General features: G+C 70.9%; 53 protein-coding genes and 1 pseudogene (2 of these 54 cut by a window edge). 24 read left to right on the top strand and 30 right to left on the bottom strand.

Annotated elements, in window-relative coordinates; translation table 11 throughout:
* The 4 genes from A2790_RS10875 to hemC all read right to left on the bottom strand — a co-directional run.
* Positions 1–850: the 5' portion of a heme biosynthesis HemY N-terminal domain-containing protein gene (locus A2790_RS10875; RefSeq protein WP_293391144.1), read on the bottom strand. 629 nt of this gene lie to the left of the window's left edge; 850 of the gene's 1,479 nt are visible here — the first part of the coding sequence; the start codon lies at positions 848–850; its stop codon lies off the left edge, out of view.
* Complete coding sequence (locus A2790_RS10870; protein WP_293391142.1) at positions 847–1,686, bottom strand: hypothetical protein; 840 nt, start codon at positions 1,684–1,686, stop codon at positions 847–849. The genes A2790_RS10875 and A2790_RS10870 overlap by 4 nt, the downstream gene beginning before the upstream one ends.
* Positions 1,687–1,689: 3 nt before the next feature.
* A complete protein-coding gene (locus tag A2790_RS10865; protein ID WP_293391140.1) occupies positions 1,690–2,394 on the bottom strand; it encodes a uroporphyrinogen-III synthase in 705 nt (234 codons plus the stop codon).
* Between the two features lie 100 nt (positions 2,395–2,494).
* Complete coding sequence (gene hemC, locus A2790_RS10860; RefSeq protein ID WP_293391138.1) at positions 2,495–3,472, bottom strand: hydroxymethylbilane synthase; 978 nt, start codon at positions 3,470–3,472, stop codon at positions 2,495–2,497.
* 72 nt (positions 3,473–3,544) lie between these two features.
* Between hemC and tsaD the strand changes: the two genes are divergently transcribed.
* From tsaD to A2790_RS10840, 4 genes are read left to right on the top strand one after another with little or no spacing between them, the layout of a single operon-like run.
* A complete protein-coding gene (gene tsaD / locus A2790_RS10855) occupies positions 3,545–4,636 on the top strand; it encodes a tRNA (adenosine(37)-N6)-threonylcarbamoyltransferase complex transferase subunit TsaD (protein WP_293391136.1) in 1,092 nt (363 codons plus the stop codon).
* A complete protein-coding gene (locus A2790_RS10850; protein ID WP_293391134.1) occupies positions 4,633–5,622 on the top strand; it encodes an NAD(P)H-dependent glycerol-3-phosphate dehydrogenase in 990 nt (329 codons plus the stop codon). Before tsaD ends, A2790_RS10850 begins: the two co-directional genes overlap by 4 nt.
* The gene (locus tag A2790_RS10845; protein WP_293391132.1) at positions 5,623–5,907 is read left to right on the top strand and encodes a YciI family protein; all 285 of its coding nucleotides are present in this window, start codon (positions 5,623–5,625) and stop codon (positions 5,905–5,907) included.
* A complete protein-coding gene (locus A2790_RS10840; RefSeq protein WP_293391130.1) occupies positions 5,894–6,259 on the top strand; it encodes a Rieske (2Fe-2S) protein in 366 nt (121 codons plus the stop codon). Before A2790_RS10845 ends, A2790_RS10840 begins: the two co-directional genes overlap by 14 nt.
* Before the next feature lie 143 nt (positions 6,260–6,402).
* On the opposite strand, the gene A2790_RS10835 is transcribed toward A2790_RS10840, so the two are convergent.
* Together A2790_RS10835 and A2790_RS10830 are read right to left on the bottom strand one after the other, a co-directional pair.
* Positions 6,403–7,152 (bottom strand): creatininase family protein, encoded by a 750-nt coding sequence (locus A2790_RS10835; protein ID WP_293391128.1) that lies wholly within the window; start codon positions 7,150–7,152, stop codon positions 6,403–6,405.
* Positions 7,153–7,229: 77 nt separating this feature from the next.
* The gene (locus tag A2790_RS10830) at positions 7,230–7,721 is read right to left on the bottom strand and encodes a hypothetical protein (RefSeq protein ID WP_293391125.1); all 492 of its coding nucleotides are present in this window, start codon (positions 7,719–7,721) and stop codon (positions 7,230–7,232) included.
* A gap of 145 nt (positions 7,722–7,866) precedes the next feature.
* Between A2790_RS10830 and acs the strand changes: the two are divergent.
* The 5 genes and pseudogenes from acs to mdoH all read left to right on the top strand — a co-directional run.
* Positions 7,867–9,834 (top strand): annotated as a pseudogene (acs, locus tag A2790_RS10825) (acetate--CoA ligase); the annotation flags it as partial.
* The gene (locus A2790_RS10820; RefSeq protein ID WP_293391445.1) at positions 9,820–10,242 is read left to right on the top strand and encodes a hypothetical protein; all 423 of its coding nucleotides are present in this window, start codon (positions 9,820–9,822) and stop codon (positions 10,240–10,242) included. The pseudogene acs and the gene A2790_RS10820, both read left to right, overlap by 15 nt.
* The gene (locus tag A2790_RS10815; RefSeq protein ID WP_293391121.1) at positions 10,242–11,213 is read left to right on the top strand and encodes a small ribosomal subunit Rsm22 family protein; all 972 of its coding nucleotides are present in this window, start codon (positions 10,242–10,244) and stop codon (positions 11,211–11,213) included. The genes A2790_RS10820 and A2790_RS10815 overlap by 1 nt, the downstream gene beginning before the upstream one ends.
* A 114-nt stretch (positions 11,214–11,327) precedes the next feature.
* Complete coding sequence (locus A2790_RS10810) at positions 11,328–12,788, top strand: glucan biosynthesis protein (RefSeq protein WP_293391118.1); 1,461 nt, start codon at positions 11,328–11,330, stop codon at positions 12,786–12,788.
* A gap of 26 nt (positions 12,789–12,814) precedes the next feature.
* Complete coding sequence (gene mdoH / locus A2790_RS10805; RefSeq protein ID WP_293391115.1) at positions 12,815–14,731, top strand: glucans biosynthesis glucosyltransferase MdoH; 1,917 nt, start codon at positions 12,815–12,817, stop codon at positions 14,729–14,731.
* A gap of 15 nt (positions 14,732–14,746) precedes the next feature.
* On the opposite strand, the gene A2790_RS10800 is transcribed toward mdoH, so the two are convergent.
* Positions 14,747–15,706, bottom strand: a complete 960-nt coding sequence (locus A2790_RS10800) for a LysR family transcriptional regulator (protein WP_293391112.1) — start codon at positions 15,704–15,706, stop codon at positions 14,747–14,749.
* Between the two features lie 181 nt (positions 15,707–15,887).
* On the opposite strand from A2790_RS10800, the gene A2790_RS10795 reads away from it, so the two are divergent.
* Entirely contained in the window at positions 15,888–18,716 is a 2,829-nt protein-coding gene (locus tag A2790_RS10795; protein ID WP_293391109.1) for a pitrilysin family protein, read from the top strand.
* 7 nt (positions 18,717–18,723) lie between these two features.
* Here the strand turns inward: A2790_RS10795 and A2790_RS10790 are convergent, their stop codons facing one another.
* The 3 genes from A2790_RS10790 to A2790_RS10780 form a co-directional block, all read right to left on the bottom strand.
* Entirely contained in the window at positions 18,724–19,665 is a 942-nt protein-coding gene (locus A2790_RS10790; RefSeq protein WP_293391106.1) for a PEPxxWA-CTERM sorting domain-containing protein, read from the bottom strand.
* 124 nt (positions 19,666–19,789) lie between these two features.
* Entirely contained in the window at positions 19,790–21,103 is a 1,314-nt protein-coding gene (locus A2790_RS10785; RefSeq protein ID WP_293391104.1) for an Hsp70 family protein, read from the bottom strand.
* Positions 21,104–21,192: 89 nt separating this feature from the next.
* A complete protein-coding gene (locus tag A2790_RS10780) occupies positions 21,193–23,484 on the bottom strand; it encodes an NADP-dependent malic enzyme (protein ID WP_293391101.1) in 2,292 nt (763 codons plus the stop codon).
* Positions 23,485–23,673: 189 nt separating this feature from the next.
* On the opposite strand from A2790_RS10780, the gene A2790_RS10775 reads away from it, so the two are divergent.
* Positions 23,674–24,177, top strand: a complete 504-nt coding sequence (locus tag A2790_RS10775) for a hypothetical protein (RefSeq protein WP_293391098.1) — start codon at positions 23,674–23,676, stop codon at positions 24,175–24,177.
* A 48-nt stretch (positions 24,178–24,225) separates the two neighbouring features.
* Here A2790_RS10775 and A2790_RS10770 read toward each other — a convergent pair whose 3' ends face one another.
* Complete coding sequence (locus A2790_RS10770) at positions 24,226–24,846, bottom strand: TetR/AcrR family transcriptional regulator (protein WP_293391095.1); 621 nt, start codon at positions 24,844–24,846, stop codon at positions 24,226–24,228.
* 75 nt (positions 24,847–24,921) lie between these two features.
* On the opposite strand from A2790_RS10770, the gene A2790_RS10765 reads away from it, so the two are divergent.
* Positions 24,922–25,533: a glutathione binding-like protein gene (locus A2790_RS10765; protein ID WP_293391093.1), complete on the top strand. Its 612-nt coding sequence runs from the start codon at positions 24,922–24,924 to the stop codon at positions 25,531–25,533.
* Between the two features lie 117 nt (positions 25,534–25,650).
* Here A2790_RS10765 and A2790_RS10760 read toward each other — a convergent pair whose 3' ends face one another.
* Entirely contained in the window at positions 25,651–26,637 is a 987-nt protein-coding gene (locus A2790_RS10760; protein WP_293391091.1) for a malate dehydrogenase, read from the bottom strand.
* A 58-nt stretch (positions 26,638–26,695) separates the two neighbouring features.
* Between A2790_RS10760 and A2790_RS10755 the strand changes: the two genes are divergently transcribed.
* Entirely contained in the window at positions 26,696–27,136 is a 441-nt protein-coding gene (locus A2790_RS10755; protein WP_293391089.1) for an HIT family protein, read from the top strand.
* A 10-nt stretch (positions 27,137–27,146) separates the two neighbouring features.
* Here the strand turns inward: A2790_RS10755 and A2790_RS10750 are convergent, their stop codons facing one another.
* Together A2790_RS10750 and A2790_RS10745 are read right to left on the bottom strand one after the other, a co-directional pair.
* Positions 27,147–27,782, bottom strand: coding sequence for a hypothetical protein (locus tag A2790_RS10750; protein ID WP_293391087.1), 636 nt, complete (start codon positions 27,780–27,782; stop codon positions 27,147–27,149).
* A complete protein-coding gene (locus A2790_RS10745) occupies positions 27,779–28,648 on the bottom strand; it encodes a CoA ester lyase (protein ID WP_293391085.1) in 870 nt (289 codons plus the stop codon). Before A2790_RS10745 ends, A2790_RS10750 begins: the two co-directional genes overlap by 4 nt.
* A 60-nt stretch (positions 28,649–28,708) precedes the next feature.
* Between A2790_RS10745 and A2790_RS10740 the strand changes: the two genes are divergently transcribed.
* The 3 genes from A2790_RS10740 to A2790_RS10730 are packed head-to-tail and all read left to right on the top strand — an operon-like array spanning position 28,709 to position 31,395.
* On the top strand, positions 28,709–29,101 hold the full coding sequence (locus A2790_RS10740; protein ID WP_293391083.1) for a DUF2237 domain-containing protein: 393 nt from the start codon (positions 28,709–28,711) through the stop codon (positions 29,099–29,101).
* Positions 29,102–29,149: 48 nt separating this feature from the next.
* The gene (gene dapB, locus A2790_RS10735) at positions 29,150–29,956 is read left to right on the top strand and encodes a 4-hydroxy-tetrahydrodipicolinate reductase (RefSeq protein ID WP_293391081.1); all 807 of its coding nucleotides are present in this window, start codon (positions 29,150–29,152) and stop codon (positions 29,954–29,956) included.
* 5 nt (positions 29,957–29,961) lie between these two features.
* Entirely contained in the window at positions 29,962–31,395 is a 1,434-nt protein-coding gene (locus A2790_RS10730; protein ID WP_293391079.1) for an amidase family protein, read from the top strand.
* 3 nt (positions 31,396–31,398) lie between these two features.
* Here the strand turns inward: A2790_RS10730 and A2790_RS10725 are convergent, their stop codons facing one another.
* From A2790_RS10725 to coaBC, 3 genes are read right to left on the bottom strand one after another with little or no spacing between them, the layout of a single operon-like run.
* Positions 31,399–32,175, bottom strand: coding sequence for an exodeoxyribonuclease III (locus A2790_RS10725; RefSeq protein ID WP_293391077.1), 777 nt, complete (start codon positions 32,173–32,175; stop codon positions 31,399–31,401).
* Between the two features lie 42 nt (positions 32,176–32,217).
* Positions 32,218–32,673 carry a dUTP diphosphatase gene (gene dut, locus A2790_RS10720; protein WP_293391075.1) on the bottom strand — a complete coding sequence of 152 codons (456 nt, stop codon included), beginning with the start codon at positions 32,671–32,673 and terminating at the stop codon, positions 32,218–32,220.
* Positions 32,674–33,864, bottom strand: coding sequence for a bifunctional phosphopantothenoylcysteine decarboxylase/phosphopantothenate--cysteine ligase CoaBC (gene coaBC / locus A2790_RS10715; RefSeq protein ID WP_293391073.1), 1,191 nt, complete (start codon positions 33,862–33,864; stop codon positions 32,674–32,676).
* A 113-nt stretch (positions 33,865–33,977) separates the two neighbouring features.
* On the opposite strand from coaBC, the gene A2790_RS10710 reads away from it, so the two are divergent.
* Complete coding sequence (locus tag A2790_RS10710) at positions 33,978–34,541, top strand: hypothetical protein (RefSeq protein WP_293391071.1); 564 nt, start codon at positions 33,978–33,980, stop codon at positions 34,539–34,541.
* 233 nt (positions 34,542–34,774) lie between these two features.
* Here A2790_RS10710 and ubiB read toward each other — a convergent pair whose 3' ends face one another.
* Both ubiB and A2790_RS10700 read right to left on the bottom strand, forming a co-directional pair.
* Complete coding sequence (gene ubiB, locus A2790_RS10705; RefSeq protein ID WP_293391069.1) at positions 34,775–36,265, bottom strand: 2-polyprenylphenol 6-hydroxylase; 1,491 nt, start codon at positions 36,263–36,265, stop codon at positions 34,775–34,777.
* Positions 36,266–36,270: 5 nt separating this feature from the next.
* Positions 36,271–37,029 carry a class I SAM-dependent methyltransferase gene (locus tag A2790_RS10700; RefSeq protein ID WP_293391066.1) on the bottom strand — a complete coding sequence of 253 codons (759 nt, stop codon included), beginning with the start codon at positions 37,027–37,029 and terminating at the stop codon, positions 36,271–36,273.
* 60 nt (positions 37,030–37,089) lie between these two features.
* Here A2790_RS10700 and mutM point away from each other — a divergent pair, with 60 nt between their 5' ends.
* The 6 genes from mutM (at position 37,090) to A2790_RS10670 (ending at position 42,985) form a co-directional block, all read left to right on the top strand.
* On the top strand, positions 37,090–37,953 hold the full coding sequence (gene mutM, locus A2790_RS10695) for a bifunctional DNA-formamidopyrimidine glycosylase/DNA-(apurinic or apyrimidinic site) lyase (protein WP_293391063.1): 864 nt from the start codon (positions 37,090–37,092) through the stop codon (positions 37,951–37,953).
* Positions 37,954–37,964: 11 nt separating this feature from the next.
* The gene (locus tag A2790_RS10690) at positions 37,965–38,837 is read left to right on the top strand and encodes a TraB/GumN family protein (RefSeq protein ID WP_293391060.1); all 873 of its coding nucleotides are present in this window, start codon (positions 37,965–37,967) and stop codon (positions 38,835–38,837) included.
* Positions 38,838–38,864: 27 nt separating this feature from the next.
* Complete coding sequence (locus A2790_RS10685; protein ID WP_293391057.1) at positions 38,865–39,644, top strand: enoyl-CoA hydratase; 780 nt, start codon at positions 38,865–38,867, stop codon at positions 39,642–39,644.
* Positions 39,645–39,764: 120 nt separating this feature from the next.
* Positions 39,765–40,034 (top strand): 30S ribosomal protein S20, encoded by a 270-nt coding sequence (gene rpsT, locus A2790_RS10680; protein ID WP_068877314.1) that lies wholly within the window; start codon positions 39,765–39,767, stop codon positions 40,032–40,034.
* A 430-nt stretch (positions 40,035–40,464) separates the two neighbouring features.
* A complete protein-coding gene (gene dnaA / locus A2790_RS10675; protein ID WP_293391052.1) occupies positions 40,465–41,958 on the top strand; it encodes a chromosomal replication initiator protein DnaA in 1,494 nt (497 codons plus the stop codon).
* 208 nt (positions 41,959–42,166) lie between these two features.
* Positions 42,167–42,985, top strand: a complete 819-nt coding sequence (locus tag A2790_RS10670) for an SDR family oxidoreductase (protein WP_293391049.1) — start codon at positions 42,167–42,169, stop codon at positions 42,983–42,985.
* A 66-nt stretch (positions 42,986–43,051) separates the two neighbouring features.
* On the opposite strand, the gene pnp is transcribed toward A2790_RS10670, so the two are convergent.
* From pnp to rimP, 10 genes are all read right to left on the bottom strand, one after another.
* The gene (gene pnp / locus A2790_RS10665; RefSeq protein ID WP_293391046.1) at positions 43,052–45,190 is read right to left on the bottom strand and encodes a polyribonucleotide nucleotidyltransferase; all 2,139 of its coding nucleotides are present in this window, start codon (positions 45,188–45,190) and stop codon (positions 43,052–43,054) included.
* Positions 45,191–45,423: 233 nt separating this feature from the next.
* The gene (gene rpsO / locus A2790_RS10660; protein ID WP_293391043.1) at positions 45,424–45,693 is read right to left on the bottom strand and encodes a 30S ribosomal protein S15; all 270 of its coding nucleotides are present in this window, start codon (positions 45,691–45,693) and stop codon (positions 45,424–45,426) included.
* A gap of 15 nt (positions 45,694–45,708) precedes the next feature.
* Positions 45,709–46,638, bottom strand: coding sequence for a tRNA pseudouridine(55) synthase TruB (gene truB, locus A2790_RS10655; RefSeq protein WP_293391040.1), 930 nt, complete (start codon positions 46,636–46,638; stop codon positions 45,709–45,711).
* Complete coding sequence (gene rbfA / locus A2790_RS10650; RefSeq protein ID WP_293391037.1) at positions 46,638–47,075, bottom strand: 30S ribosome-binding factor RbfA; 438 nt, start codon at positions 47,073–47,075, stop codon at positions 46,638–46,640. Before rbfA ends, truB begins: the two co-directional genes overlap by 1 nt.
* A gap of 196 nt (positions 47,076–47,271) precedes the next feature.
* Positions 47,272–48,054, bottom strand: a complete 783-nt coding sequence (locus tag A2790_RS10645) for a dienelactone hydrolase family protein (protein ID WP_293391034.1) — start codon at positions 48,052–48,054, stop codon at positions 47,272–47,274.
* A 35-nt stretch (positions 48,055–48,089) separates the two neighbouring features.
* On the bottom strand, positions 48,090–48,593 hold the full coding sequence (locus A2790_RS10640; protein WP_293391031.1) for a DUF2939 domain-containing protein: 504 nt from the start codon (positions 48,591–48,593) through the stop codon (positions 48,090–48,092).
* 185 nt (positions 48,594–48,778) lie between these two features.
* Complete coding sequence (gene infB, locus A2790_RS10635) at positions 48,779–51,742, bottom strand: translation initiation factor IF-2 (protein ID WP_293391028.1); 2,964 nt, start codon at positions 51,740–51,742, stop codon at positions 48,779–48,781.
* An 84-nt stretch (positions 51,743–51,826) separates the two neighbouring features.
* The gene (locus tag A2790_RS10630; protein WP_293391025.1) at positions 51,827–52,492 is read right to left on the bottom strand and encodes an RNA-binding protein; all 666 of its coding nucleotides are present in this window, start codon (positions 52,490–52,492) and stop codon (positions 51,827–51,829) included.
* Between the two features lie 20 nt (positions 52,493–52,512).
* The gene (nusA, locus tag A2790_RS10625) at positions 52,513–54,231 is read right to left on the bottom strand and encodes a transcription termination factor NusA (RefSeq protein ID WP_293391022.1); all 1,719 of its coding nucleotides are present in this window, start codon (positions 54,229–54,231) and stop codon (positions 52,513–52,515) included.
* Between the two features lie 13 nt (positions 54,232–54,244).
* Positions 54,245–54,787, bottom strand: coding sequence for a ribosome maturation factor RimP (gene rimP / locus A2790_RS10620; protein WP_293391019.1), 543 nt, complete (start codon positions 54,785–54,787; stop codon positions 54,245–54,247).
* A 212-nt stretch (positions 54,788–54,999) separates the two neighbouring features.
* Between rimP and ppa the strand changes: the two genes are divergently transcribed.
* Positions 55,000–55,539, top strand: coding sequence for an inorganic diphosphatase (gene ppa / locus A2790_RS10615; RefSeq protein ID WP_068878810.1), 540 nt, complete (start codon positions 55,000–55,002; stop codon positions 55,537–55,539).
* Here ppa and trmB read toward each other — a convergent pair.
* Positions 55,536–56,092, bottom strand: the 3' portion of a protein-coding gene (gene trmB, locus A2790_RS10610; RefSeq protein WP_293391016.1) for a tRNA (guanosine(46)-N7)-methyltransferase TrmB. The gene runs 118 nt beyond the window's last position; only the last 557 of its 675 coding nucleotides appear in the window; its start codon lies beyond the right edge, outside the window; its stop codon occupies positions 55,536–55,538. The genes ppa and trmB overlap by 4 nt on opposite strands.

The following is a 56,092-nucleotide window of genomic DNA, read 5'->3' as shown; positions in this document are numbered from 1 at the left end:
GCCCCATCTTGCCGTCCTCGGCGAGCAGGCGCGCGGCCATCACCACGCCCGGCGCGAAGCCCGGCTGCAGACGGGCGGCCTCGGTCGCCTGGTCCAGGGCGATGCCCCGCGCCTTCGGCTCGGGCGCATGTTCGAGCTGCGCCGCCGAGGCGGCCAGCAAGGCGGCGCGGGCGCGCTCGGCCACCACCGGCGGGACGATCTTGCGGTCGAGGGCGCCCTTCACCAGCGCCAGGGCGCCATCCCAGTCGGCGGTCTCCAGCCGCGACTCCAGGATCGCGCGCCAGGCCCAGCGGGCGGTGCGGGCCTCGCCATAGGCCTCCTGGGCATGACGCAGCGCCGTCTCCCGCGCGCCCTGCGCCAGGGCGATCTGCATCAGGCCCCTGTGCCCCGCCAGCCGCATCTCCGGGAAGCCCAGCATGGCGGTATAGGCCGCCTGCGCCTGGGCCATGTCGCCGGCCGCCTCCGCCGCCTGGGCGGCCAGCACGCGCACCAGGCCAGGGGCCTCCGCGGCGATCTCGGCCGCCTTCTTCGACAGCCGAAGCGCCTCGGACCCGTCGCCCGCGGCCACCGCCAGGAAGCCGCGCGCCAGTACGTCGTAGGATTGGCGCCGCCGCGCCTCGGCCCGCGCCCGCTCGGCCCGGCGGGGCGCCTCCAGGGCCCAGAGGATCGTCCGCCAGACCACGGCCGCGAACAGGCCGAAGCCCAGGGCGAGCAGGATCGCCGCGGCGGCCGTGGCGTCGGCGCGCCAGCCCAGCCAGACGACCGTCGCCCGGCCGGGATCGCCGCTCAGCGCCAGGGCCCCCACCGCGACGGCGGCGATCAGGATCAGGACCACGCCGGCGCGGATCATGCGGGCGGCCTCGGCGCCTGCAGCGCGCGGACGGCGCGGGCGCGCAGGGACGCCACCTCGCGGTCGACCTGGGCGCGGCGTTCCGCCTGCTCCCGCCACGGCGCCAGGGCGTCGCGCGCCCGCGGAGGCAGGGCCTCCAGGGTCTTCAGGGCGGCCACGACCTGGCCTTCCTCCAGCGCCAGCTCCGCCCGGCGAAGGATCGCGTCCGGCGTGGCGCCGTCTGTCTCGTCGACCCGTCGCACCGTAACGATCTTGGCCGCGGCATAGGCGATGCGCTGCCCAAGGTCGGCCTGTTCGGGCGGCTTGCGGGCGCGCCGCGCCGCCTTGGCGGCATAGGGCGCAAAGCTCGCGGCGAGCGCCGTCCGGCTGGGCGCGCCCGTCTGGGCCAAGCGGGTCAGGGCCGCGAGTTCCGGCAGGCCGGGCGTAGTGGCCTTGAGGGCGGCGAGCTCCCGGTCGAACGGCCGCGACCCCTGGCTGGCCTCAACCAGTTGCGCGGCGGCCAGGGCGGCGGCGGCGGCCTCGGTCGTACGCGCGCCCTGGCTCTCGAGCATGGCGATCCGCGCGTTCAGGCGGGCCACCTCCTCGGCCGCCGGCGAGGCCATCACCACGGGCAGGGCGGCGGGCGGCGGCGGTGCAGCCACGGTGGCGACGTCGTTGCTGGCGCTGGGCGCCCGCGGTCGCTCGGGCAACAGCTTCGGCGCCAGGAGGGCGACGGCCGCCCCGGCCAGTACGCACAGGACCCCGAAAGCGACCATCGCCCAAACGCCGGACCCCGCCAGCGACCGAGGCCGATATTCGGCCGGGTCCCTGGGCAGGTCGGGCTCGGTGGCGCTCATCGCTCAGGGCCGCCGGTCGATCAGGTTGAGCAGCGCCGCTTCGAGCGGGAAGGGGGGGAAGGCCTTGCCCGCCAGCCGCGTGCGCGCGAGCGGCCTCACCACCGCTTTCGAGAGACCGAGCGCGCGCAGGCCGGGCGCGGGGTGCGTCTTCAGCAGCCGGGCCAGCACCTGGGCCGCGCGCGGAGAGTGGAGCAGGACGGCGTCGCTTCGTGTCAGGGCCTCGGCATCGGCGGGCGCAAGCTCCACAGGGGCTGTTTCGTAGAGGATGAGCCGCCGGGCCTCGACGCCCTGTCGCTCGAGGGCGCCGGCCAGGTCGCCGGCCGGCTCGGCTGCGCCCGGATGCAGGACGGCGCCGCGCAGCTCGCCGCGCCGCGCCGCGATGCCCTCGGCGAGCGCCTCGACGTCGCCGTCCGCGGACAGCACCGATTTGAACCCCGCGGCCCGGGCGGCCTGGGCCGTGGCCGCGCCCACCGCGAACACCTTCAGTCCCCGCTCGCCGCTGGCGTCGGCGAAGGCGCGCACGCCGTTGGCGCTGGTGAAGGCCAGCGCGGCCACGCCGTCCAGGTCGATGCGCACGTCGGGCAGAACGCTCACCGCCAGGAGTGGGGCGACCACCGCGTCGTGCCCCATCGCACGCACCCGCTCGGCGGTGACGTCGGCGCCCGGCTGGGCGCGGGTGATCCAGATTCGCTGCCTGCGGCCCGCCATCAGGCGATCCTGTTATCCGACCCGTCCTGCTTCACCAACGACGATGCGGCCCGCCGCGGCCTTGTTCAACGCCGCAGTTTCCAAGCGTGGCTATAAGGCCTCAGAGGACGATGGTGTCGCCCGCCTCGTCCTTGATCGCCTGGCCCAGTGAGAAGCCCAGGTCCCTGGCCGACCTTAGCGGATCCGACAGCTGCGAGATTTCGGTGTCGCCCGCGTGGCGGAAACGCGCGCTGCCGCCGGGCGACAGGGCCTCGACGATGAGCTGGATCGAGCCCCCTTCCAGCCAGGCGTGGGCGCCGATGGGCGTCTTGCAGGACCCCTCCAGGGCGACCAGGGCGCCGCGCTCGGCGGTGACGCAGAGCGTGGTGGTCTCGCAGCGCAGGCCGGCCACCCAGGGCAGGTCGCGGTCCGCCTCGCGGGTCTCGATGGCCAGGGCCCCCTGACCGGGCGCCGGCGGGGCCTCCTTGGGGTCGATGAGGCTCTTGGGCAGGTCGCCCAGGCCCAGCCGGCGGAGGCCCGCGTAGGCGAGCAGGATCGCATCGGCCTCGCCCGCCGCCAGCTTGGCGAGGCGGGTGTCCACATTGCCGCGCAGCATCTGCACGTCGAGGTCGGGGCGGCGGTACAGCGACTGGGCCTGGCGCCGCAGGCTCGCGGTGCCAAGCTTCGCGCCCTGCGAAAGGTCCTCGAGCGTGAGGGGGCCGCGGCTCAGGAAGGCGTCGCGCGGGTCCTCCCGCTCGGGGATCGCGGCGATGCAGAGGCCGGGGGGCAGCTCGGCCGGCACGTCTTTCATCGAATGGATCGCGCAGTCGATGCGACCCTCGATCAGCGCCTCCTCGATCTCCTTGGTGAAGAGGCCCTTGCCGCCGATTTCCAGCAGCCGGCGGTCCTGCACCCGGTCGCCGGTGGTGGTGATCACCGTCAGCGGCGCCACCGCCTCGACCGCGGCCGGATCGGCGGGGTCGGCGCCGAGGGCGGCGGCGATGCGGCGCTGCATATGGCCGGCCTGGGCGAGGCTGAGCTTGGACCCGCGGGCGCCGATGCGGACCTGGCCGGGGTTGGCGGGCGGTTGCGAAGGCACGGTGGGCGGTCTACCTCGGGATAAGGAAACGTAGCAGGCCTGCTACAGTAGCAACCTGCCACCGGCAACCGGATGACCCTCAGCCTCACCGTCCTTGGACTGGAAACCAGCTGCGACGAAACCGCCGCGGCGGTCGTGCGCCGGCACGCGGACGGCCGCGCCGAGGTGCTGAGCTCGATCGTCGGCAGCCAGATCGCCGAGCACGCCCCCTTTGGCGGCGTGGTGCCCGAGATCGCCGCGCGCGCCCATGTGGAGACCGTCGATTCTATCGCCGAGACCGCGCTGGCCGAGGCGGGCCTGGGCTACGAGGACCTGGACGGCGTGGCGGCGACGGCCGGACCCGGCCTGGTTGGCGGGGTGATGGTGGGCCTGTCGTTCGGCAAGGCCGTCGCCCTGGCGCGCGGCCTGCCCCTGGTGGCGGTCAATCACCTTGAGGGCCATGCGGTTTCGGCGCGGCTGGGCGCGGACCTGCCCTACCCCTTCCTTCTGCTGCTGGTGTCGGGCGGGCATTGCCAGCTCCTGAGCGTGGACGGCATCGGGGCCTGCCGCCGCCTCGGCTCCACCATCGACGACGCGGCCGGCGAGGCCTTCGACAAGATCGCCAAGGCGATGGGGCTTCCCTATCCCGGCGGGCCGGCGCTCGAGCGGCTGGCGGCCGGCGGCGACCCCGAGGCCTTCCAGCTTCCGCGCATGCTGCTGGGCCGTAAGGATTGCGACTTCTCGTTCTCCGGCCTCAAGACGGCCGCCGCCCGGCTGGCCGAGGGCGTGGCGACCGACGACCAGCGCCGCGACCTGGCCGCCGCCGTCCAGGCCGCCATCGCCGGCCAGCTGGCCGAGAAGTCGGACCGCGCCATGAAGGCCTATGCCGAGGAGCACGGCGGCCGCGACCTGCGCTTCGTCGTCGCCGGCGGCGTCGCGGCCAACCGGACCGTCCGCGCGCGGTTGGAGGAGGCCGCCGCCAGGCGCGGCTTCAGCTTCGCCGCCCCGCCCCTGGCCTACTGCACCGACAACGCCGCGATGATCGCCCTCGCCGGCGCCGAGCGCCTGGCGGCCGGGATCTCCGACCCGCTCGACGCCGTAGCCCGGCCGCGCTGGCCACTGGACGAAGCGGCCGCGAACGCCAATCCCACCCACAAGGCCGGCCGCAAGGGAGCGAAGGCATGACCACCGCAGGGGTGATCGGCGGCGGCGCCTGGGGCACCGCCCTGGCCCAGGTCTGCGCGCGGGCCGGGCGCGACGTCATCCTCTGGGCGCGCGAGCCCGAGGTCGTGGCGGCGATCAACGCCGCCCACGAGAACGCGACCTTCCTGAAGGGGGTGCCGCTGGAGCCCTCCATCCGCGCCACGGGAGACCTGGCCGACCTGGCTGCCTGCGACCTGGTGCTGGCCGTGCCGCCGGCCCAGCACATGCGGGCGACGCTGACGGCGTTCGCCCCCTACGCCCGGGACGGCCTGCCCATCCTGCTCTGCTCGAAGGGGATCGAGCAGGGCTCGCTGAAGCTGATGACCGAGGTTCTCGCCGAGACGATCCCGCACGCCGCGCCCGCCGTGCTCTCGGGCCCCAGCTTCGCGGGCGAGGTGGCCCGCGGACTGCCCACCGCCGTGACCTTGGCCTGCCCGGAAGACGGCTGCGCCGAGGATCTGGCCGAGGCCATCGCCACACCGACGTTCCGGCCCTACTTCGCCACCGACATGATCGGCGCCGAAGCGGGCGGGGCGGTGAAGAACGTCCTGGCCATCGCCTGCGGTATCGTCGAGGGCCGCGGTCTCGGCCGCTCGGCCCACGCGGCCCTGATCACCCGCGGCTTCTCGGAGCTCACCCGCATCGCCGTGGCTTTGGGGGGCGAGGCCGAGACCGTCGCCGGCCTCTGCGGCCTGGGGGACCTGGTGCTCACCTGCTCCAGCCCGCAGTCGCGCAACATGAGCGTCGGCCTGGCGCTGGGCGCGGGTCAGACGCTGGAGGAGGCGCTGGCCGGCAAGCTGTCGGTGGCCGAAGGCGTCGCCTCCGCGCCCGCCGTGCGTCAGCTGGCGCGCAAGCTCGGCGTCGAGACCCCGATCTGCGAGGCGGTGGCCGCCATCCTGGCGGGCGAGACCGGCGTCGACGACGCCATCCGCGGCCTGCTCTCAAGACCGCTCCGAGAGGAAAACTGAATGCCGACGTTCGTCCTGCACTGCCTCGACAAGCCCGACTCCCTGGGCCTGCGCATGGCGACCCGCGAGCGGCACCTGGCCTATGTGCAGAGCCGCGCCGGCGACGTGAAGATCGCAGGTCCCATGTTCGACGATGCGGGCGGCATGGCCGGCTCGATGTTCATCCTGGACGTGGCCGACAAGGCGGCCGCCGAGGCGTTCAATGCCGCCGACCCCTACACCCAGGCCGGCCTTTGGCGTCAGGTCGAGCTGAACGCGGTGAAGATCACGTTTGGCCAGATCTGAGAGCGACAATCCCGCCCGCCCGCCGGCGGGCGTCCGCCTCTGTGCGCTGGACGAGATCAAGGACCCCGGCGGCAAGTCGTTCCGCTTCCGGGACGGCTCGCGCATGTTCGCCGGCTTCGTTCTCCGTGAGGGCGGTCAGGCGCGCGGCTTCGTCGACAGCTGCCCCCACGCCGGCTGGCCCCTGGCGCCCATGGACGACCGCTACCTCACCCGCGACGCCCGCCACATCCTGTGCGCCGGCCACGGAGCGCTGTTCACCCTGGACGGCCTCTGCGTGGCGGGACCGTGCACGGACGAGCGGCTGACGGACTGGCCGGTCGAGGTGCGCGGGGGCGAGGTCTGGACAGCGTAATTCCTTCCCTTGATGGGGAGGGACAGGCGACGAAGTCGCCAGGGTGGGGGCTGCACGACCGGGCTCGGAGCCTGGTCGGTGATTTCCCACCCGTCTGCTTGCTTCGCGCGCAGCCACCCTCCCCATGCAGGGGAGGGAAGGGATCAGCCCGGCCCCGTCTCCGCATCGAACGCCGCCACGTCCTGCAGCAGCGACGCCGCCGCCTGCTTGACCAGCTCGCCGCCCTTCTCGGGCGTGGCGAGGCCGGGGTCGGACCCCATGCGGCCGTCGGCGTAGCGGGCGCGGAAGTCGTGGGCCTCGCGGATCGGGCCGGTGGGCGCGATCTGCGGGGCGTAGTTCGCCGACTTGATCGAGTCCGGATAGGCCCACTGGGTCACGGCGATCTCGGAGGGCGTCGCATGGCTGCCGTGGCCCACCGGGAACTGGCGGTTGGCGAGGGCGGTGACCCCCGCCAGGTCCCACCAGTTCTTGAGCTTGCAGGCGAAGCCGCGGTTGCGGCCCGCATAGCTGGCCTCGGCGTACAGTTCGGAGAACGCCGCCTCGATGGTGGCGACGTTCCCGCCATGGCCGTTCAGGAAATAGAGCTTCTCGAAGCCGGCATGGCTGAGGCTGCGGCACCAGTCGCCGATCGCCAGCATGAAAGTCGATGGGCGCAGCGCGATGGTGCCCGGGAAGTCCAGGTGGTGCTGGGCCATCCCGATGTTGAACGTCGGCGCCACGATGATGTCGCCGGTTTTCTCGGCCTCATGGGCGATGATCTCGGGGCAGAGCCAGTCGGTGCCTAAAAGCCCTGTCGGCCCATGCTGTTCGTTCGAACCGATCGGAATGACGACAGTCTTGGATCGACCGAGGAAGCCCTCGACCTCGGCCCAGGTGGAAAGGTGCAGCAGCATGGGGAAGCCTTCGACTGGGAGGACTGATCGCCCCCTCCATAGGGTCTGCCGGCGCCTACAGTAAATTCCGAACTGGTTCAGCCGCCGGCGCTGGCGACCTCGATGCGCAGGTCCATGGCCTTCATCCCGACCAGCCGCCAGCGGCCGCCGGCCTTGGGGTCGTCGCCCTTGGCGAAGGTCAGCAGGCAATCTTCGGGAGCCTCGGCGTCGCGCAGGCAGACGTGCTTCTTGTCGACGACCTTCATCAGGGGCGCCACCTCGCTCGCCGTGGGGGCTTGGGCCGGGCGCTGGCCCGAGGCGTCCACGACGCGGAGGGCGTCCGGGCTGATCATCCGGTCCAGGGCGAATTCCGACGGGCCGCCGTCCACCTCCAGCGCGGTGCTACGCGCCAGTTCGGCCACCTGGCGACGGACGTCGTCGCGCACCGCGGGCCGGTCGATCTCGGCCTCGAACGCCACCCGATCATCGGCCAGCGCCGCCGCCAGCAGCCGGCTGGCGCTCTCGCTCGCCGCCTTCGGCGCCTTGTCGCCGCAGGACGACAGGCCCACGGCCGCGAGCGCGAGGATCATGGAAGCACGGAGCATCCGCGCAGAATCGCGCCGCGTCCGAGTCGCCGCAAGCGGAGCCGTCCCGGCGCAGCCGATTCTTCGCTGCGCCGCAACGTCGCGCACGGCGATCGGCGAGGCTTGAGGTTGCGCGACCGCGGCCGCACGGATACTCGACCGGGAGCGATCCTTCGGAGGTTCAGTCGTGTCCGACGGCGAGGTTTTCCCGGTTCCCCAGGAATGGGCCGAAAAGGCCCTGATGAACGCCGACGCGTACGACGCTGCGGTGCGGCGCGAGGACGCCGACTCGGAAGGCTACTGGCGCGACATCGGCAATCGCCTGGACTGGATCCAGCCCTTCACCGAGGTGAAGGACGTCTCGTTCGACAAGCACACCTTCCGCATCCGCTGGTTCGCCGACGGGGTGCTGAACGTCTCGGCCAACTGCCTGGACCGCCACCTCAAGTCCAACGGCGACACCGTCGCGCTCATCTGGGAGAGCGACGACGGCCAGACCTACGACGCCCTGACCTACAAGCAGCTCCACGCCGAGGTCTGCCGCTGGGCCAATGTGCTGAAGGCCAAGGGCGTCAAGAAGGGCGACCGGGTCACCATCTACCTGCCGATGATCCCGGCGGCGGCGGCGTCGATGCTGGCCTGCTCGCGGATCGGCGCGATCCATTCGGTCGTCTTCGGCGGCTTCTCGCCCGATAGCCTCGCCGGCCGCATCCAGGACTGCGACTCCAAGGTGGTCATCACCGCTGACGAAGGCCTGCGCGGCGGCAAGATCGTGCCGCTGAAGCTGAACGTCGACGAGGCGCTGCAGTCCTGCCCCGGCGTGACCGACGTCATCGTAGTCAAGCGCACCGGCGGGAACGTGCCGATGACCGCCGGCCGCGACGCCTATTTCTCGGACCTGAAGCAGACGGTCTCGACCGACTGCGAACCCGAGCCGATGAACGCGGAGGACCCGCTGTTCATCCTCTACACCTCGGGCTCGACCGGCAAGCCCAAGGGCGCGCTGCATACCACTGGGGGGTATCTGGCCTGGGCCTCGTGGACTCATGAAGTTGTGTTCGACTACAGGCCGGGCGAGGTGTTTTGGTGCACCGCCGACGTGGGCTGGGTGACCGGCCACAGCTACGTGGTCTACGGTCCCCTGGCCAACGGCGCGACCAGCCTGATGTTCGAGGGCGTCCCCAACTTCCCGACCTCGTCGCGGTTCTGGGACGTCTGCGACAAGCACAAGGTCGAGATCTTCTATACCGCGCCGACGGCCCTTCGGGCGCTGATGCGCGAAGGCGACCTGCCCGTGCTGCGGACCAGCCGCAAGTCGATCCGCCTCTTGGGCACGGTGGGCGAGCCGATCAATCCCGAGGCCTGGCTCTGGTATCACCGCGTGGTGGGCGAGGGCCGCTGCCCGATCGTCGACACCTGGTGGCAGACCGAGACCGGCGCCTGCCTGATGAGCCCGCTGCCGGGCGCCCATGCCCTGAAGCCGGGATCGTGCGCCAAGCCGCTGCCGGGCGTGAAGCCGCAGCTGGTGGACGCCGAGGGCCAGGAGCTGTTCGGCGCCGTCAGCGGCAACCTCTGCATCACCGACAGCTGGCCGGGCCAGATGCGCACGGTCTATGGCGACCACCAGCGCTTCATCGACACCTATTTCACCACCTACCCCGGCAAGTACTTCACCGGCGACGGCGCCCGCCGGGACGCCGACGGCTACTACTGGATCACCGGCCGGGTGGACGACGTCATCAACGTCTCCGGTCACCGCCTGGGCACCGCCGAGATCGAGAGCGCGCTGGTGAGCCACCCCGCCGTCGCCGAGGCCGCGGTCGTGGGCTATCCGCACGACATCAAAGGCCAGGGCATCTACTGCTACGTGACGCTCAAGGTCGGGATCGAGGCCACCGACGCCCTGATGGCTGACCTGCGCACCCACGTCCGGCACGAGATCGGGCCCTTCGCGGCGCCGGACGTGATCCAGTTCGCGCCGGGCCTACCCAAGACGCGCTCGGGCAAGATCATGCGCCGGATCCTGCGCAAGATCGCCGAGGACGACCTCTCCAACCTGGGCGACACGTCCACCCTGGCCGAACCCGCCGTGGTCGACGACCTGGTGAAGAACCGCGCGTCCCGGAAGGGCGACGACGAGGTGGTGGTGGCCGGCAAGCGCTTCTCGTGCGCCGAGCTGGAGACCACGCTCAAGAGCCACGGCGCGGTGGCCGACGCCTCCATCGTCGGCGTGCCCGACGCGCACAAGGGCGAGGTCCTCTGGGCGTTCGTGGAGCCGGACCCCGAGATCATGGCCTCTGACGTCCTGGGCGCCGAGCTGAAAGGCTTCCTGCGCCGGGAGATCGGCGAGGCGGCGGCCCCCGCCCACGTGATCTTCGGCCCCCTGCCCAAGACGCTGGCGGGCGCCGTCGTGCGGCCGGTCCTGCGGCGCATCGCCGAGAAGGGCGATCCGGGCGACGTCTCGGGTCTGGCCGATCGGGCCGTGGCCGCGCACCTGGCGAAGCTGCGGGCCGACGCCCTGAGCTGATGTCCGTAGAGCTCCCGCACGGCCTGCGGGCCGCCATCGATCGGGAGCTCTCGGGCGCATCCCGCCGCGACCTGGCCGAACGCACGGCGGCGACCACGGAGGCCTATCGCGCGGGCCGCGGATCGTCGGCCGTGATCAAGGGCCGCGACGACGCCCTGGCCTACGCCCTGGCCCGGCTGCCCGCGACCTATGCCGCGAACGCGGCGGTTTTCGCCGAAGCTGAAGCGCGGGCGCCGGACTTTTCGCCGCGGTCCCTGCTGGACGCGGGCTGCGGCCCCGGTGGCGGAAGCTGGGCCGCGGCCGAGGCCTGGCCGGCCCTCGAGCGCATCACCTGGTTCGACGCCAGCGCCCCCTTCCTCGAGATGGCAAGGCGCCTGGCGGCCGAGGCGCCCAGCCCGGTCCGTACGGCGGAGACGCAGAGCGGGGACCTGACGGCCGGGCCGTTCCCGAAGGCCGATCTCGTCCTGGCCAGCTACGCCCTGGCCGAGATTTCGCCCGCGGCGCAGGCGGGCGTGGTGCGCCGCCTGTGGGAGGCCTGCGACGGCCTGCTGGCGCTGGTCGAACCGGGGACGCCGGCCGGCTACGCGCGGATTCTCGCCGCCCGCGACGAGATCATCGCCGCCGGGGCCCGCATCCTGGCCCCCTGCCCTCACCACGGCCCGTGCCCCCTAACGGCCCCCGACTGGTGCCACTTCAACGTTCGCCTGCCCCGCTCGCGCGACCACCGGCTGGCCAAGGGCGCCGAGGTTCCGTTCGAGGACGAGAAGTTCGCCTACCTGCTGGCGGCCCGCCCGGCCGTCATCGGGAGCGCAGCGGCCGCCCGCATCCTGGCGCGCCCCCGCGCCGGAAAGCCCGGGATCGCGTTCAAGCTCTGCGGCGAGGGGGGTCTGGAGCAGCGGCTCGTGCTCCGCCGGGACAAGCCCGCACACGCCGTCGCGCGGCGGCTGGACTGGGGATCAGCTTGGCCATAGGCCATGTTTTCGCCCTTCGGTTACGCGAGGGACAAGCGTTCGGGGCCGACGCGTAAACGGGATGCCATGCCGCGGAGTTTTGCGGTCGCGCAGGGTCTGCGCCGACGAGAATTGATGGCCATGGCGCCGGCGGCGCTCATGGCGGCCGGCTGGGCGCCCAGCAGCGCCATCGGCGAGATGGTGCGAAAGCGGGCGCGCGATCTCGCCCGCGCGCGCTACCGCCCGGCCGACCGGCCCCTCCAGCCCGCCCTCGCGAACCTCAGCTACGACGCCTATCGCGACGTGCGCTTCCGCCCGGAGCGGGCCATCTGGCGCCACCAAGGCCTGCCCTTCCAGCTGCAGATGTTCCACCGCGGCGGCCTGTTCAAGGATCCCGTCGACCTGTTCGAAGCCGACCGCGGCTCGGCCCGGCCAATCCGGTTCTCGGAAGACCTCTTCACCTACGGCGCCCAGAAGCCCGGCCCCCTGCCCGTCGACCTGGGGTTCGCGGGCTTCCGCGTCCACACATCGATGGAGGTCCCGGGCCGCTTCGACGAACTGGTGGCCTTCCTGGGCGCCAGCTACTTCCGCGCGGTGGCCCGAGGCGTGAGCTATGGCCTCTCGGCCCGGGGCCTGGCCTTGGGGTCGGGCGAGCCGGGCGAGGAGTTTCCCGCCTTCCGCGCCTTCTGGGTCGAGCGGCCCGCCCCGGCCGCCCGCAGCATCGTGATCCACGCCCTGCTGGACAGCGCCTCGACCACGGGAGCCTTCCGTTTCGACGTGACGCCCGGGGCGCTGACCACCACGGAGGTGGAGGCGCGCCTGTTCCCCCGCCGCCCGCTGGCCGCGGCCGGGATCGCCCCGCTCACCAGCATGTACCTGTTCGGTCCGGAGCAGCCCCGCCGCTACGACGACTTCCGGCCCGAGGTGCACGACAGCGACGGCCTGCTGACCGACGACGGGCGCGGCCAGCGCATCTGGCGACCGCTGGTCCACACCCCGGCCACCCGGCTTTCGGACCTCGACGCCGGCCCCGCCCGGGGCTTCGGCCTGCTGCAGCGCCAGCGGGCGTTCGACGCCTACCACGACCTCGAGGCCAACTATCACCTGCGGCCCGGCGCCTGGGTGCAGCCGCTGGAGGGCTTCGGCCGCGGAAGCGTCCGGCTGGTGGAGCTGGGCGCGCGCAGCGAGGCCGAGGACAATATCGTGGCCATGTGGCGGCCGGCCGAGCCCCTGGCCGCCGGTCGCGAGCACCGCTTCCGCTACCGGCTCACCTGGGGCGCCTCGCCCGAGCCCGCGACCCGGCTCGCCCGGGCCGTGGCCTGGCGCACCGGTCATGGCCACGACCCCTCCCGCCGCCGGTTCCTGGTGGACTTCGCGCCTGTCCCCGCCATCGGGCTGGACGGCGTCCAGGCCCAGGCCAGCGCCACGGCGGGAGGCATCCGGGTGGAAACGGTGCAGCCGAACGCCTCAATCGCAGGCGCCCGGGTGAGTTTCGAGCTGGATCCCGCGGGCGCCAAGAACAGCGACCTGCGGGTGACGTTGATGCGGGCTGGAACGCCCATTTCGGAAACGTGGATGTATCGATGGCTAGCGTAGCGCGGCGCGTACCGGGAGCCGCGCCTGTGAAGGCCGCGGAGCCCTTTTTCCAGTCCCTGCCGCCCATGGCGCGCCTGGGCATGCCGGAGCAGGACCTGCAGTCCGCGCCGGGCCGGCTGGCGCCCCTGATGGACGTGCGAGGCCGGCGCATCGCGGTGTTCGGGGCCACGGGCGCAGCCACGGCCGCGGCCGGCGCGGTCATGGCGATCCTTCTGGCGGCGGGCGGCTTCACGGCCCTCGACGCCTGCGCCTTCGTGCTGTTCCTCGTGCTGTTCGGCTGGACGGCGTTCGGCTTCGTCAGCGCCACGGCGGGCTTCTGCGTACAGTGGCGGGCGACGCGGCCGCGGCGCGCCGACCCACAGCCGGTGATCCTCACGCGGACGGCCTTGCTGATGCCGACTTACAACGAGGACCCGGGGCGGGTCCTGGCCGCCGTGCAGGCGATCCGCGAGGATCTGGTGCGGCTGGAGGTGTCCGAGCTCTACGACATCTTCCTGCTCTCCGACACGCGGGACGAGGCCACCGCGCGCAACGAGGTCGTCGGCCTGCTGCGGGCCCGCGCCCGCCTCGGGCCCGACGCGCGCCTGTTCTACCGACGCCGCCCGCAGAACACCGATCGCAAGGCCGGCAACGTCGCCGACTGGGTCCGTCGGTTCGGCGCCGCCTACGAGGCCATGATCATCCTCGACGCCGACAGCCTGATGAGCGCCGACACCATCGTCCGGCTGACCGCCGAGATGGAGGCCGACCCCAAGCTCGGACTGTTGCAGACCGCCCCGACCCTGGTGGGCGCCGAGACGCTGTTCGCCCGGCTCCAGCAGTTCGCCGCCCGGACCTATGGCGGGATGCTGGCCGCCGGCCAGGACTGGTGGTCCGGCGCCGAGGGCAACTACTGGGGACACAACGCCATCATCCGCGTGAAGGCCTTCGCCGCCTGCGCGGGCCTTCCCCACCTGCCCGGCCGCCGTCCCTTCGGCGGCCACATCATGAGCCACGACTTCGTCGAGGCCGCCCTGCTGCGCCGCGGGGGCTGGGCCGTGCGGCTCAACACCCGCCTGGGCGGCAGCTATGAGGAGGCGCCGCCCACCATCGTCGACATGGCCCGCCGCGACCGCCGCTGGTGCCAGGGCAACCTCCAGCATCTGGGCGTCATCGGGGCCGCAGGCCTGCATTGGATCAGCCGCCTGCACCTGCTGCGCGGGATCCTCTCCTACGTCACCTCCCCGCTCTGGCTGCTGCTGGTGGGCTTCGGCGCCACCGCCTGGCTGGGCCAGATCGGCGAGGCGGTGCGGGTCGACGGCAACGCCGCCGTCTGGCTGTTCGCCGTCACCCTGGGCCTCCTGATCGCACCCAAGCTGATGGCCGGCGTCCTGGCGATGCGCGAACGGACCGTGTCCGGCGTGCGCCGAACCCTTCGGCTATGGGCCGGCATGGCGGTGGAGGTCAGCCTCAGCGCCCTCGTGGCGCCGGTGCTCATGCTGATGCAGAGCGCCGCGGTGTTCGACGTCCTGATCGGTCGCGACTCCGGGTGGAACGCCCAGCAGCGCGATGCGGGCCGCCTGTCCCGTGGCGAGGCCTGGCGCTCGCACCGGGGGCACGTCCTGATCGGCCTGGCCGGCGCGGTGATCGCCTGGCTGCTGGATCCGGCGATCTTCTGGTGGACCAGTCCGGTGTCGCTGGGCCTGTTCCTGTCGGCGCCGCTGTCGCTGCTGCTGGCCCGCACGGATCTCGGCCACCTGTCCCGCACCCTGGGCCTGCTGGTCACGCCGGAGGAACGCCACGTGCCGCCGGTGGTCGCCCGGGCCGTCGAGCTGCGCGCCCTATACGACCGCGAACAGGCCTCGCGCCTGGAGATCGAGCGGGTGATGCGCGCCCCGGTGCCCGTGCACCAGCCGGAAGTCCGCGGCTACGACGCCTTCGCGCCCCGCGCGCAGGCCGCTTAGTCGAGGCTCGGCCGCCTAGCCGACGCTCTTCGTTGGGAAGGGCACCACCGTGGCGGCGTCCTCGGCCAGGCGCAGGCGGCCGCGCTCTTCGGACCTGCGCAGCTCCTGCTGCAGGTGGGGCGCCATGAAGTCGATGAAGGCGCGCACCCTGGGCGTATCCTTGAGCTCGCGGCGGGTCACGATCCACGAGCTGGAACGCCCCTCCTCGATGATGTCCGAGCAGCGGACGAGGTCGCGGTCTGCGTCGGCGATGGTGCAGGGCAGGGCGCCGATGCCCAGCCCGGCCTTCACCGCGTACATCAGGCTGCCCATGCTGTTTGAGCGGGTGATCGGCGGCTTGCCGCCGGCGTGCTGCATCATCCAGGTGGCGCCCGGCAGCTCGCCCATCTCGGTGGTCACGTCGATCAGGTCGTGGTCCTTCAGGCCTTCCGGCGAGGCGGGGACGCCGCGCCGGCTGGCATAGTCGCGGCTGCAGTACAGCGCCATCTCATGGTCGCCGATCTTGCGCGCCACCAGATCCGAAACCTCCAGCGCCTTGGTCGTGCGGATCGCCAGGTCGGCCTCGCCGGCCTGGAGGTCCAGCTGCCGATCGGTGATCACCAGGTCGACCTGGACATCCGGATGCACCTTGCGGAACTCGACCAGGGCCGGGATGACCATGGTGTTCGCCACGAGTTCGTTGGTGGTGAACCGCAACGCGCCCGAAACGCCGCGCATCTGGCTGGCCGCGTGGTTGGCGAAGCGGATCGCCGCCCGCTCGACCCCCTCGGCCTCGACGATCAGCGATTGGCCGGCCTCGGTCAGGCGGCTGCCGGTCTGGCCACGCTCGAACAGCTTGAAGCCCAGGTCATGTTCCAGGCTCTCGATCCGCCGCGCGACGGTGGTCTGGTTGACGCCCAGCGCCTTCGACGCGGCCAGCGTCGAGCCGCCGCGCGCCACGGCCAGGAACGCCTTGAGGTCATTCCAGTCGAACATGGCGCCATTCTGCGGTTGTGCAGACCCTTCCTGCAAGAGCGCTGATTGCCGGGGCGCAGGCGAGGGCCGATCCTTTCTCCCCCTCGGCGGCGGCGATCCCGCCCAGATGACATCCTCGTAAGCTTCCGGCGCGGCGGTTGGGTGCTAGACAGGCCTGACCTTGCCCCAAACGGGATGCTCCATGCTCCGCACGTTCCGCGCCGCCGGCCTCGCCGTCCTCCTCGCCACCACGGCCCTCGCGCCCGCTGCGCTTCCCGGCCTCGCCCAGGCGGCGGAAGTCCCGCCCATCAAGTTCACCTCGCGGACCCTGCCCAACGGCCTGAAGGTCTATGCCTCTCTCGACCGCTCGACCCCGAACGTCTCGGTGCAGGTCTGGTACGGCGTCGGTTCCAAGGACGACCCGCAGGGCCGCTCGGGCTTCGCACACCTCTTCGAACACCTGATGTTCAAGGCCACGCGCAACATGCCGTCGGAGACGTTCGACCGCATGACCGAGGACGTAGGCGGGTTCAACAACGCCTCCACCGCCGACGACTTCACCGACTACTTCGAAGTGGTGCCCGCCAACCACCTGGAGCGGCTGATCTGGGCCGAGGCCGATCGGATGAGCACGCTGGTGGTCGACGAGGCGGTGTTCAAGTCCGAGCGCGACGTGGTGAAGGAGGAGCTGCGCCAGCGGGTGCTGGCCTCGCCCTACGGCCGGCTGATGGCGCTGTACCTGCCCCAGGCCAGCTACACGACCCACCCCTACAAGCGGCCGGGGATCGGCTCCATCGAGGAGCTGGACGCGGCCACCGTCGACGACGTCCGGGCGTTCCACCGCACCTATTACCGCCCGGACAACGCGGCCCTGGTCGTCGTCGGCAACTTCGATCCCGCGAGGCTTGACGCCTGGGTCGACCGCTACTTCGGCCCCCTGAAGAATCCGGACCAGCCCCTGCCCCGGGTCAAGGTGAAGGAGCCGCCGCGCACCAAGGCGGGCGTGTTCGACGGCTATGGCCCCAATGTGCCGCTGCCGGCGGTGGTGCTCTCGTGGCAGGGCGCTGCCGCGTCGGATCCCGACGCCCCGGCGCTGAAGGTGCTGGACGCCATCCTGTCGGCCGGCAAGTCGTCGCGGCTCTACAACAGCCTGGTCTATGACAAGCAGATCGCGGTGGAGGCGTTCTCCAACGCCGATCTGCCCCAGGACCCCGGCCTGTTCATGGTCGGCGCCATCATGTCGAACGGCAAGACCATCGCCGATGGGGAGGCCGCCCTGCTGGCCGAGGTAAAGCGCCTGCGCGACGCCCCGCCCACCGCCGCCGAACTGACCGAGGCCAAGAACGAGCTGTTGGCCGGCGCCCTGCGGTCTCGCGAGACGATCGAGGGGCGTGGAAGCGCGATCGGCTATGCGCTGACCGTGGACGGCGACGCCAACGCGGTGAACACGGAACTGGCGGAACTGCAGGCGGTGACCGCGGCCGATGTCCAGCGGGTGGCGGCCAAGTACCTGGCCGAAGACCGCCGCATGACGATCCGCTATCGCCCTGAGAGCGAGCGCCCCAAGGGCGAGGCCACGCCGCCGGCCCCGCCGCCGCCGAAGCAGGTGGCCACGTACGACGGCCCCGTTTTCACCCTCGCGCCTGAGGCCGAGCGCGTGAAGCCCCCGGGCATCGGCGAACCGATCCAGCCGGTCCTGCCCAAGCCGGCGGAGCGCGTGCTGGACAATGGGTTGCGCGTGATCGTGGCCCGATCCTCCGACCTGCCGCTGGTCACCGCCGACCTCACCGTCAAGACCGGCGCCTGGGCCGACCCGCAAGGTCTCGCCGGCGCCGCCAACATGATGGCCGGCATGCTGACCGAGGGGACGAAGACCCGTTCGGCGCAACAGATCGCCAGCGAGGTCGAGAGCCTGGGGGCCAGCCTCTCGTCCGGCGGCGGCCTCGAGTCCTCGTCGGTCACGCTTTCGGCCATGCCCGACAAGCTGCCAGCAGCCCTGGCGATCATGGCGGACGTGACCCAGAACCCGGCCTTCGCCGCCGAGGAGCTGGATCGCCAGCGCGAACAGGCCCTGGATGGCCTGCGCGTCGCCTATCAGCAGCCGGGCTCCGTGGCGGGCTTCGCCGCAGCGCCGGTGATCTACGGCGGCACCCCGTTCGGCCATGCGCCCCAGGGCACGCCCGAGTCCCTGGCCCGCATGAAGACGACCGACCTGGCGACGCTCCACGCGGCCTGGTTCCGGCCGGACAACGCCGTCCTCGTCCTGACCGGCGACATCTCCGCGGAGCAGGGCTTCGCGCTGGCGCAGACCGCCTTTGGCGGGTGGCGCAAGCCCGCCTCCCCCCTGGCCCCGACGCCCGCGATCAGGCCCGCCGGCAAGCCGCGCGCCATCGCCATCGACATCCCGGGCACCGGACAGGCGTCGGTGAACGTCATGAAGCCGGCCATCGCGCGGGACGATCCGGACTATTACCCGGCGATGGTGGCGACGACGGTGCTGGGGGGCGGCTATTCGGCCCGCCTGAACCAGGAAATCCGCATCAAGCGCGGCCTGTCCTACGGCGCCCGCGCCAGCCTCTCGACCGCGCGCACCACGGGGTCGTTCCGCGCCAGCGCCCAGACCAAGAACGAGTCGGCCCCCGAGGTGCTGGACCTGATCAACGCCGAACTCACCAAGCTCGCCGCCACGCCGGCCGGAGCCGACGAGCTGAAGGCGCGCAAGTCGGTGCTGGTTGGCGACTACGGGCGCGATCTGGCGACGTCCGGCGGCCTGGCGGACATTCTCGGCAACCTCGCCCTCTACGGCGTCTCGCTGGACGAGATCGGCCGCTACACCGCCAAGGTCGAGGCCGTCGACGCGGCCCAGGTGCAGGCGTTCGCCCGGCGCGCCTTCGACCCCGCCCAGGCCAGCGTGGTCGTCGCCGGCGACGCCAAGGCGTTCACGGCCGCCCTGAAAGCCAAGCTGCCGACTCTGGAGGTGATCCCGGTCGGGGAGCTCGACCTGGAGAGCCCCACGCTGCGGAAGAAGTAGGCGAGGGTCAGGCCCGCACGTCCCGCCGCCGCCTCAGCCGCGCGCCCAGCAGGCCGAAGCCGAGGATCATGAGCGCCCACGTCCCGGGCTCCGGCACCGGCGTCGTCGGCGGCGGGCCCACCGGGGGGCCGATTGGCGGCTCCACGCCGGGCGGAAACACCGGCGGCTGGTCGATGGGCGGCACGACCGGCGGAGGCGTCACAGTCGGGGGCTCTTCGCCCGGGGGCGTCACCGGGGGCTCGCCCGTGGGCGGCTCCGTGACCGGCGGAAAGACAGGGGGCGGCTCTTCCCCGGGCGGTGCGATGGGCGGGCTCACCGGGTTGCCGGGCGTGCCAGGGCTGATGAGGACCGGCCCCTCGTCGCCGGGTCCCGGCGAGACTATGAAAGGCGGCGCGAAGGTCCCGGCGTCGGGCCCGGGCGCCGGGGCCTCGGGCTCCAGGGGCGCGCGGGCCATGGCCAGCCTCAGCGGCGCGATCGGCGCGGCGGCGGGGCCGGTCTCGCAGATCGTGGCCGACACCAGAGCGTAGGAAAGCGGCGTCGCCAATCGGGCCGCCGCGACGGGCATCGGGGTGGGCGTTGGATAGACCCGGGCCGGCTTCGCCACGGCGACGCGACGCGCGACCGGCGCCTTCTTGCGTGCGGGGCGATGCACGGCGGCCTTGCGAACGGGGCGGGCTTTGCGAACCGCAGGGCCGCTGGCCTTGACGACCCGCGGCTTGGCCGCCGCCGCCGGGCGCGGCTTGGGCGCGCTGCGCAGCATCGCCGCGCGGTACTTGGGCGCCGAGGGCGCGGCGGGCGAGGCCATCGGCACGCGGCTCATCCGCTCCACGCAGTCCTGCGCCCGCGCGCCGTCAGGGAAGACCAGAACGCCACAGAGCACCGCCAACGCCAGCGCCCGGAACCGCCGCGACGCCCAAGATGCGCCGCCTGAACAGATGAGACCCGCCATTCTGGCGAGCCAAAGCCGCCGTAGGCGTGGCTGTTCCCACGGCACGGCTTGCGCGGCGATCAATAAAACTGTGACGAAACTTTCGGGGAGTCAGCGGGTTATGAGCGACTTCCCACGCAGGAATTCACCCCACGCGCGAAGTCCAGCGGCTCGAATCGGATTCTCTCGCCATTAGCGCGAGTCCGGCGGCGATGGACTCCAGCTCCGCGCCCGTCTCGATCCGCCCGGCTTCGAACCGGCGATGGAAGATCGCCCGCACGGCCGGCACCAGGGAGGACCCGCCCGTCAGGAACACCCGGTCCACTCCCTGCGGCGTGAGGCCAGCGTCGGCAAGCGCCGCATCCACGGCGGTCTCGATCTGGCCCAGCTCCGGCGCGATCCACCCCTCGAAGGTCGAGCGCGGCACCTCGCGCACGATGCTGATGGAGCCCGCCTCGAACCGGAACTCCGCGACCTCCTGCGACGACAGCGCTTCCTTGAGCCGGGAGACGGCGCGGTAGAGCCGGTAGCCGTAGTTCTCGTCCAGGGTCTCGATCAGCCGGGCGATTTTCTCCGGCTCCACCGCGTCGCGCTCGAGCCGGCGGATCTCGCGCATGTCGCGGCTGGCCCGCATGAGCGCCAGCTGGTCCCAGCGGGCGAAGGCGGCATAGTAGCGGTTGGGCGTCGGCAGCACCTTGCCCATGGAGGTGTAGCTCGACCCCTTGCCCAGCTCGGGCGAAACCAGGTTGTCGATGATCCGATAGTCGAACGCATCGCCCGCCACACCCACGCCCGCCCGGCCCAGCGGAATGGCCCGCATGGCTCCGGCCTGACGCTCGAAGCGGATGATCGAGAAGTCCGAGGTGCCGCCGCCGAAGTCGCCGACCAGCACCGTGGCGTCGTGGTCCAGCTCGCGGGCGAAGAAGAAGGCGGCGCCCACGGGCTCGTACGCATAGAGCACCTCCTTCACGCCCATCCGATGAAAGGCCGTCTCGTACCGCGAGAGCGCGAGGCCCTCATTGGGAGACCCGCCCACGAACTTCACCGGCCGGCCCACGATCACCCGCTCCGGCAGCCCCCCGAGCTCCGCCCCAGCATAGTCGCGGACCTTCAGCAGGAAGGTGGAGAGCAGGTCTTCGAACCGATAGCGCCGGCCCAGGATCTGGGTCTCGGTGAAGCTCTCCTGGGCCGCGAAGCTCTTGAAGGACTGGATGAACCGGGTCTCGGCCGGATCCTCCACATAGGCCTCGATCGCCCAGGGCCCGGCCGCGATCGACCGCTCGCTGGGCGCGTCCGGCGGCGCGTAGAACGACAGGCACGAGCGGAAGGCGAACAGCTCGCCCTCGGGCGCCGGAAACCGCACCAGGCGCGCGGGGCCGCTCTCGTCGGCCAGCGACAGGACGGTGTTGGTGGTCCCGAAATCGATGCCGAGACTGTAGGGCGTACTTCGACCGTTCATCGGCCGTGCTCCTTGTGCCGGGGAGGGACGACGGATCGCCCGCCCCCCGCTCGGCGCACGACCTCAGAACAGCGGCGCGAGGCCCCGCATCATTCGGACAGCTCCGCCAGCGGACGGTCGTAGGCGCACATGGTGGCCATGTTCAGGATCTTGGACACCGACGCACCCAGCGGGCAGATCTGCACCGGCTTGGACAGGCCCAGCAGGATCGGCCCCAGCACCTCGGCCCCGCCCAGCGACTTCACCAGCTGGGTCGAGATCGCGGCCGAGTGGATCGCCGGCATGATCAGCACATTGGCCGGGCCGGTCAGCCGCATGAACGGATAGGCGCCGCGGCTTTCCGGATCCAGCGCCAGCTCCGGCGGCATCTCGCCCTCATATTCGAAGTCGATGCCCTCCATCTCGTCCAGCATGGCGACGGCGTCGCGCACCCGCTCCGAGCGCTCGCCCATCGGATTGCCGAAGGTGGAATAGCTCATGAAGGCGACGCGCGGCTCGTAGCCCAGGGTCCGGACCGCGCGGGCGGCCTCGATCCCGATCTCCACCAGCTCCTCCGCCACCGGCATCTCGGTGACGTTGGTGTCGGCGATGAACAGGGTGTGGCCCTTGGCCATGACCACGCTCATCCCGATCACCCGGCCGTCGGGCGCGGGGTCGATGACGTTGAGCACCTCTTCCAGCACCTGGTCGAAGTTGCGGGTCACGCCGGTGACCATGCCGTCGGCGTGGCCCAGGGCGACCAGGGCCGCGCCGAAGCTGTTGCGGTCCTGGTTGATCAGGCGCTGGACGTCGCGGCGCAGGTAGCCCTCGCGCTGCAGACGCCCGTAGAGGTAGTCCACCGAGGCCTGGTTGTGGTGCGAGACCCGCGCGTTCAGCACCTCGATATTGGCCTCGGCCGGGTCGAGGCCCGCCGCGCGCATGTTCTCGTGCACCAGCTCTTCGCGGCCCACCAGGATCGCCTTGCCCAGGCCCTGGGTCTGGAAGGCGTAGGCGGCGCGGATGACGCTCTGCTCCTCGCCCTCGGCGAAGACGATGGTCTTCTGCGGCCCGCTCAGCACCACCCCCTGCAGCTTCTGCAGGAAGGCGGCGGTGGGATCCATCCGCTGCGCCAGCGAGGCGCGGTAGGCGTCCATGTCCGCGATGGGCTTGCGGGCCACCCCGGTGTCCATGGCCGCCTGGGCGACGAACGGCGGGATGTAGGCGAGCAGCCGCGGGTCGAAGGGCGTGGGGATGATGTACTCGGGCCCGAACTTCAGCTGGGCGCCGTGGTAGGCCGCGGCCACCTCGTCCGGCACGTCTTCCCGCGCCAGCATCGCCAGGGCGTTCGCCGTGGCGATCTTCATCTCCATGTTGATCTGCCGAGCGCGCACGTCCAGCGCCCCGCGGAACAGGTAGGGGAAGGCCAGCACGTTGTTGACCTGGTTGGGATAGTCGCTGCGCCCGGTGGCCACGATGGCGTCGGGACGAACCTCGTAGACCTCCTCCGGGGTGATCTCGGGGTCCGGATTGGCCATGGCGAAGATGATCGGCCGCGGGGCCATGGTTGCGACCAGGTCCTTGGTCAGGGCCCCCTTGGCCGAGACGCCGATGAACACGTCCGCGCCGACCAGCGCTTCGGCCAGGGTCCGCTTGTCGGTCTCGACCGCGTGGGCGGACTTCCATTGGTTCATGTCGTCCTGGCGGCCGCGGTACAGCACGCCCTTGCGGTCGACGGCGATGACGTTCTCCGGCTTCACGCCCATCGCCTTGATCAGGCCCAGGGTGGCGATGCCCGCCGCGCCGGGGCCGTTCAGCACGACCTTCACTTCCGACAGCTTGCGGCCGGTGATCTCGCAGGCGTTGATCAGGCCCGCCGAGCAGATGATGGCGGTGCCGTGCTGGTCGTCGTGGAAGACCGGGATGTCGAGCAGTTCCTGCAGCTCGGTCTCGATCCGGAAGCAGTCGGGGGACCGGATGTCTTCCAGGTTGATGCCGCCGTAGGTGACGCCGATGTTCTTGACCACGGTGATGATCTCGTCGGGGTCGGTGCAGCTCATCTCCACGTCGATGGCGTCCACGTCGGCGAAGCGCTTGAAGAGCACGCCCTTGCCTTCCATCACCGGCTTCGAGGCCAGCGCGCCCAGGTTGCCCAGGCCGAGGATCGCCGTGCCGTTCGAGATCACGGCTACCAGGTTGCCCTTGGACGTGTACTCGTAGGCCAGCTCGGGATCCTTCGCGATCGCCAGCACCGGCACGGCCACGCCCGGGGAGTAGGCCAGGCTGAGGTCCCGCTGGGTGCTCATCGGCTTGGTCGCCGTGACACCGATCTTCCCGGGCGTCGGGTAGCGGTGGAAGCTCAGCGCCTCCTCGTCCGTGAAGGTGCGTTTCTCGACCTGATCCATGCGCGCTTTGCCCCGTCCCCCGGGCTCTGTCTGAAAAGAAGCGCCAACCTATAGACCCGGACCCAGGCGGACAACGCTTCCCGCGGCCATGAGTCACGCAAGGGGAGCTTCAGCGTGAGGAACCATCACCGGCGCTATGGGTTGTGTGATGCCGGGTGCGGGGGCGCGCATATGGGAGCATGCATGCCTATGAATAAACGCCTTGCCTTCGCCGCCGCTGCGGCGCTCGCCCTGACCTCCGCGCCGGCCCTGGCGCAGAGCACGCAGGCCGATCCCGCGACGCCGCCCTCCACGGCCGCGACGCCTGCCACGCCGGCCACCCCGGCGACGCCCGCGGAACCCGGTGTCTCGTCGGCCACGCCGGCGACCCCCGCGACGGCCGCAACGCCGCCCGCTGACGACACGGCCACCACCTCGACGGGCACGAGCGCCACGGGCGCTGCCGCGGCCAGCGCCTCGGCGTCCGGCGCGGACGTCAGCGTCACCACCGGCATGGACGTGAAGGACAACACCGGCGCGACCATCGGCAAGGTCTCGGACGTCAAGACCGGCGCCGACGGCAAGAAGACCGCCACCATCAAGATGGGCGCCGACACCTTCGCGGTCGACACCTCCAGCCTCGCCGTCGATGGCGGCGCGGCCACGGTCAACGCCACCCAGGCCGAGATCAAGGGCATGCTGAAGAAGAAGTAGTCTCTTCGGCGAAGCCTGAACGAGGGCGGCCGGCCTGGCCGCCCTTTTTCATGCGTGCGGCGCGGGCCCGCAGATCAGCGCCACCGCCCCGCGCCCGATCGCCTTCAGCTCCGGGCCGCCGACACCCGTTCGGGCCCGCACGGCCAGGGTGTGGAACGTGGCGCTGGCCATGGGCCCCGCCACGGCCGGCGTAATCCCGGGCGCCAGCTCGGCCGCGCTGCGCTGGAACCGGGCGGTGAAGGCCGCATCCGTCTCGGCGATGAACCGGGAAAGCAGGTCCCGCGCCGCCGGATCGTCCACGGCCTGGGTGACCGCGGTGCCGATCAGGAAGCAGCCGCGCTGACCGACCTCGCCCGCGCGATAGATGTCGACAGTCCGGTCGAAGATCACCTGAAGGATCTGGCGCAGCGGAATCTCCGTCGCCAGCGCGGCCGAGAGCGCGGCGCCAGCCTCCCGCCGCGAGCGGTCCAGCGCGGCCATGTAGAGGGCGTGCTTGTCCCCGAACGCCGCATAGAGGCTCGGCCGGTTCAGGCCGGTCGCGGCGGCCAGGTCGTCCAGTGAGGTGGCGGCGTAGCCCAGGTTCCAGAACACGGCGCGGGCGCGGTCCAGCACCTCGTCCGGATCGAACGAGCGCGGCCGGCCCCGGGGCTTCGCCTCTTTTTGTACCATTCCGCAAAGAATCCTTGACCGCCGCTATTTTGTGCGAAACGGTACGAATATCAACCAGCGCCTCGGGAGGATCCCATGGACATCTATTTCTCGCCGCTCGCCTGCTCGTTGGCCAGCCGCATCACACTGTACGAAAGCGGCCAGGACGCCACCTTCCAGAAGGTCGACACCAAGGCCGGCCGCACGGCCTCGGGCGAGGACTATCGCCGGATCAACCCCAAGGGCCTTGTGCCCGCGCTCCGCACGGACGACGGCCTCGTGCTCACCGAGAACGCGGCGATCCTGCAGTACCTCGCCGACCGGAAACCCGAGGCGGGCCTCGCCCCCTCGGGCTTCGCCCGCTACCAGCTCCAGCAATGGCTGAGCTTCATCGGCTCGGAGCTGCACAAGACGGTGTTCACGCCGCTGCTCAGCCCCACCTGGCCGGCGGACGGCAAGGCGAAGGCGAAAGAGGACGCGGCCTCGCGCCTGGCCTATTTGAACCAGCACCTGACCGGACGCGAATGGCTGCTGGACGACTTCAGCGTCGCCGACGCCTATCTGGCCGCGGTGCTCAACTGGAACATGGCCGTGAAGCTGGACTTCTCGCCCTACCCGGCCCTCCAGGCCTACCAGCAGCGGCTCGCGGGCCGACCGGCCGTGGGCAAGGCGATGCAGGAAGAATTCGCCCTCTTCCAGCCAGCATGAAAAAGGCGGCGCATCGCGCCGCCCTTAAGCGAACCGCAGAAGGCGCAGAATGCGCAGAAGGGTGGTCGCCCGACCTTCTGCGTTCTTCCGCATTTTCTGCGGTTTAAGGCCTGCGGCTTAGCCGATCATGTCCTTGACGGTGTCGCGCTCGCCGATCAGCTCGTCGTTGGTGATCTTGATCTTCGACTTGGCGAAGTCGTCCATCTCGTAGGACATGATCACCTCATAGGCGCCCGGCGCGGTGGTCTTCACCGGCATGCCGGCCCAGACGCCCTCGGCGAAGCCGTAGCGGCCCTCGCTGGACACCGCCACCGAGTGGATCGCGCCCGGGGTCGACAGGTCGCGGACGTGGTCGATCAGGGCGTTGGCCGCCGACGCCGCCGAGGACTGGCCGCGGGCGTCGATGATCGCCGCCCCGCGCTTGCCCACCGTCGGCAGGTATTCGGTCTCGAGCCAGGCACGGTCGGTGATCACGTCGGTGACCGCCTTGCCGCCGATCTTGGCGTGGGTGAAGTCGGCGAACATCGTCGGGCTGTGGTTGCCGTAGATGAACAGGTCGCTGACCTCGTTGATCGACACGCCGGCCTTCTTGGCCAGCTGGGCGCGGCCGCGGTTCTCGTCCAGGCGCACCATGGCGGTGAAGCGGTCGGCGGTCAGGCGCTTGGCCTGGCTGGCGGCGATCATCACGTTGGTGTTGCAGGGGTTGCCCACCACCGCGATGCGGGCGTCGTCGGCGGCGACCTTGTCGATCGACTGGCCCTGCGCGATGAAGATCTTGCCGTTGTCCTTCAGGAGGTCGGCGCGCTCCATGCCGGGGCCTCGGGGCTTGGAGCCCACCAGCAGGCACCAGTTGGCGTCCTTGAACGCCACGTCGGCGTCGCCGGTCAGCACCATGTCCTGCAGCAGCGGGAAGGCGCAGTCTTCCAGTTCCATGGCGACGCCCTTCAGCGCCTTCTGGGGGCCTTCCACCGGGATCTCCAGCAGTTGCAGGATCACCGGCTGGTCCTTGCCCAGCATCTCGCCCGAGGCGATGCGGAACAGCAGGGCGTAACCGATGTTGCCGGCCGCGCCGGTGACCGCCACGCGAATGGGCTTCTTCGCCATGATACTGCTCCGTGTTGAAATGTCGGCGGGTCCGTAGCCCGTTGACGCCCATGCTGCAATGCCGCACGCGCTATCGGCGATGTTCGAGCTGCACCCCGCCTTCCCGCCGACCTCCGAAGCGCTGGGCGACCTCGCGCTCAGCCATGTCCGCCTGCAGGCGGACGCGCGCTATGCCTGGGTCGTCCTGATCCCGCGCATCGCGGGGGCGCGCGAACTAGAGGACCTGTCCGCGAACGACCGCGCCGCCCTGATGGAAGAGATCGTGCGCGCCGGGGCCGCGGTCCGGGCCGTGGGCGCCGCCCTCGTGCGCCCCATCGAGAAGCTCAACGTCGGCCAGCTGGGCAACGTCACACCCCAGCTTCACGTCCATATCGTCGGCCGCCGCGCTGACGATCCCGCCTGGCCGGGCCCCGTCTGGGGCGTGGGGACGGCGGAGGCCTATGCGCCGGACGCCCTGGTCCAGGCGATCGCCGCGGCGAAAGAGGCCCTGGGCCTGTAACCACCTTTGGCTAGCGCCGGATCAGGCTCACCGTCTCGCGCCGTCCGCCTTCGACGAGCTCGCCGGACCAGCGGTCGCCCTGCGGATGCAGCTCCGCCACGATCCCGTCGGCGAACCGGAACGTCAGCCGGCCGCCCGTCCGCTCCACGATGTCGAAGAAGCCGTAGGCGTCCAGCGCCCCGCTTCGCCGCAGATCGCGCCAGGCGCCCTCCACGGCCCCGTTGCGGTCGGTGAGCTGCAGGGCATACAGCGCCTGTCCGCCCGCCGAGAGCGTCCAGCCGCCGTCCATCGGCCCTTGAAAGCCCTGCACGGACGCCGCCGACGAACGCAGCCGGCTGTCGTAGGCCGCTTCGGTGGGCGTCGCCGGCGCGTCGGGATTCTTGCCGGTCTCATGGACGAAGACGGGCGCGGTCAGGGTCGGGTGCGGAGGCGGAACATAGGGGCGGTAGGGTTGCGGGCCGGCCGGCAGTCCCGGGTCCTGTTCCGCGTTCGGCGAGACGGACGTGTCCTCCGCCTCCTCGACGTCGGCGTCCTTGGGCAGCGGGCGCAGCAGCGCGTCGATCGGATCCTGGGCGGGCTGCGATCGCGCCGCGGGCGCCGCCAGCACCACCAGGCCGAGGGCCAATCCCGCCGCGGCCCGCCTCATGCGGCTTCCCGCGCGGCGATCGCCTCGGCGACCGACAGCAGCCGCTTCGCCTCGGCGAAGTGCAGCCGCTCCACCATGCGCCCCTCGACCTTCAGTACGCCCCGGCCGGCATTTTCCGGCTGTTCGAACGCGCTCACGACGGTCCGGGCCCAGGCCAAGGCGTCGGGATCGGGCGTGAAGGCGGCATTGGCGGGCTCGACCTGGGTCGGATGGATCAGGGTCTTGCCGTCGAAACCGAAGGCGGCCGACTGGGCGCACTGGCGCGCGAGACCCTCGGCGTCGGCGATCTCGTTGAACACCCCGTCCAGGATCGCCAGCCGGTGCGCGCGGGCGGCCATCAGGGCCAACGACAACGCCGTCACCAGCGGCTCGCGATCCACAGTGAGGACGCACCGCATCTCCTTGGCCAGGTCGTTCGACCCGATCACCCAGGCGTCAACGCCCACGTTCACGGATTCCACGCCGAGGGCGTCCAGCCGGAACAACGCCGCGCAGGTTTCGATCATCGCCCAGATCGGCAGGCCCTCGCCCAGTCGCGCCCGCGCCGCGGACAGGTCCTCGGGCGTCGAGACCTTGGGGATCAGCACGGCGTCCGGCCGCGCCGCGACCGCCGCCGCCAGGTCTTCCTCGCCCCAGGGGGTGTCCAGGCCGTTCACGCGGATGACCACCTCGCGACCCCCGAAGCCGCCGGCCTTCACCGCCTCGACCGCGCCGGCCCGGGCCTCCGCCTTGGCGTCGGGCGCGACCGCGTCCTCCAGGTCCAGGATCACCACGTCGCACGGCAGGGCGCGCGCCTTGTCCACCGCCCGCGCGTTGGACGCCGGCAGGTAGAGCGCGCTGCGGCGGGGGCGGGCGATGCGGTTCATGTGGACAGCGGCTCCTTCGCGCATTGGCGATACGCAGGTTCTAGCGTTTAGGATGTGCCCATGGCTACGCGCCCGATCCGCTACGACGCCGGCGCCCGGAACGTCCTCGGCGGCGAACTGGTCCCCTGTTCGCTGGACCCGGTGACCGGGTTCTTCCGCAATGGCTGCTGCGAGACCGGCCCGCACGACGTGGGCATGCACACGGTCTGCGCCGTGATGACGGCCGAATTCCTCAGCTATTCCAGGAGCGTGGGCAACGACCTGTCCACGCCCCGGCCCGACCTCGGCTTCACCGGACTGAAGCCCGGCGACCGCTGGTGCCTGTGCGCCCCGCGCTGGAAGGAAGCCCTGGATTCCGGCGCCGCCCCGCAGGTGGTCCTGGAGAGCACCCACGAGGAGACCCTGGCCATCGTGCCGCTGGGCGTCCTCAAGGACCACGCGGTCAAGGCTTGACGATCTCCACGGCCCATTGACCCGGCGCGCGGCGCGCGGGAACTAGCGTTGGCCCGCCGGAAACCTGGAGAGACCGTCCTGTCCGCAGCCCCCATCAAGATCGCCGTCGCCGGCGCGCTGGGCCGCATGGGCCAGGCGGTGACCGCCGCCGTGCAGGCCGATCCGACGCTCGATCTCGTGGCCCGTTTCGACCGTCCCGAGGCCGAGGGCCAGGGTCTGGTCACAGCGGATGAGGCGCTGGCCGCCGCGGCCGTCGTCATCGACTTCACCACCCCCGCCGCCTCCGCCGCCCTGGCGCAGCGGGCAGGCCAACGCGGCGTCGCCCTGGTGATCGGCGCCACGGGCGCCACCGACGACCAGCGGGCGGCCATCGCCAGCGCCGCGACACAGATCCCCATCGTCTTCGCCGGCAACTACTCGCTGGGCCTCAACATGCTCATGGGCCTCGTCGCCCAGGCGGCCCGGGCGCTGCCGGCCGAGACCTACGACATCGAGATCTTCGAGGCCCACCACCGGCACAAGGTCGACGCCCCGTCGGGTACGGCCCTGATGCTGGGCGAGGCCGCGGCCAAGGGGCGCGGCGTCAGCCTCTCGCAGGTCGCCCGCCGCGCGCGCGACGGCATCACCGGCGAGCGGCCGGTGAACGAGATCGGCTTCTCGGTGCTGCGCGGCGGCGGCATCGTCGGCGAGCACAGCGTCACCTTCGCCGCCGACGACGAGATCCTGACCCTCAGCCATTCGGCCCGCGACCGGGGACTGTTCGCCCGCGGCGCGGTGGCCGCGGCCCGCTGGGTCGCCGGCCGGCCGCCGGGACTCTACGACATGCAGGACGTGCTGGGTTTCGCGAAGGCCTGACCGCGATGGGTGAGTTCCTCGACCAGGACGCCACCAGCCAGCTCATCGCCCTGGCCTCCAAGCGCGTCTCGGCGGTGGAGCTGCTGAAGGCGGCTCTCGCCCGCCACGCCCAGACGCACGGCGACCTGAACGCCGTGGTGGCCGCCGATCCGGAGCGGGCGCTGGAGCGCGCCCGGGCGCTCGACGACGCTCGCGCGCGCGGCGAACCCCTGGGGCCGCTGGCCGGCCTGCCGATGACGGTGAAGGACACGTTCGACGTCTCGGGCATGGCCGCGTCCTCCGGCCTGCCCGAACTGCGCCGCCGGATGACCGAGGACGCCGCCGCCGTGGGCCATGCCCGGCGGGCCGGCGCGATCGTCTGGGGCAAGACCAACGTGCCCGTCATGGCCGCCGACTGGCAGAGCGCCAACGCCCTCTATGGCGCCACGAACAATCCCTGGGACCTCAAGCGGACGCCCGGCGGCTCGTCGGGCGGCGCGGCGGCGGCGCTGGCGGCGCGGGTGACGCCGCTGGAGATCGGGTCCGACATCGGCGGGTCCCTGCGCGTCCCCGCCAGCTTCTGCGGCGTGTTCAGCCACAAGCCGACCTGGGGACTGGTCAGCCAGCGCGGCCACGTCCCGCCCAGCCCCGGCTCCCACGCCGAACGCGACCTGAACGTCATCGGCCCGATGGCGCGGTCCGCCCGGGATCTGCGCCTGCTGCTGTCCGTCATCGAGAACGGCCCCCGCGCGCCCAAGGCCGATCCCGCCTACCTGAAGGAGACCCGGATCGGTCTCTGGCTCGACGACCCGCTCTGTCCGCTCGATTCCGAGGTGCGCGGCGTGATCCAGGCCTTCGCCGATCAGCTGCGCGAGGCCGGCGTCGAGGTCGAGACGATACCCAGCCCGGTCGACATGCGCGCCCTGCTGCACGCCTACATGACCCTGCTGGGCGGGGTGCTGGGCGAGGACCTGCCGCCAAAAACGCTGCGCGGCATGGAGCGGATGCGCTTTCTGACGCGCGGCCAGGTCGAACGAGCCGGTCCGCTGTCCAACGCCGCCATGGTCATGGCCTACACCGCCCGGCACACGGAGTGGATGGCCGCCGATGCGGTGCGGGCCCGCCTGCGCACCGAGATCGCGGGCGCGTTCGAAGGCTGGCACGCGATCCTGGCGCCCATCGCCCCGGTGGCCGCCTTCCCGCACGACCGGCGCGCCTTCCAGCGGCGCACCCTCGCCACCTCCGACGGCCGGACGCTGCCCTACAACGCAATGCTCACCTGGATCTCGGTGGCGACGGCCCTGCGCCTGCCCGCCACCGCCGTACCCGTCGGGTTCACCGCCGGCGGCCTGCCCGTGGGCGCCCAGCTCATCGGCCCCCACGCGGGCGACGCCCGCACCCTCGCCATCGCCCAGGCCATCGACGAGAACATCCGCGGCTACGTCGCCCCGCCCCTGTAAGCCTTAGCCCTCCGCCAGCTCCACCCACACCGCCGCATGGTCGCTGGCGCCGGCCCGGGCCCGAAACGCCCGGTCGACGCCGGCGCCGCTTAGCCGCGACGCGACGCCAGGGCTCAGCAGCAGGTGGTCGATCCTAAGGCCGGCGTCGCGCTCCAGGGCGCCGCGCCAGTACTTCCAGAAGGTGTAGATCGTCTCGTCCGGGAACTGCGCCCGCAGTGCGTCGGTCCAGCCCTGCGCCAGCAGTCGCGCGTAGGACGCCCGCACCTCGGTGTGGAACAGGGCGTCGTCCAGCCAGCGCTCGGGCGCATAGACGTCCCGCGGCTCGGGGATGATGTTGAAGTCGCCGGCCAGCACCACCGGCTGGCCGGTGGCGAGCAGGCCTTCGGCATGCTGTTCCAGCCGGGCCAGCCAGGCCTTCTTGAACTCGAACTTCGGCCCCGGCTGCGGATTGCCGTTCGGGGCGTAGAGCGAGGCGACCAGCACCCCGTTCACGGCGGCCTCGACATAGCGGCTCTGGATGTCGCCCCGATCGCCGGGCAGGCCCCGCCGCGTCTCGATGGGCAAGCGTCCCCTGGCCAGGATGGCCACGCCGTTCCAGCGGCTCTGGCCATGCCACACGGCCTCATAGCCGGCCCGGCGCAGCGCGGCCGCGGGGAACTTCTCCTCCGGCGCCTTCAGCTCCTGCAGGCAGACGACGTCGGGCCGAGTCTCCTCCAGCCACGCCAGGAGGGTGTCCAGCCGGCCGTTGACGCCGTTCACATTGTAGGTGGCTATCCGCACGCAGGGGTGAGAACCGCTGCAGGCGGAGCTTGTTCCTTGCGGTCAGCTGGAGCCGGTGGAGCCGAAGCCGCCGGCGCCACGCGCGGTCTCGTCCAGGCTGGCGACCTCGGCCCAGGTCGCCTGGACCACCGGGGCGACCACCAGCTGGGCGATGCGGTCGCCCCGGCGGATCGTGAAGGCCTCGGGGCCGTGGTTGATCAGGATGACCTTCACCTCGCCTCGATAGTCGGCGTCCACCGTGCCGGGGCTGTTCAGGCAGGTGATCCCCGACTTCAACGCCAGGCCCGAGCGCGGCCGCACCTGGGCCTCGAAGCCCGCGGGCAGGGCAAAGGCCAGCCCCGTCGGCACTGCGTGGCGGTCGCCGGGGCGCAGGATCACCGGCTCGTCCTCGGGCACCGCCGCGCGCAGGTCCATGCCCGCCGCCTGCGAGGTCTCATAGGCCGGCAGCGGGATGCCCTCGCCGTGCGGCAGGCGGGTGATCGGGACGGTGGGCGACACTCAGAATTCCTCGGCGATGCGGGCGGCGAGCCGGCGGGCGACCTCGCCCTTGGCCATGCGGTCCCATCGCTCGATTCCACCCTTGGAGACTATGGCCACGGCGTTCTGGTCGCCGCCCATCGTCCCCTCGACGCTGACGTCGTTGGCCACGATCCAGTCGCAGCCCTTTCGCTCAAGCTTGGCCTGGGCGTAGGCCTCCACGTCGTTCGTCTCCGCGGCGAAGCCCACCACCAGCTTCGGCCGGGCGGCGGCCTTGGACAGGGTGGCCAGGATGTCGGGGTTCTCGACGAGGGCGATGGCCGGCGGGCCGCCCGCGCCCTTCTTGATCTTGCCGCTCCCGACCGCCTCGGGCCGCCAGTCGGCCACTGCCGCGACGCAGACAGCGATGTCGGCGGGCAGCGCCGCCTCGCACGCAGCCAGCATCTCGCGCGCCGTCTCGATGTTCACCCGCTTTACGCCGGGCGGAGCCGTCAGGGCGGTGGGCCCGCTGACGAGCGTCACCTCCGCGCCCAGCGCCGCCAGGGCCGAGGCGATGGCGTAGCCCTGCTTGCCGGACGAGCGGTTGCTGAGGAACCGCACCGGATCGATGGGCTCGGCCGTCGGGCCCGCGGTGACGATCGCGCGCCGGCCCGCCAACGGCCGCGCCGCCGCGCCGCCGAGCGCGGTGAGGATCGCCGCGAGGATCGCCGGCGGCTCGGCCATCCGCCCCGGCCCGAACTCGCCGCAGGCCATGGCGCCCTCGTCGGGCCCCACGAACAGCACGCCGTCCGCCTTCAGCCGCTCGAAGTTCCGGCGGGTCGCCGCGTGTTCCCACATCCGCACGTTCATCGCCGGCGCCATCAGCACGGGCTTGTCGGTGGCCAGGATCGTGGTCGAGGCCAGGTCGCCCGCGAGGCCGTTGGCGGCCTTGGCCATCAGGTCGGCGGTGGCCGGCGCGACCACCACCAGGTCCGCCGAGCGGCTGAGCTCGATATGGCCCATCTCCGCCTCGTCGGTGAGGCTGAAGAGCTCGGAATAGACCTTGTCCTCGCTCAGGGCCGAAAGGCTCAGCGGCGTGACGAACTCATGGCCCGCCTTGGTCAGGATCGGTCGCACCGCGATGCCCGCCTTGCGCAGCAGCCGGGTCAGTTCCAGCGCCTTGTAGGCCGCGATCCCGCCGCCGACGATGAGGAGAACCCGTTGCTCGGCCAAGGCCCGACACCCCGTCAAAGAGGGCTCCGATGTAGGTCATCCGGCGGGACTCGACAAACGCCACAGCTTGTGTTCATTCTTTGTTCCAGCTCGACCATAAGACGGAACACGAGATGGCTAAATCGACGATTGCAAAGGCGGCCCTGCTGCTGGCCGGCGCGACCCTGATCCTCGCCGCCTGCGACAATGGCCCCTCGGCCGTGGCGCAGAAGCAGGCCGCCGGAACCCAGATGGCCGCCAGCGCCGACGACGCCGGGGCGGACGCCAGCTTCCGCAGCCGCGATGGCGAGCGCGAGGATCGCCGGCGCGAACCGGTCCCGGAGGTCGATGGCAAGCCGATGTGGTCGGCCAGCCGCCGATACTCCGCCCAGGAGAACGCCCAGCGCGCCTTCGACCGCAACGGCCGCGCGTTCGGCGCCGACAACGTCGATGCGTTCGTGGAGAAGGCCCACAGCTTCGTCTCGAACCCGCCCAAGGGGACCCTGACGCTCACCCGCAACAACGGTGACAGGCTGTTCTACGACCCCAAGGGCAATGTCTTCGCCGTCGCCAGCAAGGCGGGCGCGCCCCGCACCATGTTCAAGCCCGACGAAGGCATGGCCTACTGGGAAGAACAGAAGGCCCGCGAGGCCCGCCGGCAGGCCTCCCGCCGCACCCGCGACGACGACGAGGCCTAAAGACTGCCAGGGACTGAGGCGATCCCTTCTCCTCACCCGTAGGGGGAGGGGGACCGCCCGAAGGGTGGTGGAGGGGGAAACGCCCCATCCGCCGAGCTCGTGGCAAAGCCCCCTCCACCATGCTCCGCATGGTCCCCCTCCCCAATGGGTGAAGAGGATCAGCCAGAAAGCCGCCCCGCCAACTCCTCACAGCCGCTAAACGTGGAGGCTCTGCCTTCGCCGGCGGGAAGGCTCTACGCGAGCCACCCCCCGGCCAGGAACGCCACGCCCGAGACCAGCGCGCCCAGGGCGAACCAGAGGAAGGCGTTGCTCCTCGGCGGCTCGGCTTCGACGACGGCGACGGGCTGGGTCATCCGCGCGATGTTGCGCAGCGCGGTCTCGGCTTCGCCCGCGAACTGCTTCACCCGGCTGACGGGCGAGAGTTCCCGGGCGATCCAGCGGCGGACGACCGGCTCGGAGGCGGCCCAGATGTCGTGCTCGGGATCGATCCGCCGGGCCACGCCCTCCACCGTCATCATGGTCTTCTGCAGCAGCACCAGCTCGGGCCGCAGGTGCATGTCGTAGAGGGCGGTGATCTCGAAGAGCTGGGTCAGCACCCGGCTCATGGCCACGGCGTTGGCGCGCTGGCCGAATACCGGCTCGCCCACCGCACGCAGGGCCTGGGCGAAGGCCGCCACGCTGTGGTGGCTCGGCACATAGCCGGCGTCGAAGTGCACCTGGGCCACGCGCGGGTAGTCCCGCTGCAGGAAGCCCCAGAGGATCTCGGCCAGGTAGCGCCGCTCGACCGCGCCCAGCCGGCCCATGATGCCGAAGTCCACCGCCTGCAGCCGCGCCGGGGCCGCCGCGAACAGGTTCCCCTCGTGCAGGTCGGCATGGAAGACGCCGTGGTCCAGCGCCTGGGCCAGGAACGCGCGGGTCAGGTTGTCGGCCAGCACCTTGCGGTCCAGTCCCGGCTGGCTCAGCGCCGCCTCGTCGGACAGGGCAAGGCCCTCGGCCCATTCCAGGGTGAGGACGCGCTTGCCCACCCCCTCCCACAGAACGCGCGGCGCGGACATGTAGCCATCCTTGGCCATGACCTCGGCGAGCTCGTCCGCGCCGGCCGCCTCGAGCCGCAGGTCCAGCTCCAGCTCGGTGGCCCGCACCACCGTGTCGGCGAACTTCACCGGCTCCAGCCGGCGGATCGGCGGGGCCCAGCGCTGCAGCAGGCGCGCGGCCAGCTCCAGGACGGCCGAGTCCGCCGCCACGCGGCGCTCGATGCCCGGGCGCAGCACCTTCACCGCCACCCGCCGGCCGTCGGCGAGTGTCGCGTCATGCGCCTGGGCGAGGGAGGCCGCCGCCACCGGCTCGCCGAAACGGGCGAACACCTCGTCCACCGGCCGGCCCAGCTCTTGCGCGACGATGGTCCGGGCCACGGCCATCGGGAACGGGGGCAGCCGGTCCTTCAGATGCCCGAGGTCCTCGGCGAACTGGCGTCCGAAGATGTCGCCGCGTGTGGACAGCAGCTGGCCCAGCTTGATCGCCACGGGCCCCAGCCCCTCCAGCGAGCGCGCCAGCCGCTCCCCCGGGCGTCCCTGGCGCCGGGTGGCGAACAGCCGAAGCGTATCGGCCAGCACCCGGACCGCGGGGGAATAGAAGGCGTCGAGCTCGCGCGGCAGCAGGGCGTCGTTGCGGACCAGTGTCCACCCGGCCCCGAACAGCCGACCATAGGCGCCCAGCGAGGCCATCGAGCCTAGATCGCCCGCCCGGTGTGCATGGCCGCCACGCCGCCCGAGAAGTTCGTCCAGCCCACCTGGCTGAAGCCCGCCTCCGCGATCATCGCGGCGAACGCCTTCTGGTCGGGGAACCGCCGGATGCTCTCCACGAGGTACTGGTAGCTCTCGCGGTCGTTGGCCACGCGGGCCCCGATCTCGGGGATCACCTTGAACGAATAGGCGTCGTAGGCGGCGCGCAGCGCCTCGGTCGTGGGCCGCGAGAACTCCAGGCAGATGAACCGCCCGCCCGGCTTCAGCACGCGCCGGGCTTCGCGCAGCGCCGCGGGAATGTCGGTCACGTTGCGGATGCCGAAGCTGATCACATAGGCGTCGGCGCAGCCCTCCGGCAGCGGCAGCCGCTGCGCGTCGCCCACGGCCCAGGCCATCTCGGGCAGCGAGCCCTTTTCGCGGCCCGCCATGATCATCTCGGCGTTGTAGTCGACCACGAAGACCTTCGCGTCCGCCCCGCCCCGCCGCTCCTGGGCCCGCCGGGCCAGCTTGGCGAAGCGCCGCGCCATGTCGCCGGTGCCGCCGGCGCAGTCGACGATGACCTCGCCCGGCTGCGGATTGAGCCGCGCCGCCACCGCGTCCTTCCAGAGCCGGTGCACGCCCCCGCTCATCAGGTCGTTCATGAGGTCGTAGCGCTTCGCCACGCGGTCGAAGACGCCGCGCACGAGGCCCGCCTTCTCGGAGGCGTCGACGTCGCGGAAGCCGAAGGTGGCCGAAGGTCCCGTCATGCGGCGTCTTTAGCGGGTGGGGCCTTGGCGCGCCAGCGATGGCGTGCCAAGCGGAAGCGCATGCCTGAATTGCCCGAAGTCGAGACGGTGCGGGGCGGCCTGGCGCCCGTGCTGGAAGGCCATCGGCTGGCGCGCGTGGAGGCGCGGCGGCCGGACCTGCGCTTCCCTCTGCCGCCCAACTTCGTGCAGTTCCTCACCGGCGCCACGATCGAGAAGCTGGAACGGCGCGCCAAATACCTCCTGGCCCGCCTGGATCGCGAGGACACCCTGGTGATGCACCTGGGCATGAGCGGCCGGTTCGAGATCGCCCGGCCCGAGGCCTCCAGCCGTCCGGGACAGTTCCACTACGCGCCCGACCCGGACCCCAAGCACGCCCACATCGTCTTCGAGACCGAGGCCGGGGCGCGGGTGACCTATTACGACCCTCGCCGATTCGGCTACATGGCCCTGGTCAACACGGCGACCCTGCACCTGCACCCCTGGTTCGCCGGCCTCGGGCCCGAGCCGCTGTCCGACGCCTTCGACGCCGCCCACCTCAAGGCCGCCTTCGCGAACCGCCGGCAAGGGCCGAAGACGCTGCTTCTCGACCAGAAGATCGTCGCGGGCCTCGGCAACATCTACGTTTGCGAGGCGCTGAACCGCGCCCGGATCTCGCCGTTCAAGCCGGCGGGGCGGATCAGCGGCCGGCGCCTCGAAAAACTCGCCCCCGAGATCAAGGCGGTCCTGCAGGAAGCGATCGCCGCGGGCGGCTCCACCTTGCGCGACTTCGCCCAGGCCGACGGGGCGTTGGGCTATTTCCAGCATCGCTTCCGCACCTACGACCGCGAGGGCCAACCCTGCTGCAACACCGGTTGCCGCGGGATCATCGACCGCGAGGTCCAGGCCGGCCGCTCCACCTTCTTCTGCCCGGTCTGCCAGACGTGAGCCCCTCCAAAGTGAAGCGTATCCTGACGGGGCTCTGCGCCGCCCTCCTCTCCCTCGCCGCCATCGCCGCGCCGGCCCGCGCCGCGCCGCCTGTCTGGGTGGTGAAGGACGCCGATTCCGAAATGCTGCTGTTCGGGTCGATCCACGTGCTGCCGCCGGGCCTCGCATGGCGCCCCGCCGCGCTGGACGCCGGGCTGAAGCGCGCCGACGACCTCTGGTTCGAGCTGCCCGCCGGCCCCGCGGCCGAGCAGGAGATCAGCCGCCTGGCGGCCTCGACCGGCGTCCTGCCGCCCGGACAGTCGCTGTTCACCCTGCTCACGCCCAAGGACGCCCAGTTGCTGCTCCGCGCGGCCGAGGGCCTGGGCGTGGACAAGACGACCCTCGATCGGCTGGAGCCGTGGCTGGCCGAGGTGGCCATCGCGGCCGCCGCCTACCGGGCCGCCGGCGCCGACACCCAGTTCGGCGTGGAGAAGATGGTGGAGGCCGCCGCGCCGCCGCGCGTCCGCCGCCAGGCGCTGGAAACGCCCGCCGAGCAGCTCAGCCTCTTCGACCAGTCGCCCCTCGCCGAACAGATCGCCTCCCTGAACCAGACCGTCCGCGAGCTGCAGGAGGACCCCGAGGGCTACAACAAGCTGGTCCGCGCCTGGCTCGCAGGGGACGTGACCACTCTGGACCAGGAAGCGCTGGAGCCCATGCGCCAGGCCTCTCCTGGGGTCTTCCAGCGCCTGGTGACCGACCGCAACGCCCGCTGGGTCGTGGAGCTGGACGGGCGGCTCAAGGGCAAGGGCCGAACCGTGGTCGTCGTGGGCGTCGGCCACCTGGTCGGCGCGGACGGCCTTCCCGCCCGGCTGCGGGCGCTTGGCTATTCGGTCACGGGGCCGTAAGTCGCTCCCACCTGACCGGAGCGCCCCATGAGCTATGAGACCCTGATCGTCGAGACGCCCAGCGCGGGCGTGACCCTGATCCGCCTGAACCGGCCCGAGGCGCTGAACGCGCTGAACAGCCAGGTTTTGGGCGAGCTTTCGGCCGCCCTGGACGCCGCTGAGGCCGACGAAGCGGTGCGCTGCGTGGTGCTCACCGGTTCGGATCGCGCCTTTGCCGCCGGCGCCGACATCAAGGAGATGTCGGACAAGTCCTACGCCCAGATGTTCGCCTCGAACTTCTTCGGCGCCGCGGGTCGGCGCGTGGAGCAGTTCCGCAAGCCGGTGATCGCGGCGGTGGCCGGCTACGCCCTGGGCGGCGGCTGCGAGCTGGCCATGCTCTGCGACTTCATCATCGCCGCCGAGACGGCGAAGTTCGGCCAGCCCGAGATCAACCTCGGCGTCATGCCCGGCATCGGCGGCACCCAGCGCCTGCCCCGGGCCGTGGGCAAGGCCAAGGCCATGGACATGGTCCTGACCGCCCGGATGATGGACGCGGCCGAGGCCGAGCGCGCGGGCCTGGTCTCGCGGATCGTGCCGGCCGACAAGCTGCTGGACGAGGCCCTGGCCGCCGCCGCCAAGATCGCCGCCCAGTCGCCCCTGGCGGTTATGATGAACAAGGAACTGGTGAACGCCGCCTTCGAGACCACCCTGGCCACCGGCGTGTCCATGGAGCGGCGGCTGTTCCACTCCCTGTTCGCCTTCGAGGACCAGAAGGAGGGCATGGCCGCCTTCGTCGAGAAGCGGAAGCCCGACTTCAAGGGCAGGTAGGCCGCGGCGAGATGGCGCCGAAGCGGCATTGACCCGCCCGGCCTGTTTCAGTATATCCGCGCCTCCAATTTCGCCCGCCGGCCAACCGGCGGGTGCTACCCGTTTCGAGAGCAGTTCCGAATGGCCAACACGCCCGGCTCCAAGAAGGCGGTCCGCAAGATCGCCCGCCGCACCGAAGTCAACACCGCCCGTCGTTCGCGCGTGCGCACCTTCCTGCGCAAGTTCGAAGAGGCTGTGACCTCGGGCGACGCCGGCGCCGCCAAGGACGCCTTCGTGAAGGCTCAGTCCGAGCTGATGCGCGCCGTCGGCAAGGGCGTGGTGCACAAGAACACCGGCTCGCGGAAGGTCTCGCGCCTGGCCGCTCAGCTCAAGAAGATGTCGGCGGCCTGATCGCCCCGGCCGCGGGCCTGCAGGGCCGGCGACAAGCTTGAGCGTAGGGGGCGTCATTCCCCCTCTTCGCCTCTAGGAATTCTGATCAGCGGCGCCCTCGCGGGCGCTGCTTTTTTGTGCGCGGAAATTGGCTTGCGGATGCGTCGCCTGCGACCGATTTGCTCAGCCTCCGCACACGGTTTTGGGGCTTTCCCTTGGACTGAAAAGGGTCCCCCGCGAGTCAACAGAAATAAGTCTCGACGCCGCAAAGAATCACCGTTGACCCCCTAGGCCCCCTCATTAGTGTCGGGGGTCTTACAGGCGTCTTTGACTTGATCCCGGCGGAAACCGGGACGGCGGCGGACCACATGTGTTCGGCGAATAAGAGCCTGTTTGTGTTGAATAAATAGGTAGTCAGGGGGTTCGGGGCCCTGCCTGCCAGCATGGAACGATGGGGTTGCTAGGAATGACGAGCGGGGGGGCTGCGGGAGCTATGGCAAGCGCGCCGGCATTGGCCGTGTGGGGCAAGACCTGCCAGGTTCTCAAGCGCGAGCTGGGCGACGCGACCTTTGGGTCCTGGCTGGGTCAGGCGGCCCTGCGCGAGTCCGGCGACGAAGTTTGCGTCGTGGCGGCTACGGGGGTGGCGCGCGACTGGATTCGGCACAATGCTTGGCGCCGGATCGGCGAGATCTGGGCGCAGAACGACCCCCTGGGTCGGCGCCTGGACCTGAAGTCCCGCATGGAGGTCGAGGCGGTGTCCATGGCCGCCCGCCCGCCGATCGCGGCCAACGGCCCGGCTCCGCGCGCGGCGGTGGCCCAGGCGGCCCCGCAAACGGCCGCCCAGACGGCGCAGGTGTTCGAGATCGAGGTGGAAGCCGTGGCCCCCGTCGCCGCCCGCCAGGGACGTCTCCAGGGCCTTCAGGAGCGCTATTCGTTCGACACCTTCGTGTCGGGGCCCGCCAACGAGTTCGCCTTCGCCGTGGCGCGCCGCGTCGCGTCCTGGGCCGATGGCCACTTCAACCCGGTCGTCTTCCATGGCCCGTACGGCTTCGGGAAGACCCACCTCCTCAACGCCCTGGCCTGGGAGGCCCTGCGCGCCTGCCCCGACAAGCGCGTGGTCTACCTGTCGGCCGAACGGTTCACCTCGACCTTCGTGAAGGCGCTGCAGGACAAGCAGACCGCCGCCTTCAAGGACGAACTTCGCAACGCCGACCTGCTGCTGATCGACGACGTCCACTTCGTGGCCGGCAAGACCCAGACCCAGGAAGAGCTGTTCCACACGCTCATCGCCCTGGTCGAGGACGGCCGCCGCGTGGTGCTGACCGCCGACCGCTCGCCCACCGAACTCAGCGAGATGGAGCCGCGCCTGCGCTCGCACCTGCAGGCCGGCCTGGTCTGCGGCATCGAGCCGGCCGACCGCACCCTCCGGCTGGGGATCCTGGAGCGCAAGCTGCACACCCTGGCCGCCCAGGGCGGCTTCCACCCCGCCGCACGGCCCGAAGTGCTCCAGTTCCTGGCCGACCGCTTCACCGACAGCGTGCGCGAGCTGGAGGGGGCCCTCAACACCCTGGTGGCCCGCGTGGGCGGCGAGATCGCCCGCCTCACCCTGGACGAGGCCCAGGCCATCCTGCGGCCCCACCTGTCGGTGACCGAGCGCAAGGTGACCGTGGACATGATCCAGAAGGTCGTGGCCGAGCACTATGCGCTCAAGCAGGCCGACCTGATCTCCGAGCGCCGCGCCCGCGCGGTGGCCCGCCCCCGGCAGGTGGCCATGTGGCTGGCCAAGCAGATCACCACGCGCTCCCTGCCCGACATCGGCCGCCGCTTCGGCGGGCGTGACCACACCACCGTCCTGCACGCCGTGCGCCGCATCGAGGCGCTGAAGGGCGAAGACGCCACGATCGCCCGCGACGTGGACGTCCTGCTGCGCAAGCTGCGCGGCTGAACACGCCTTTTGTGGGGAGCGCTGACGGAGGGCCCGCCGCAAGGCGGGCCCTTTGCCGTTCCGGCCGCCCAGCAAACCTCGCTCCGCCGCGAGGAAATATGATGATCATCATATAAAAGTATGACCGCCCCTGCCTTGAGGGCTGAGGGGCTCCGTTTCCATCTGACTACGCATCGCCGGCGACTGTTCGATCGGCAGGAGATGCGAGATGAGCGACAAGATTTCCAAGGGCGCGGCGCTGGTGACCGGCGCCTCGAGCGGCATCGGCGCGGTGTACGCCGACCGCCTGGCAAAGCGGGGCTACGACCTGATCCTTGCGGCCCGCGACGAGGGCCGGATGAACGCCCTGGCCGCCCGGCTCCGCGCCGAGACCGGCGTGAAGGTGGACGTGGTCCGCGCCGACCTCACCCAGCGCGACGACCTGGCGCGGCTCGAGACCCGCCTCCGCGAGGACGCCAGCGTGACCCTGCTCGTCAACAATGCCGGCGCGGCGCTGTTCGGCAGCTTCACGGACAGCGGCCCCGACAGACTGGAGGACCTGATCCAGCTGAACGTCGTCGCCGTGACCCGACTGGCCCACGCCGCCGCCACCGGCTTCGGGCCGCGCGGGCGCGGAACCATCGTCAACATCGCCTCGATCGTCGGCCTGGCCCCCGAACTGTTCCCCGGCTCGGTCTATGGCGCCACCAAGGCGTACGTCACCTACCTCACCCAAACCCTGCACGCCGCCCTGGCGCCGCAGGGCCTTACCTTCCAGGCGGTCCTGCCGGGCGCGACGCGCACCGAGATCTGGGACCGTTCGGGCCACGGCCTGGCCAACGTCCCCGACGAGATCCTGATGCCCGTGGACGAACTGGTGGACGCCGCCCTGGCCGGACTGGACGCCGGCGAGCTGGTGACCATCCCTTCCCTCCCCGACCCGGCGGACTGGGCCGCCCTCGAGGCGGCGCGCCAGAAGCTGGGGCCGAACCTGTCGGCCAAGCGCCCGGCCGCCCGCTACGGCGTCAAGGTCGCCGAACCCGCTTAAGTCCAACGAAAAGGGCGGCCGCATCGCTGCGGCCGCCCTCGTCATCTCAGCCCAGGCTGCCGGCGTTTAGGCGTCGGCGGTTTCGGCCTGCTTGGCGGACAGGTCCTCGCCGGTCTCCTGGTCGACGACCTTCATGGAGAGGCGGGTCTTGCCGCGGTCGTCGAAGCCCAGGAGCTTCACCTTGACCGCCTGGCCTTCCTGCAGGACGTCCGAGACCTTGTTCACGCGCTCGTTGGCGATCTGGCTCACGTGGACCAGGCCGTCCTTGGCGCCGAAGAAGTTCACGAAGGCGCCGAAGTCGACGATCTTGACCACCTTGCCGGTGTAGATCGCACCGATTTCCGGCTCCGAGGCGATGGACTTGATCCACTCCTTGGCCGCGTCGATCTTCGACTGCTCGGCGGCCGCGATCTTAATCGTGCCGTCTTCGCCGATGTCGATCTTGGCGCCGGTCTCGGCGGTGATCTCGCGGATCACCTTGCCGCCCGAGCCGATCACTTCGCGGATCTTGTCGACCGCGATCTTGATGGTCTCGATCTTCGGCGCGAACTCGCCCAGCTCGGCGCGAGGCGCCTCCATGGCCTTGTTCATTTCATTGAGGATGTGGTCACGGCCGCCCTTCGCCTGCGCGAGGGCCTGCTTCATGATCTCCTCGGTGATGCCGGCGATCTTGATGTCCATCTGCAGCGACGTGATGCCGTCGGACGTGCCGGCGACCTTGAAGTCCATGTCGCCGAGGTGGTCTTCGTCGCCCAGGATGTCCGAGAGAACGGCGAAGCCGTCGCTCTCCAGGATCAGGCCCATGGCGATGCCCGACACCGGCTTCTTCAGCGGCACGCCGGCGTCCATCAGGGCCAGCGAGGAGCCGCAGACCGAGGCCATCGACGAGGAGCCGTTGGACTCGAAGATCTCCGAGACCAGGCGGATCGTGTAGGGGAACTCTTCGTAGGGCGGCAGCATCGGGCGGATCGCCCGCCACGCCAGCTTGCCGTGACCCACTTCGCGGCGGCCCGGCGCGCCCATGCGGCCCGTTTCCCCGACCGAGAAGGGGGGGAAATTGTAGTGAAGCATGAACTTCTCATAGTACTTGCCGTCGAGGGCATCGATGAGCTGTTCGTCGTCGCCGGTGCCCAGCGTCGCCACGACCAGGGCCTGGGTCTCGCCGCGGGTGAACAGCGCCGAGCCGTGGGCCCGGGGCAGCACGCCCACTTCCGAGACGATCTGGCGGACCTGGTCGACCTTGCGGCCGTCGATCCGGATGCCGGTGTCGAGGATCGAGCGACGGACCACGTCCGCCTCCAGTTCCTTGAACACGCCGCCCAGCTTGTCGGCGGCGATGCCGTTCGGGTTGGCATCGGACTTGCCGAAGTGACCCACGGCCTTGTCCTTGGCGGCGCTGAGGGCCGCGTGGCGCTCGGTCTTGCCGGTGATCTTGTAGGCCGCGGCCAGGTCCTTGCCGATCAGCTTCTTCACGTCCGCCTTGATGGCGTCGGTGTCGTCCGGCGTGAACTCGAACGGCTCCTTGGCGGAGTGCTCGGCCAGCTCGATGATCGCGTCGATCACCGCCTGCATGCCCTTGTGCGCGAAAGTGACGCCGCCCAGGACTTCGTCTTCCGACAGCTCCTGGATCTCGGACTCCACCATCATCACGGCGTCCTGGGTGCCGGCGACCACCAGGTCCATCCGGCTTTCCTTCATCTGGTCGGTCGTCGGGTTCAGGACGTACTCGCCGTCGATGAAGCCGACGCGCGCGGCGCCGATCGGGCCCATGAAGGGGGCGCCGGAGATCACCAGGGCGGCCGAGGCGGCGACCAGGGCGACGATGTCGGGATCGTTCTCGAGGTCATGCGCCAGCACCGTGGTGACGACCTGGACCTCGTTCTTGAAGCCTTTCACGAACAGCGGGCGGATCGGACGGTCGATCAGGCGGCTGGTGAGGGTTTCCTTCTGCGAGGGAGCGCCCTCGCGGCGGGGGAAGCTGCCGGGGATCTTGCCCGCGGCGTAGAACTTCTCCTGGTAGTTCACGGTAAGCGGGAAGAAGTCCTGACCGGGCTTGGCGCTCTTGGCGTAGACGGCGGTCGCCAGGACCATGGTCTCGCCGTAGGTGGCCAGGACGGCGCCGTCGGCCTGACGAGCCATGCGGCCGGTTTCGAGCGTCAGCGTCTTGCCGCCCCACTCGATGGTCTTGCGTTTGATATCGAACATTTCTGCTTCTTTCTCGTCCCGCGGGCGTATTCCCGACGGGGGCGGACAGGGGATCGGTCTTCCGAAATCCTCTCCAATGGCACAGGCGGTGAGGATCTCGTCCGACCCTCGGCGTGTGTGGGGGAACTCACGCCCCCCGGTCGCCGCATGGATCCCCCGGCCTGTGACGGAGGAGCAGCCTCAAATGAGAAACGGACCCGGTTTCCTGGCGGGAAACGGGTCCGTTCGAAGAACTAGCGACGCAGGCCGAGCTTCTCGATGAGCGCCTGATAGCGGGCCGCGTCGGCCTTCTTCAGGTGGTCGAGGAGCGAACGACGGGCGGAGACCAGCTTCAGCAGGCCCCGGCGCGAGTGGTTGTCCTTCTTGTGCGTCTTGAAGTGCTCGGTGAGGTTCGCAATCCGTTCGGACATGATCGCCACTTGCACTTCGGCGCTGCCCGTGTCCGCGTCGCCGCGGGCATGGGTCTTGATGACTTCGGCTTTACGTTCGGCCGTGATCGACATCGGGTTTCTCCGCTCTCAAAGATTGAAGACGCGCGAGGGTTCGAGCCGTCCCGCACGCATCTCGCAGAGCGCCACCATCGACCCGCCCGACATGGCTGAAACGGTTCTTGAGCCCGGCTTGAGCCCGGCCTTGACCGCTTCCACCTGTCGGGGAACGAGAACGATCGATCGTCCCTGCTTTAATCGAAAAGCGTCTTCATCGGTCACGGCGAGCACCGGGATGTCGTCCAGTGCCGTCTCGACCGGAAGCAGGGCCTCCGATTGGCGGGCCTTATGCCCTAAATCCTCAAGCAATTCCAGTGCGACCGCCGATTGCTCCGTGAACCGCCCCACACGCGTGCGGCGAAGCGCGCTCACGTGGCCGCAGGCCCCGAGCGCCTCGGCGATGTCGCGGACCAGGGCGCGGACGTAGGTGCCCTTGCCGCAGTCCACCTCCAGGTTGACGTGGTCCGGATCCTCGGCGTCCACCACACGGGCGTCGAACACGTTCACTTTGCGCGAGGCCAGCTCGACGGTCTCGCCCGCGCGGGCCAGGTCATAGGCGCGCTCGCCGTCCACCTTGATCGCGGAATAGGCCGGCGGAACCTGGTCGATCTCGCCGACGAAGCGCGGCAGCACGGCCTGCACCTGGGCGATCGTCGGCCGCACGTCGGACTCGGCGATGGTCTCGCCCTCGCGGTCATAGGTCGCAGTCGTGCGGCCCCAGGCGATGGTGAAGCGGTACGACTTGTCGGCGTCCACCAGGAACGGGACGGTCTTGGTGGCTTCGCCCAGGGCGATCGGCAGGATGCCGGTGGCCAGCGGGTCCAGCGTTCCGGCATGGCCCGCCTTCTGCGCGTCGAACAGACGTCGGATCCGGCCGACCGCGTGGGTCGAGGTCAGGTCGTAGGGTTTGTCGAGGTTGATCCAGCCCGAAATGGCCTGGCCCCGCTTGCGGCGGGCCATCAGTCCTCGTCCTTCCAGGAATCGGAGGGGGCGTCCGGGGTCAGGTCCTGGCGCACGCGCGGATCGTCGAACAGGCGCGCCATCCGCGCCGCCTCGTTGAAGCTCTCGTCGTGGCGGAAGTGGACGTCGGGCGTGAAGCGCATGTCGATCATCCGGCCCAGGTGGCCGCGCACGAACTTCGAGTGCCTGTTCAGCGCCTTGACCACTTCGTCGGCATTCTCGCCGCCCAGGGGCTCGACGAAGACGGTGGCGTGGCGCAGGTCCGGGTTCATCCGCACCTCGGTGACGGTCACCGAGACGCCGGCCAGCACCGGATCGTTGATCTCTTCCTCGCGGAAGATCTCGACCAGGGCGTGGCGAACCAGTTCGCCGGCGCGCAGCTGCCGCTGCGACGGGCCCTGCGGCGCGGCGCGGCCATTGGAGGGAGAACGTTTCATGGGGATCAGCCTTCGCAACCCTGCCGGGCGGATCGGACGCCCGCGCAGGAAAGCGCGGGCTTCTAGTCGCGCGCCGTCCGATTGTCCAGCGCGGCGCCCCCCGATCGCTTCGCGAGCTCTCCCGAAAGGGGAGCATCTACGGCGTGAGATCCTCCCCCTCCTGGGGAGGTCCCGAGCGCAGCGAGGGGGCGGGGGTTCACGCCCCCGTCCTCTCCTTGAAGAACGCGATCACCCGCTGTTCGGCGGCCTTCGTCGGGCCATCCTCCTTCAGGTGCAGCGTCAGGACCGAGTGTGGCGGGATGATCGCCGGCGCGGCGTCCTCGTCCTCGAGTTCGATGGCTTCAAAGCGGTCGCCCAGCTCGCGGCGATAGGTCTCGAAGCGCGCGTCCGGGACCAGCTTGTCGCTCTTAAACCGCAGGCCCAGCACCGACAGGTCCTCGCCCGCCAGTCGGCCTTTCACGCACGACAGCTCCTGCGGGGACACGCCAATCTGCGCCGCGCCCTTTTTGCTGATCGGCAGGGACGGCTGCGACAGCACGGGCGCAACCATCGACGGATCGGTCATCATCGCCAGGGCGAAGCCACCGGTGAAGCACATGCCGACCGCACCCACGCCCTTGCCGCCGCACTCCGCATGGGCCTTGCGCGACAGCGCCCGCAGCCAGTCGGCCACCGGGCTCGAGCGGTCGCCTCGCCAGACGTAGAATTCGCGCCGGATGCACAGCACGCCCAGCGCCGTCGCCAGGGTGTAGCCTCGGCTGACCGGCTTGCCCGGCGTGCCGAAGAGGCTTGGGCAGAAGACGGTCATCCCCGCCTCGGCCACCCGGTCGGCGAAGCGGACCACCAGGGGGTGCAGACCCGGCATCTCATGCATCACGATCACCGCCGGCCCGGAACCGCGGCGATAGACGGGATAGGTTCGCCCAGCGTGGGTGAAGTCGAACTTGTCGTACGCGGCCAGCGCGTCGTCGTGCCCCATGCCCATCCCCCCTGTTCGGAGGGAGCTTAAGCCGATCAGCGCTTGAGGCGCAGCATCGAAAGGTCGCCCTCGAAGCCCGACAGCTTCCAGCGGCCGTCCGGCGCCTTGGCGAAGATCAGCAGGCAGGGCCCGTCCTTCTTGGTCACCGCGCAGACGCGACTGTCCGGCAGCTCGCGCAGCATGGTCGAGATGCCGATCGGCCCGGGGATCTTCATGTCGGGCCGATAGCCGTAATAGTCGGCCACCGCGCGGAAGACGCCGGGCTGCACCAGCGCCTCGCCGGCCAGTTCGGCCAGGCCCGGCGCCAGGATGGCGGCCAGGCCCATGGGCACGCGCCCGTCCCTGGACGCCTCCGCCACCAGCCGCTGCTGGATCTCGCGCTTCAGGGCCGGACGGTCCACCAGCGTCTCGAAGGTGGCGGCATCGCCATCGCGGATCGAGATCAGCAGCGCATGGACGTCACCGGCCGCGTCGAGCTTCTGCACCGTCGCGCAGGCGGACAGGGTGAGGGCCATCAGAGCGATCAGGAACGCGCGCATGTCATTCTCCAGGTTACAGGCTGCGCCTTGGCGCCCTCATCCCATGTCGATTCCGAACCGCGCATGAACGGTCCAGACGGGCCCTCGGCGCCCGCGCGTCCAGAACGGCCGGCAAGCAACCGACGAAAAGGCCTCCCCCGTTTCCGGAGGAGGCCTTCGCAACTGCGCTGACGACAAAGCGGACGCTAGAGCGACCGCTTCACCTCCTCGAGGTTGAAGCACTCGATAACGTCGCCCGGCTTGATGTCCTGGAAGCCCTGGAACGCCATGCCGCACTCCTGGCCGGACGGGACCTCGTTGACCTCGTCCTTGAAGCGCTTGAGCGTCTGGAGGACCCCCAGTTCCAGCACCACCACATCCTGGCGGATGATCCGGACGCGCGCGCCCTTGCGGACCACGCCCTCGGTGACCCGGCAGCCCGCGACCCGGCCAACCTTCGAGATATCGAAGGCTTGCAGGACCTCGGCGTTGCCCAGGAAGGTTTCGCGCTGGATCGGCGCCAGCATGCCCGAGAGCACGCCTTTGATGTCGTCGATCAGATCGTAGATGATCGAGTAGTAGCGGATCTCGACGCCTTCGCGCTCGGCCAGCGCCTGCGCCTGCTTCGAGGCGCGGACGTTGAAGCCAAGGATCGGCGAACCGGCGCCCTTGGCCAGCATGACGTCGCTCTCGCTGATGGCGCCCGCGCCCGACAGGATGATCCGCGCACGAACCTCCTCGTGCGCCAGTTTCTCCAGCGACCCGATGATGGCTTCGGCGGAACCCTGCACGTCGGCCTTGATGATGACCGGCAGTTCCGAGACCTTCTTGTCGGCCAGCTTGGCCATCATGTCGGCCAGGCTCGCGCTCTGGACCGGCGCGCCGGCCTTTTCGCGCTTCACGCGGATCCGGTACTCGGTCAGCTCGCGGGCCCGGGCGTCGTTCTCCACGACGGCGAAGGGCTCGCCCGGGGCGGGCGTGCCGTCCAGGCCGAGGATCTCCACCGGGACCGAGGGGCCAGCCTCGTCCAGCTGCTCGCCGCGCTCGTTCAGCAGGGCGCGAACCCGGCCGAACGTGTCGCCGGCCACGACGATGTCGCCGCGCTTCAGCGTGCCGCGCTTGACCAGCACGGTCGAGACGGCGCCACGGCCGCGGTCCAGCTTGGCCTCGATGACGACGCCGTCCGCGGTGCGGTCGGGGTTCGCCTTAAGGTCCAGCACCTCGGCCTGCAGCAGGATGGCCTCGATCAGGTCGTCCAGGCCCATCTTCTGGGTGGCCGAGACCTCGATGGCCTGGGTGTCGCCGCCCAGGCTTTCCACCACGATCTCGTGCTGCAGCAGCTCGTTGATGACGCGGGTCGGATCGGCGCCGGGTTTGTCGATCTTGTTGATCGCCACGATGATCGGGGCCCCAGCGGCCTTGGCGTGATTGATCGCCTCGATCGTCTGCGGCATCACGCCGTCGTCGGCGGCCACAACCAGCACCACGATGTCGGTCACATTGGCGCCCCGCATCCGCATGGCGGAGAAGGCGGCGTGGCCGGGGGTGTCGAGGAAGGTGACCTTCTCGCCGCTTTCCAGGCGCACCTGATAAGCGCCGATGTGCTGGGTGATCCCGCCGTGTTCGCCCGCGACCACGTCGGTGGAGCGCAGGGCGTCGAGCAACGAGGTCTTGCCGTGGTCGACGTGGCCCATGACGGTCACGACGGCCGGACGCGGCGCCAGGTGATCGTCCACGTCCTCGGCGCCGATGAAGCCTTCTTCAACATCAGCCTCGGACACGCGCTTCACGGTGTGGCCGAACTCGGTGGCCACCAGTTCGGCGGTGTCGTTGTCGATGACGTCGTTGATCTTCAGCATCACGCCCTGACGCATCAGGAACTTGATGATCTCGACGCCGCGCGTGGCCATCCGGTTGGCGAGCTCGCCCACCGTGATCACGTCGGGGATGACGACTTCGCGGGCCACGCGGGCCTGCTCCTGGACGCCACCCTTGCGCTTCTCGCGCTCACGCTCGCGGGCGCGGCGGACCGAAGCGAGCGAGCGCATCCGCTCTGCGCCCTCGGCGTCGCCGGCCACGGTCTGGATCGTCAGGCGGCCTTCACGGCGCATCGGCGCGCCCTTGGCGCGGCTGATCGCCTTGCCGGGGCCGGCGTCGCGGCGACGGTCGTCCTCGTCCGGACGGCGGTCCATCGCAGCGCCGCCGGGACGCGGAGCCTGGCGCGCGGCGCGCTGGACTTCGGGCGTGCCGGTCCGGGGACCGCCGGGACCACGCGGGCCGCCAGGGCCGCGGGGACCGCCGGGTGCCGGACGGGGGGCCAGGGCCGAATAGCGAACGGTGCCGCCCTCGGGACGCGGAGCGCCGCCCTGGGGCGGACCACGGTCGTCGCGCCGCGGCGGACCGCGATCGTCCCGCGGCGGGCGCGGGCCGTCGGCGCGAGGCGCACGCTGGCCGAAGTTGGCGTTCTCGTAGCGGCCCTGGGGCCGCTCGGGACGGTAGGTGGTCGTGGTCGGACGATCGTCACGGCGATCGTGCGACGGCTGATAGGTGCGGGTCTGGCCGGCCGGCGGGGGGCCGGAAGGGGCCTGGGGACGCGGCGCGGGCGCGGCGGCCTGCGCCGGCGGAGCGGCGGCCTGGACCGGAGGCGGCGGCGCGGCCGCCGGAGCGGGGGCGGCCGGAGCCGGGGCCGCAGCCTGGGCAGCGGGCGGGGGGGTCAGGGGGGCCTGCGGCGCCGCAGCGGCCGGCGGGGCGGCCGGGGCCTGAGCCGCGGCCTGGGCGGCGCGGGCGGCCTCGGCCTCGGCGCGGGCGCGCTCTTCGCGGGCGCGGCGCTCGGCCTCCTGCTGGGCCTGGGCGGCGCGAGCAGCTTCGATCACGCGTTGGCGGGCGGCGCGCTCTTCGGGCGAGAGGCCGTCGTTCGGCTGGGCGGGGCGCTGGCCCTGCGGCGGGGCGGCGGGGCGCTGCGGCGGCTCGAACACGCGGCGCTCGGCGTTGGACGGAGCGGCCAGATTGCCGCCGCCGGCCGCGTGGGGACGCGCCCGCTTGGTCTCGACGACCACCGTCTTCGTCCGGCCGTGGCTGAAGCTCTGCTTCACCGTGCCCGAGCTGACGGACCCGCCGGTGCGGGGCTTCAGCGTGAGGGGCTTACGGCCGTTGTTGTTGTCTTCGCTCATTCGCTCGCTTTACTCAGCCCCGGGCGGATCCCGGTCATCCATCTCAAAACGTCGCCTGCCTCAAACGAGGAGAGGCGGAAAGCCTCATGGCTCCCGCTTGGCCTCGACAGGCTCCTCGCGCCAATCCTCAGGAAGGAGCGGACTGAACCCCGCCAGGCGTCGGACATCTTCGGCCCAACGCTCGGCGGCTCGCCCCGCAAGGAAGGCGGTGTGTATCACATTCTCCAGCCCTAAGGCCAAACCCAATTCGGCGGCGCCGAAGACGCCCACCACGCCGGGGGCCGGGGAAGCTTTGCGGGCCAGCGCCATGATCTTGCGCCGCCCATCGGCCGCGCCGTCGGTCGCTTCGATCAGCCAGGCGGCCTTGCCCGACGAAATGGCGGAGGAAACTTTCTCGAACCCGGAGGTAAGGTCGCCGGCGCGGCGCGCAAGCCCCAGGCCCGACAAAAGCCGGACCCGCAGCAGGGCTTCGACCTGATCGGCCAGGTCGGGCGGCGCCGCGACCTTGGCCTTGGCGGCCCGCGCGAATAGGCCCTTTTTCGCGGCCGCCGTCACCGAAGCGCGGTCGGCCGCCACCCACATGCCGCGGCCGGGCAGTTTGCGCGCCAGGTCGGGGACCGCCTGGCCGTCGGGGCCCGTCACGAAGCGGATCAGCCGCGCCTCTTCCATCACCTCGCCGGACACGATGTCGCGCCGTTCGCGCGACGCCGCGGCGAGGGTGGGATGGGGCCTAGCGGCGGATGTCTCCACGACGGGTCACCTCACCGACCTTACGCGTCGCGCGCTTCGCCGGCCATTTCGGCCTCGGCGAACGCTTCGTCGCTGGGTTCGGCTTCGCCGTCGGCCTCAGCCGCGACCTCTTCCTCGACAGGCTCCGGCTCCGGGGGAGCCTCGACCCAGCCCATGGCGATCCGGGCGCGCATGATCAGCAGCTCGGCGTCGGCCGGCTCCAGGTTGAAGCTCTCCAGGATGCCGGGCTCGCGCACACGCTCGCCGTTCTTGCTCTCGAACCAGCCGCGCAGATCGTCCGGCACCAGGCCGGCCAGGTCCTCGATGGTCTTCACGTCGCCCTGGCCGAGGGCCACGGCCATCGGCAGGGTGATCCCTTCGATCTCGAGCAGGCTGTCCTCGACCCCCAGCTCCTTGCGCTTGGCGTCGTACTCGGCGGCTTCCTTGTCCAGATACTCCTGGGCGCGGGCCTGGATCTCGGCGCCGGTGTCCTCATCGAAGCCCTCGATCGAGGCGATCTCCGAGACATCGACGTAGGCCACGTCCTCGACCGAGGCGAAACCCTCGGTGACCAGCAGCTGGGCGATGACCTCGTCCACGTCCAGGGCTTCCTGGAAGAGGGCCGTGCGCTCGGCGAACTCGCGCTGGCGACGCTCGCTTTCCTGGCTCTCGGTCATGATGTCGATCTGCCAGCCGGTCAGCTGGGAGGCCAGGCGGACGTTCTGGCCGCGGCGGCCGATGGCCAGCGACAGCTGCTCGTCGGGCACCACCACTTCGACCCGCTCGTCCTCCTCGTCCATCACGACCTTGGAGACTTCGGCCGGCGCCAGGGCGTTGACGATGAAGGTCGCCTCGTCCTGGCTCCACTGGATGATGTCGATCTTCTCGCCCTGCAGCTCGGCCACCACCGCCTGCACGCGGCTGCCGCGCATGCCGACGCAGGCGCCGACGGGGTCGATGGAGCTGTCGTTGGAGATGACCGCCATCTTGGCGCGGCTGCCCGGGTCGCGGGCCACGGCCCGGATCTCGATGACCCCGTCGTACACTTCCGGCACTTCCTGGGCGAACAGCTTGGCCATGAAGCCGCCATGGGCGCGGCTCAGCAGGATTTGCGGGCCCTTGGTCTCGCGGCGGACGTCGTAGATGTAGCAGCGGATCCGGTCGCCGATATTGAAGTTCTCGCGCGGGATCGACTGGTCGCGCCGCATGATGCCTTCGCCGCGGCCCAGGTCGACGACCACGTTGCCGTATTCGACGCGCTTGACCGTGCCGTTGACGATCTCACCCACACGGTCCTTGTACTCTTCGTACTGGCGCTCGCGCTCGGCGTCGCGGACCTTACCCATCACAACCTGGCGGGCCATCTGGGTCTGCACGCGGCCGAACTCGAAGGGCGGCAGCAGTTCCTCGTAGGTCTTGCCGACCACCGCATCCTTGTCGCGGCGCTTGGCGTCGGCCAGGCGCAGGATGCCCGGCGGCTCTTCGACCGGCAGCTCATTGCCCTCTTCGTCGACCCCGCCGCCGAACACGGCGTCGTCGGACACGACGGTCACCACGCGCTTGATCGTCGTCTCGCCGGTCTTCGGATCGATGTGGACGCGGATGTCGTGCTCGGCGCCGTAGCGCGAGCGGGCGCCCTTCTGGATCGCCTCTTCGATCGCCTCGATGACGATCTCCTTGTCGATCGACTTCTCGCGGGCCACCGCTTCGGCGATCTGCAGGAGTTCAAGCCGGTTGGCCGAAATGCCGGTCAGGCTCATGGGGTTCTTCCCTCTACTCGGTCGTCTGTTGTTCGGATGCGAGGCGGGCGGCGCGGCTGGCGGCCCCCCGCTTCATGAGTTCGTCGTTCAGCACCAGCTTGGCCTCGACGATCCAGGCGAAGGGGATCATGGCCGTGGCCTCCTCCCCCTCCAGGTCGATTCCGACCTGGTCGCCTTCGATCCCGGCCAGCACGCCGCGGAAACGCTTGCGCCCCTCGGCCAGCCGGTCCAGTTCGATCTTCACCTCGAAGCCCTCGTGGGCCTCGAAGTCGGACAGGCGGGTCAGGGGCCGGTCGATCCCCGGCGACGACACCTCCAGCAGATACTCCCCGCTGATCGGGTCAGCGGCGTCCATGACCTCGGAGACGGCGCGGCTGAGGCGTGCGCAATCCTCGACGTTCATGTCGCCATCGGAGGGGCGCTCGGCCATGATCTGCAGCTTCCGGCGCTCGTTCCCACCCATCAGGCGCAGGCGGACGATGGCATAGCCCGCCGCCTCGGCCACGGGGTCGAGCAGCTCCAGAAGTTTCAGATCCTCAGCGGTCTTCCCGCGCATGCCAAGCCTGGGCCCTAGTAAAGAAAAAAGCGGCCGGGCCGGAGCCCGCCGCTCGTAGGCGCCATACAGCGCTAACGGACGATGTTGAGGGATATATAGCCGGCGATCAGGGACTTGTCAGCCCTATTGCGACTCGTCCCCCTTCCCTCGCGCCGCCGGATGGGCCACAGAGCGCGCCTTCCTTTGTGTGTCTCGCGAAAGACCATCCTCCCATGGACCTCTCCAAGATTCCCGTCGGCAAGAACCCGCCGTACGACGTCAACGCTCTCATCGAGATCCCGCAGGGCGGCGAACCGGTGAAGTACGAGATCGACAAGGAAAGCGGCGCGATCTTCGTCGACCGCTTCCTGCACACAGCGATGTTCTACCCGGGCAACTACGGCTTCATCCCGCACACCCTGGCCGACGATGGCGACCCGATGGACATCATCGTGGTGGGCCCGACGCCGGTGGTGCCGGGCGCGATCATCCGCGCGCGGCCGGTGGGCGCCCTGATCATGCGCGACGAGGCGGGTGGCGACGAAAAGGTCCTGGCCGTGCCGGTGGACGCGCTGCACCCCTTCTACGCGGGCGTGGACAGCTGGCGGTCGCTGCCGGCCATCCTGACCGAGCAGATCGCCCACTTCTTCAAGCACTACAAGGACCTGGAGAAGGGCAAGAGCGTCGAGATCGTCCGCTGGGCCGATCCGGAAGAGGCCGGCGAACTGATCCGCCAGTCAATCGAAGCCTACCGGGTCGCCAACGCCGGCTAATTGCGGGCGAAGTCGAGGAAGACCGGCGCGCAATCGCCCAGGCGCTTCTCCTCGTAGCGGGTGGTGATGTGGTCGGCCGGCGGGATCCGCCAGTCGTCCGCACGCCCCGCCGTCCAGGCGAAGGCCGGATGGGCGAGGAAGCGCTCAAGGGCCTGGTCCACGTAGCTCGCCACGTCGCTGGCGAAGCGCAGCCGCCCGCCAGGGCGCAGGGTCCGGGCGAGCTCGCTCACCAGCTCCGGCTGCACGAGGCGTCGCTTCTGCTGGCGGGTCTTGGGCCAAGGATCTGGAAACAGGATGAAGACCCGCGCCAGGCTGGCGTCGGGCAGCCTGGCGATGAGATCGCGCACGTCGCCGTCATGCAGCCGGACATTCTCCAGACCCTGCTCGTCGATGTGGCGCACCGCGCTGGCGACCCCGTTCACGAAGGGCTCGGCGCCGATGATCAGGACGTCCGGCGCGCGCCCGGCCTGGGCCGCCATGTGTTCGCCGCCGCCGAAGCCGATCTCCAGCCAAGCCTCCCGGGCGCCGGGCATCAGCGCCGCCGGCGCGATGG

The sequence above is a fragment of the Phenylobacterium sp. RIFCSPHIGHO2_01_FULL_69_31 genome, from assembly GCF_001824475.1.
GTDB lineage: Bacteria > Pseudomonadota > Alphaproteobacteria > Caulobacterales > Caulobacteraceae > Phenylobacterium.
This window is presented reverse-complemented; position numbering and strand designations above follow the sequence as displayed.

Coding starts and splice junctions, on each gene's coding strand:
- A2790_RS10740 (WP_293391083.1), top strand. CDS start 28,709: ATGGCTACGCGCCCGATCCGCTACGACGCCGGCGCCCGGAACGTCCTC.
- rpsO (WP_293391043.1), bottom strand. CDS start 45,693: ATGTCGATCACGGCCGAACGTAAAGCCGAAGTCATCAAGACCCATGCC.
- rbfA (WP_293391037.1), bottom strand. CDS start 47,075: ATGAAACGTTCTCCCTCCAATGGCCGCGCCGCGCCGCAGGGCCCGTCG.
- A2790_RS10685 (WP_293391057.1), top strand. CDS start 38,865: ATGAGCTATGAGACCCTGATCGTCGAGACGCCCAGCGCGGGCGTGACC.
- ppa (WP_068878810.1), top strand. CDS start 55,000: ATGGACCTCTCCAAGATTCCCGTCGGCAAGAACCCGCCGTACGACGTC.
- ubiB (WP_293391069.1), bottom strand. CDS start 36,265: ATGGCCTCGCTGGGCGCCTATGGTCGGCTGTTCGGGGCCGGGTGGACA.
- infB (WP_293391028.1), bottom strand. CDS start 51,742: ATGAGCGAAGACAACAACAACGGCCGTAAGCCCCTCACGCTGAAGCCC.
- A2790_RS10770 (WP_293391095.1), bottom strand. CDS start 24,846: ATGGTACAAAAAGAGGCGAAGCCCCGGGGCCGGCCGCGCTCGTTCGAT.
- A2790_RS10865 (WP_293391140.1), bottom strand. CDS start 2,394: ATGGCGGGCCGCAGGCAGCGAATCTGGATCACCCGCGCCCAGCCGGGC.
- A2790_RS10790 (WP_293391106.1), bottom strand. CDS start 19,665: ATGGCGGGTCTCATCTGTTCAGGCGGCGCATCTTGGGCGTCGCGGCGG.
- dnaA (WP_293391052.1), top strand. CDS start 40,465: ATGGGGTTGCTAGGAATGACGAGCGGGGGGGCTGCGGGAGCTATGGCA.
- rpsT (WP_068877314.1), top strand. CDS start 39,765: ATGGCCAACACGCCCGGCTCCAAGAAGGCGGTCCGCAAGATCGCCCGC.
- A2790_RS10640 (WP_293391031.1), bottom strand. CDS start 48,593: ATGCGCGCGTTCCTGATCGCTCTGATGGCCCTCACCCTGTCCGCCTGC.
- mutM (WP_293391063.1), top strand. CDS start 37,090: ATGCCTGAATTGCCCGAAGTCGAGACGGTGCGGGGCGGCCTGGCGCCC.
- A2790_RS10845 (WP_293391132.1), top strand. CDS start 5,623: ATGCCGACGTTCGTCCTGCACTGCCTCGACAAGCCCGACTCCCTGGGC.
- tsaD (WP_293391136.1), top strand. CDS start 3,545: ATGACCCTCAGCCTCACCGTCCTTGGACTGGAAACCAGCTGCGACGAA.
- A2790_RS10850 (WP_293391134.1), top strand. CDS start 4,633: ATGACCACCGCAGGGGTGATCGGCGGCGGCGCCTGGGGCACCGCCCTG.
- A2790_RS10755 (WP_293391089.1), top strand. CDS start 26,696: ATGCCGCACGCGCTATCGGCGATGTTCGAGCTGCACCCCGCCTTCCCG.
- A2790_RS10765 (WP_293391093.1), top strand. CDS start 24,922: ATGGACATCTATTTCTCGCCGCTCGCCTGCTCGTTGGCCAGCCGCATC.
- A2790_RS10795 (WP_293391109.1), top strand. CDS start 15,888: ATGCTCCGCACGTTCCGCGCCGCCGGCCTCGCCGTCCTCCTCGCCACC.
- A2790_RS10835 (WP_293391128.1), bottom strand. CDS start 7,152: ATGCTGCTGCACCTTTCCACCTGGGCCGAGGTCGAGGGCTTCCTCGGT.
- A2790_RS10815 (WP_293391121.1), top strand. CDS start 10,242: ATGTCCGTAGAGCTCCCGCACGGCCTGCGGGCCGCCATCGATCGGGAG.
- A2790_RS10730 (WP_293391079.1), top strand. CDS start 29,962: ATGGGTGAGTTCCTCGACCAGGACGCCACCAGCCAGCTCATCGCCCTG.
- rimP (WP_293391019.1), bottom strand. CDS start 54,787: ATGCGCGGGAAGACCGCTGAGGATCTGAAACTTCTGGAGCTGCTCGAC.
- A2790_RS10830 (WP_293391125.1), bottom strand. CDS start 7,721: ATGATCCTCGCGCTCGCGGCCGTGGGCCTGTCGTCCTGCGGCGACAAG.
- A2790_RS10800 (WP_293391112.1), bottom strand. CDS start 15,706: ATGTTCGACTGGAATGACCTCAAGGCGTTCCTGGCCGTGGCGCGCGGC.
- A2790_RS10810 (WP_293391118.1), top strand. CDS start 11,328: ATGGCCATGGCGCCGGCGGCGCTCATGGCGGCCGGCTGGGCGCCCAGC.
- A2790_RS10700 (WP_293391066.1), bottom strand. CDS start 37,029: ATGACGGGACCTTCGGCCACCTTCGGCTTCCGCGACGTCGACGCCTCC.
- A2790_RS10870 (WP_293391142.1), bottom strand. CDS start 1,686: ATGAGCGCCACCGAGCCCGACCTGCCCAGGGACCCGGCCGAATATCGG.
- A2790_RS10775 (WP_293391098.1), top strand. CDS start 23,674: ATGAATAAACGCCTTGCCTTCGCCGCCGCTGCGGCGCTCGCCCTGACC.
- A2790_RS10785 (WP_293391104.1), bottom strand. CDS start 21,103: ATGAACGGTCGAAGTACGCCCTACAGTCTCGGCATCGATTTCGGGACC.
- A2790_RS10710 (WP_293391071.1), top strand. CDS start 33,978: ATGGCTAAATCGACGATTGCAAAGGCGGCCCTGCTGCTGGCCGGCGCG.
- truB (WP_293391040.1), bottom strand. CDS start 46,638: ATGGCCCGCCGCAAGCGGGGCCAGGCCATTTCGGGCTGGATCAACCTC.
- A2790_RS10750 (WP_293391087.1), bottom strand. CDS start 27,782: ATGAGGCGGGCCGCGGCGGGATTGGCCCTCGGCCTGGTGGTGCTGGCG.
- A2790_RS10760 (WP_293391091.1), bottom strand. CDS start 26,637: ATGGCGAAGAAGCCCATTCGCGTGGCGGTCACCGGCGCGGCCGGCAAC.
- A2790_RS10645 (WP_293391034.1), bottom strand. CDS start 48,054: ATGGGGCACGACGACGCGCTGGCCGCGTACGACAAGTTCGACTTCACC.
- nusA (WP_293391022.1), bottom strand. CDS start 54,231: ATGAGCCTGACCGGCATTTCGGCCAACCGGCTTGAACTCCTGCAGATC.
- pnp (WP_293391046.1), bottom strand. CDS start 45,190: ATGTTCGATATCAAACGCAAGACCATCGAGTGGGGCGGCAAGACGCTG.
- A2790_RS10745 (WP_293391085.1), bottom strand. CDS start 28,648: ATGAACCGCATCGCCCGCCCCCGCCGCAGCGCGCTCTACCTGCCGGCG.
- A2790_RS10780 (WP_293391101.1), bottom strand. CDS start 23,484: ATGGATCAGGTCGAGAAACGCACCTTCACGGACGAGGAGGCGCTGAGC.
- A2790_RS10670 (WP_293391049.1), top strand. CDS start 42,167: ATGAGCGACAAGATTTCCAAGGGCGCGGCGCTGGTGACCGGCGCCTCG.